Raw genomic sequence first — 57,671 nt, 5'->3', positions numbered from 1 at the left:
TACTGCGATCAAAGAAAGTAGGTATCAGTGTATAGGTCAGCTGCCGTTTTCTGGCGCGATTAATCATCTTGATAGTCCGCAGCATCCGCTCAAGGCCTTTCAAAGCAAGGAACTCAGTCTGAACAGGCACGAGTAGATGTCCACAAGCGGCCAGAGCATTGATCATCAGCACCCCTAATACTGGGGGACTATCGATGACGACATAATCATAACGATCTTTAACCAACCGCAACGCTTTCGCGATCTGCAACCCCATCCCCTCACTTCCAATAGCTTTGCGTTCCAGCGTTGCCAAAGCTGTCGTTGCTGGAATCAGGTCTATGCCATTATTAGAGGTAGGCATTAACAGAGGCTCTAACAACTTCATATCGACATCACAACCGGGTTGAAACAGGTCGTAGACACTATTCTCCAACTCATCCGGATCGTATTTAAAGTAACTTGTCATCGATCCATGAGGATCGAGATCAACAAGCAACACTCGTTGACCTGCATCAGCCAGCAAACCTGCTATTGCGACTGCGGTTGTGGTTTTTCCCACACCGCCTTTCTGATTGGCTACCGCCCATACCTGCATTACTGCGGAGACTCCTGTGTCTGCGGAGCAAAAGTCTCCGGGGACGTTAATGTTTCAGTATCTATTGGTTGTGTTTGATCTTTACGACGAAAACTAATTCGGCCCTGCTCATCAACAACTTTCTCTATTGCTGATTCGGGCAACCCGCTTTCTGTAAGAATACCACTCACAGCATCTTCACTAACCTGCTCACTGCCAAAGGCCGAGACAACACGCTGAGTTTTTCTGTCCCGGGTGACAACAATCACAATCCGGCGATTCATCTTACGTCCATCTTCGGTCTCATTATCAGCTAAAGGCTGGTACTCACCGAAGCCAACCGCTGCCATGCGTTGAGGCTTCACTCCATTCAACTCAAGGATTCTGACCACCCCAGCTGCCCGTGCTGCCGACAACTCCCAGTTAGAGGGATACTCATCCGTAGATATAAACTGATTATCCGTATAACCCTCAACGTGAATAGGGTTATCGTATTGATTAAGAATTTTTGCCACTCGTTCAAACACAGGGTCACTAGTAATTGCTGGCAACCCCCCTCCTTCGGGATATACCAGATTAGCCCCTAATTCCAGCGCTACCCATAAGTTATTACTCTGTACCGCAACATGCCCACTTCTAATCAGTTTTTTGAACTGAACGTCCATCTGTTCGCCGATCGCTTTCAGAACAGCGCTATTTTCAGGTTTTGGCTGAATAATTTTCACAGTCGGCGTTCCACTCTTTCCTTCGCCTCCCTGAAACACGCCAATACCGGCAGGGTCTGTCTCGGTTTTACCCTCTATCGCTCTTTCAGCATTACCTTCAGGGCCGGAAAAAACGCCTGATAGAGAATCAGCTACCTGCTTATATTTTTCTTCATTAACTGATGAAATCGCGTACATTACGACAAAAAAGGCGAACAACAAGGTAATAAAATCTGCATATGAAATTACCCAACGCTGAGCATGCAGATTTTGTTCCTCAACTCTCCGCCTAGGCATAACTTAATGCCCCTGTTCCAGGTAACCCTGAAGCCGCAACTGAATAATTCGAGGGTTTTGTCCTTCCGCAATAGAGAGCAATCCTTCCAACATCATCTCCTGAAAGTAGAAGCGTTGTAGCACCATAGAACGAATTTTATTCGCTAACGGCAGGAACAACAGATTTGCGATCGCTACACCATAGATAGTGGCTACAAATGCGGTGGCAATACCGGCCCCCAGACTTGCCGGATCAGCCAGATTAGACATCACATGCACCAACCCCAACACCGCGCCAATAATACCCATTGTTGGAGCGTAGCCACCCATACTCTCAAGCACCTTCGCCGCCTGAATATCACGATATTCTCGGCTAACCAGCTCGGTTTCAAGTGTAGAACGAATAACATCGGGAGCCCGTCCATCAACCAACATTTGCAAGCCGTTGCGAACAAAGCTGTCCCGCTGTATATCAATCTCGTCTTCCAGAGCCAGCAAACCCTTCCTGCGGGCAATTACACACCAGCTAACGATGCTGTTTATCCCTTCACGATAGTTCTGGTCAGCACGTCCGAAAACCATACCGGATAGCTTTATCGCACGAGACAATTCAGACTGAGATGACTGAATAAATACGGCGGCAAAGGTGCCTCCCAATACGATAAGCAGAGCAGGTATATCAACCAGATCTTCAACCGCCCCGCCTGCCAGATGATTCCCACCTACTATTGCTAATGCTGCCAGTACAATGCCACTAAGGCTGATCAGATTCATCGTTGTCCCCAGCGAGTTAACGTCTGTTTTATATTATCTAGATTAAGCACGGCGTCTGCCAGCTCAGCTGTAATAACAGCCTTTGGCATACCAAAAATAGTACTACTGTCTTTATCCTGAGCCCAAACACAGGCTCCAGATTTTTTTAATACTCTGGCACCCTCACAACCATCCGCCCCCATACCGGTTAAAACAACGGCTAAAACCCGCGAACCATATCCTTTTGCTACAGAGGCGAAAGTCAGATCCACACTCGGTTTATACGTCATACGTTCATCACTTTCACGAATAATAAGCTTGGATGAATTAGCGGGGTCGATAATCATCTGCTGCCCTCCAGGTGCCAGGTAGGCACACCCCGGTAGCAATTGATCACCGTCTTCAGCTTCTTTAACTTCTATTGCACAGAGATCATTAAGGCGACGGGCAAACACAGAAGTAAAAGCTTTAGGCATATGCTGGGTCAATAGAATCGGCACAGGAAAACTTGCCGGCAACCCAGTAAGGACATGCTGCAATGCAGCGGGTCCACCGGTAGAAGAGCCTATAGTGACAATTTTACAGTCGGGCACCTTTGGTAGAGCATCGGCTAATTCAGTGCTATCAATATCAATTTGCTTAGCGCTACTGGGGCTAGAAGCTTGTTTAACTTCAGGTTTGATTGATAAAACAGAGCGATTAGCACCTCTCTTTTGCCGACCCAAGGCGATAACTTTTTCAACCAGAGTCACACCGATGGCTGTAGAATCTGCCACCCAGGCACGGGCATCCTTTTCCATATAGTCTACAGCACCCAGCGCCAGAGCTTCCAGAGTCACGGCGGCACTACGCTGTGTCAGCGAAGAAAGCATCACCACCTGGCAAGGGCTCTCAGTCATTATCAGTTTAAGCGCCGTAATACCGTCCATCTCTGGCATTTCAACATCCATGGTGACAACATCAGGATTTAACCGTTTTACTTTATCAACAGCCTCTTTTCCATTCTTAGCCGTATCAATCACCTGAATATCAGGGTGGGCAGCCAACATCTGACTGATTCGGTTACGAAAAAAAACCGAGTCATCAACAACTAAAACTCGAACTGTCATACAGTTCTCCAGCATCTGAATCTATAGTTACGATGCTCAGCTAGCATAGGCCTTTAGCAAGCTAGGAATATCAACAATGAGTGCAATTTTTCCATCACCGGTAATCGTTGCTCCAGACAGACCTGGAGTACCATGCAGTACGGAACCCAGAGGCTTTATCACCACCTCTTCCTGACCCACTAATTGATCGACAACAAACGCCACCTGCATATTACCGATATTTGTGATTACCACATGTCCATTTTCAGGTAGAGGCTCTTTCTCATGCCCCTTCAACAACCAGCGCTTCAGATGAAACAAAGGCATCGCCTTATCACGAACAATAATAACCTGTTGACCTTCAACCATATTGATCTGAGTAAGATTAAGATTAAAGATCTCATTGACATTCACAAGCGGCAAGGCAAACGCCTGCCCCTCTAGCAGCACCATCAAGGTCGGCATAATCGCCAACGTCAGAGGCACCTGAATCTCAATACGCGACCCAAGCCCAAGGTTGGAGTCCACATCCAATTTACCGTTTAGCTGGGTAATCTTGGTTTTCACCACATCCATACCCACGCCACGCCCTGAAACGTCGGAGATCTGTTCTTTTGTAGAAAATCCGGCAGCAAAAATCAGGTTATAACACTCATGATCACTCAGACGCCCCGCAGCTTCAGGATCAAGCATGCCCCGCTTAATCGCTAATTGCCGGAGCTTCTCAGGGTCCATTCCCGCGCCATCGTCCTCAATCACCAGAAGGATATGATCCCCTTCCTGCTCTGCTGAGAGCAACACATGGCCCTGGCTAGGCTTACCATTACTGATGCGCACTTCTGGCACTTCAATACCATGATCGATGGCATTACGGACTAGGTGGATAAGAGGATCAGCCAATGCTTCTACGAGGTTTTTATCCAGATCAGTTTCCTCTCCCCGCAATTCCAGATTAACCTCTTTGTTAAGCTGGCGAGACAAATCACGAACCAGACGCGGGAAGCGTCCAAAGACTTTCTTAACCGGCTGCATTCGGGTTTTCATAACCGACATCTGCAGATCTGCGGTAACCATATCCAACGATCCAAGCGCCTTACTCAGATCACCATCATCCTTTTCAGCACCTAATCTGACCAGTCTGTTTCGAACCAGCACCAGCTCACCGACCATATTCATAATCTGATCAAGCAGGCGAGTATCAACCCGAACATTACTTTCCGCTACCGGCTTTGCCTGCTGCGATTTAGGAGCAGCAGGTGCTTTCGACTTAACCGGCTCTGCAGGAACAACTGGAACTGGGATTGGGGTTGGAGCTGGGACAGGCGCAGAAGCGGTATCCGAAGAAAACGCTCCCTGCCCACTTGCCTGAAGGTCATCCAGTAAATGCTCAAACTCATCATCAGTAATCAGATCAACAGGGACCCCAGAAGAAGCCTGCACCACTGACGGAGTACCTCCACCTAAGAGCTGATCAAACTCAGCATCAGCAGAACTGGCAACAGCTGAATTAAGCCCAGGTGTGCCACTGGGGCCATGGAGCTCATCCAGCAGGCTGTCAAATTCATCCTCTGTAATTAAGTCTGAATCGATAGTTACCAATGGCTGCACTGTTACACCTGGAGCACCAGTAGGCCCGTGTAGTTGCTCTAGCAGATCATCAAACTCGTCTTCTGTAATCAGGTCATTTGATATGACTGACGCTGCAGGCTGGGAGACTTCTTCGCCCCCAAGGTCTGCTACTAATTGGTCAAACTCTGCACTGACTGCAGCTTCTGTTTGCTGTGAAGCTACCGGTTGGGGAGAGGCCACGGGAGCTGATGCAGCTACCTGCCCCAAAGCCATTGCATTCAGGCCCGACAGCAGCTGAGGATCGGCAGCATCAGGATAATCCCCTTGACGCACAGCTTCAAACATTGCGTTAACGCTATCCAGTGCCTGAAGCACAAGATCCATAAGCCCTTGCGAAACTTTCAATGCGTCATTGCGTAACTGGTCGAAAAGGTTTTCGGCGCTATGACAACAATCGACCATCGGATCGAGCTGCAAAAATCCTGCGCCACCTTTAACGGTGTGAAAACCCCGAAAAATTGCATTCAGCAACTCTCTGTCATCAGGATGTTGTTCGAGATCAACCAACTGTTCCGAGAGCAGCTCTAAAATCTCTCCAGCTTCCACTAAAAAATCTTCAAGAATTTCCTGATCAACATCTAAGGACATACGATATACCCGTTAAAAGCCTAGACTGGAGAGGAGATCATCAACATCATCCTGACAGGACGCGACCTCAGTTTTGTTACGGCCAGCCATTTGCGGACCTTCAGCTTCTATTCCAGACGGCTTCTGTTTCTCTTTCTCGTTCTCTTTAGGTGATTCGCTTTGTAAGTCCGGTGATAAAGCACCAAGACTATTAACACGCGATGCCACTTCCATCAGACCCACTAACTCATCTTCAATATCCGTAACCAGCTGAATCACTCGTTTAATCAACTGTCCGGTAATATCTTGATATTCCTGAGCTAACATAATCGATGTCAGACGCTCTTTAAGATCGACTAACGCACCTGAGTGGTCTTCTGCGTAATCACAAAGCTGTTGATGTAAATCGGCAAGCTCTGGCTTTTCACTTTTCAATACCGATAATTTTTCAAGCAACTGCTTACGGTGTAAAAAACCCTGTTGAAGCTGTTCAACCAACCGTAACGACTCATCAACCTGGTCGATAGTCTTATGCGCATTACTTTCTGTCAGTTCAATCACGTAAGAAAGACGATCACTGGCATCAGATATAGACGCTATATGATGCTTGGAATCTTGTAATAACTCGGTACTACTAACATCATCAGTAAAGCCAACGATTGCATCATGAACAGCTCGAGTAAGCTTCCCCACTTCGTGGTAAAGCGCCTGATGTCTCAATTCGTTTAATTGTTGAACTAACTGCATCGCCTGAGGTATGTCACCCTGCTTCAGCAGCTCGACCAACTCCTCCGCACGCGTTTGCAACTCTAACTCAAAACGACGTTGATCCTGAATATCATCTATATCAGACATGAGCGCCTCCTAGCCCTGTAGACGTTCAAATATCTTATCGATTTTTTCCTTCAGCACACCCGCAGTAAAGGGCTTGATAATATAGCCATTAACACCTGCCTGAGCTGCCGCAATGATCTGTTCGCGTTTAGCTTCTGCTGTCACCATTAGGATTGGAATCTGTCGCAGCTCTGGATCAGCCCGGACGTGCTTCAAAAGATCCAGACCGGTCATCTTCGGCATATTCCAGTCAGTCACTAGAAAATCAACGCCACCAGACTTCAGAATAGGCAACGCTGTTGCGCCGTCATCGGCCTCAACAATATTAGTAAAACCAAGATCACGTAACAGATTTTTGATAATCCGCCGCATCGTTGAGAAATCATCTACTACCAGAATTTTCATGTCTTTATTCAAGACAATCCCTCCTAACACAAACTCTATACGACGGACTCAGAACGTAGGCATACACCTCAGTATCTTTACCGCCACTCTTTTAAACGACTACGTAAACGTAGTGCCGCCTGACTATGTATCTGACTAACCCTGGACTCACTGACACCAATCACTTTGCCAATCTCTTTCAGATTGAGTTCCTGATCGTAATACAGAGACAACACCAACTTTTCTCTTTCCGGCAAGCCTTTAATTTCATGGGCGATTGCCTTAACAAAATCTTCCTGCTCAAACTGTTCGGAAGGATCGGGAGCACTGCTAGCAATAGTTTCTCCTGGCCCTTCATCCTGAGGCCCGGTAAGTTTATCAAAGCTAAACAGACGACTCTCAGCTGAATCTTTTAATAATGCATGATATTCGGTCACAGTGATATTAAGCTCAGCAGCAACCTCCCCATCTTGGGCATCACGGCCGGTACGCGCTTCGATTACCTGAACAGCTTCAGCAACCCGACGACCATTGCGGTGGACTGAACGCGGTGTCCAGTCTCCACGACGCACCTCATCGATGATAGAGCCACGGATACGGATACCCGCATATGTTTCAAAGCTGGCCCCTTTGCTGGCGTCATATTTTTTTGCCGCCTCCAACAAACCAACCATCCCCGCCTGAATCAGGTCTTCCAGCACGACAGTGTTCGGCAGCCGGGCCAGCAGGTGATGAGCAATTCGTTTTACCAAAGTGCTATGTTGCTCAATAATTTCCTGACTTGAGCGAAACTGAAGCTGATTATACATAGAGAATACTCTGCACTCCGGTTGTTCAGGCGCCACTTACCAAACGTTCGACAAAAAATTCAAGATGCCCCCGAGGATTAGAGGGCACTGGCCAGGCATCCACCTTAGTTGCCAACTGCTTATATGCCAACGCCGCTTTACTGTTCGGAAACGCTTTTAAAACAGCACGTTGCTGCTTAACCCCTTTTCTAACTGACTCATCATAAGGGATTGCCCCCAGGTATTGAAGGGTCACATCAAGAAACCTGTCTGTCACTGTCAGAAGCTTGCCATACATGTTCCGACCTTCCTGCTCAGTGCGAACCATATTCGCCAACACCCGGAAGCGTGTCATTTTATAATCCCGATTTAGCAACTTCATCAACGCATAAGCATCGGTTATAGAAGTCGGTTCATCACAAACAACAACCACTACATCCTGTGCGGCTTTGACGAAACTCACAACCGCATCCGAGATACCGGCGGCGGTATCAATCACCAAGACATCAAGATCATCGGCGATTTCACTGAATGCATGAATCAATTCAGAATGTTCATGCACACTCAGAGACGTCATTTCCTGCGTGCCAGAGGCGGCTGGAACTATTCTGACATTGGTATCCACCTCTATCAGAAGGTCTTTAAGACTACACTCACCTGACAGAACATTTGAAATATCTCGCTTGGCTTTAACCCCTAACAACACATCTACATTTGCCAGACCCAGATCGGCATCCATCAGAACCACCCGATGCCCCATCTCCCCCAGAGCGAGACTCATATTCACAGAGACATTGGTTTTGCCAACACCGCCTTTACCTCCAGTGACAGCTATGACCTTCACCGGTCTGATACTACCCATTCCGACCATCCATCGCAGCAGTAAGTAGCCACTCAATCTCTGTTATCTGCTTTGTTAGCAACTCAGTTCTCCCAATGCTCATCACGGGCCAGCCTTTCCTGCTTGTGCTCATTAAAGACACGATGACTACGACTCGCTTTTTGCGCGGTTATAACCGCCCGGCTCACCAGATCTTTCTTGTGTGCCACATCAATATCATCTGGCACTCGCTGCCCATCTGTCACATAGCTCACAGACAGACCATTCTCCATTACCAGATCAAGCGCTTCGCCAAGATTACCTGATTCATCCAACTTACTTAATACACAACCATGCAGCCCCAACGGCGCATAAGTTTCATAAGCACTTTCAATAACATGACGCTGACTGGAACAAGATAGCACCAACAATTTTTTCATCCGGACCGTTACTTCATCCAGCATACTGAGCTGCGCCTGGGTATGAGGCTCATGAGCACTCATACCTGCTGTATCTATTAACACTAACCGCTTACCTCGAAGGGAAGTCAAAACTTCCTCCAGTGGATTATTCTCATCCACAACCCGCACCGGAACATCCAAGATTCGACCAAAGGTAAGTAACTGCTCATGCGCAGCTATACGAAACGAATCCGTAGTAACCAGGGCCACACTAGAACTGCCGTGTTTTAACACATAACGCGCTGCCAACTTACCGATAGTCGTTGTTTTCCCCACTCCAGTAGGCCCAACAAAAGCGATCATGCCCCCCCGTTCGATAAAATCTTCTCCCATCACTGGGATATTGTCACTGAAACGGGTTAATGCGGAGCGCCAAGCATCATCCAGGGCATCATCATCTCCGACAGTCGCTGATAATTGACGACTAATCTGAGACCCCAAACCGATTCTCTCAAGCCTTCGCTCAATTTTTACTACTGATGAATCGGCCAGCTCATGACGGGGACGCTCTTTACGCGGCGCAACGGGTTTTGTCGCTGACGCCACATTAGCGCTTCTTACAGGGTCAGGTACTGCTTTTGGCTCTATTGAACTCTGATGTGTCGACTTAGGCTGATTCAAGATACCCTTTAGAGAGTCAATTTCCTGTTTCAGTGATTGAATAACTTCACGTTCGTCATCAACTCCCTGATGAATCGACTCAGCAGGCGGCGTCACTTGGCGCTCTTGCCGTGTAGGATCTAAGCGGGGCCGAGTCACTTTATCATCAGAAGTTTCTACTCGTGGAGCCTGATAAGCCCGGCCACGTTGACGTTTCTTGAGCGTATCGAGAATATCATTCAGTTCTTCATCATCACCGTCCATTTGACGATTTTTCTGGCGAGGCTCAGCGCCGCCATCCTGAGCTGTCGCGATCCGTGCCTGAGCTTTACGTAACTCTTCAGCAAGATTACTCTTCAGCTTTCCCTGTTGCTTTCTGGAGCTTTCCGCAGCCCTCTTACGCTTAAATTCCTGCTGAGCCGCTTCATACTCATGCTCATGGGCAGCCACGACTTCCACACCACCAGCAACGCGATGATTAGAGACAATTACAGCGTCGGGACCAATTTCATCCCTGACCCGCTGCATCGCCTGTCTCATATCCGGAGCAAAAAAGCGTTTAACTTTCATAACTGTCTCTATTAATTACCTGATCAGGCACCGGCCTGACCCTGGCCACCCACTGTAGCAATAATCGTAACCCGCTTATTTTCAGGAATTTCCTGATAGGAGAGAACGCTGATCTGATTCTCTCCATAACGTACAAATTTAGCCAATAGCGGTCTAATTGGCGCCGCCACCAGCAATATAGATGCTCGCCCTGCAATTTCCTGCTGCTGAGCCACACCAGCAAGAGAGCTCTGTAATCGCTCAGCCATTGTTGGCTCAATCACCAGACCATCACCACTCTCACCCTGCTGCACCGACCCCAAAAGCAACTGTTCCAGCTGCGGGTCAAGCGTAATCACAGGCAAATCATCATCACTACCAACAATATTCTGAACAATCATCCTTGAAAGTGAAATACGCACAGCCGCTGTCAGCCCTTGAGGGTCCTGAGTACGGGCTACAGCCTCCGCCAATGCCTCTGTGATCGTTCTAAAATCTCGTACCGGCACCTGCTCCATTAACAAATTCTGCAGCACTTTCAATAGTGTACTCACAGAAAGGCGTCCTGGTATCAACTCTTCTACCAGTTTTGGGGACGTTTTTGCCAACATATCCAATAATTTCTGTACTTCATCATGCCCCATTAACTCATGGGAGTGTGCCTGTAAGATCTGATTGAGGTGCGTTGCCACTACTGTACCGGCATCCACAACCGTGTAACCGAGGGTCTGCGCCTGCTCTTTTTGACTTTGCTCAATCCACACAGCATCAAGACCAAAGGCAGGGTCTTTAACCTCTATTCCTTTGAGAGACCCAAATACCTGCCCTGGATTTATAGCCAATTCTCTATCAGGGTAGACTTCGGATTCCCCGACAGAAACCCCCATTAATGTAATTCGGTACGCGCCCGGCATCAGGTCCAGGTTATCCCTTATATGCACCGAAGGAACCAGAAAACCAAGATCCTGAGACAGTTTTTTACGCACACCTTTAATGCGACTCAGCAACTGCCCTCCCTGCAGCTTATCTACCATAGGGATCAGCCGATAGCCGACCTCAAGGCCGATCATATCCACCGGCATCACATCATCCCAATCCAGCTCTTTCACGTCCTGATCGGCTTCGGACTGTTTAGGCTGTTGCGGAGCCTCTTCTGCCGCTTTGGCCTCAGCCTCCACATTGCGCTGTTGAATAAAATACGCTCCGAAACCAGCGACGATTGCCAAAGATAAAAAAGCGACATGCGGCATTCCTGGCAGGGAACCCATGATAAACAGAATTGCTGCAGCAACAGCCAACGCCTTAGGAGAACCAAACAGCTGACTGATAACCTGCTTACCCATATCCTGAGATGAGTTCACCCGGGTCACCATAATCGCTGCGGCAGTGGAAAGCAGCAGCGATGGGATCTGAGCAACCAGCCCATCACCAATAGTCAGTAACGAATAGTAACGAGCCGCCAGATCAAAGGAGAGATCATGCTGGAGCATACCTATCCCGAGACCACCGAGAATATTAATTACCAAGATCAGTATCCCGGCAACAGCATCACCCCGGACAAACTTACTAGCACCATCCATAGAACCGTAAAAATCAGCTTCCTGGGTCACTTCCTGACGCCGAAGTTTGGCATCTTCCTGGCTTATCAAACCCGCATTAAGATCCGCATCAATCGCCATCTGCTTACCCGGCATCGCATCCAAGGTAAAGCGGGCACTAACTTCAGATATACGGCCTGCACCCTTAGTTACAACAACAAAGTTGATGATCACCAGAATCAGGAATACCACCAGACCCACAACATAGTTACCACCAATCACCACTTCACCGAACGCCTCGATCACCTTACCTGCCGCATCTCCGCCCTCATGGCCATGAAGAAGCACTATTCGGGTAGAGGCAACGTTCAGCGCCAGACGCATTAAAGTCGTAATCAGAAGAATCGTAGGAAAAACTGCGAAGTCCAAAGGACGCATCGAATAGACACACACCAACAAGACAACTATAGAAAGCGCTATATTAAAGGTAAACAAAGTATCAAGGAGGAATGGCGGCATAGGCAGCGTAACCATGCCCAGCACAAGCAAGAGCAGAAAAGGAATACCCAGATTCCCTTTACCCATGTCCCGTACGTTATTGTAAACCGCCGTTCTGTTCACTTACACCCCAGATAACATCTTCACCAACAGGCGAAGCGTCAAAAATACGTCATATTAAAATTGATAGATTATAAAACAAAAAATAGCACTAATAAGCACTTAAAAACATCAATTTTTTGACGCTTCGCCTTTCATCTTGTAATTACTGCAAGAATCCAGCCACATCACGGAGATAAGGAAGAGGTAAATTGAGGGTAATTATTCGTCTTGTCGCAGTTCTGAAGGAATATCAAGATCTTGAGAAACTTCTTTTGGAGCCGGCCCTTGGCGCTGCTTATGACGCTGCAACTGAAAGACATAGGCGAGCACTTCCGCGACCGCTTTAAACAAGCCTGAAGGAATCTCTTCCTCCACTTCTGTTGAGTGATAAATAGCCCGAGCAAGAGCCGGAGCAGAAAGAACAGGAACTTCGTGAGCATCTGCAATCTCTCGAATTTTCAATGCTACAAAATCAGCCCCTTTAGCAACCAGAAACGGAGCTCCTCCACCACTCTGATTGTATTTAAGCGCCACGGCATAATGTGTTGGGTTAGTAATCACCACATCCGCTTCAGGCACTGCAGACATCATCTTCCGTTGAGATATTTCACGCTGCAACTGTCGAATACGACCCTTAACCTCAGGCTTACCCTCAGTATTCTTCATCTCATCCTTCACTTCCTGAAGGGTCATTTTAAGCTTCTGGGTATAGTCATAGATCTGAAAAGGCACATCAATCAGAGAGATTATAATCATCGACAGGCTCATAATCAGAAACGCCCAGATAACTATCTCTGTCGCATGAGACATGGCCGGGACTACATCTTGCGCACCTAATGAAAACAACTCTTCTTTGGTCGTTAACAAAACAAAAAAGGAAAGAGCACCAACAACCGAAAATTTTGCTAACGCCTTGAACAGCTCAATCAACGCTTTCAAGGAAAACATTCGCTTAATACCCGCCAAGGGATCCAATCGACTCATTTTTGGCGCCATCGCTTTCAGACTAAGATTCCATCCACCCAAAGCAATAGGCCCAACAAGAGCAGCAACCAGTAACACAAGAAAAAAACCAAACAGAGACTTGAGCGCCTCTGACAAAGAAAACCCCAAGTGGGTAAACATAAGCGCCGGATCCATCACGGACTGCCTATCAAGACTGAAGTTAAACCTCATCATTCCAGCCATGGCATCCGTCACCTGACCACCAAACATCACCGCTGCCGCGGCGGCAGATAGCAACAAAACAGTGGTAGCGAGCTCTTTGGAGCGGGCTATATCCCCTTTTTCTTTAGCATCATTTAGCCGTTTCGCCGTGGGTTCTTCAGTTTTTTCCTGACCGCTCTCTTCAGCCATATCTAAAGCCTCCCAACACCGATAACCAGATCGAGATAATCAAAAGCGAGCGAAACAAATCGCTGATACTGTCCTAAAAAGCCCTCAAGACTAGCCCAGGTAATCATTAACCCCATTAACATCGTAAACGGAAAACCGATAGCCAGAATATTCAATTGCGGGGCCGCTTTAGCCATCACACCAAAGGCAAAATTAATCACCAGTAGCGCCGTAACAGCAGGAAGAGCCATCAACAATGCACTGGACAGCATCCAACTACCGGATTTTACCAACGCCATATATCCCGACGCAGGCATCGCTCCCTCAGAGACCGGGAGCACAAAAAAACTTCTGGCTAAAGCCTCAAACATTACCAAATGACCATTAAAGGCCATAAACAATAGCATCACTAACATAAGATACAGCTGGGAGAGCACAACAACCGACACTCCGTTCGCTGGATCATTGACCGAGGCAAATCCCAATCCCATCTGAGAAGAGATCAACTGCCCACCCAGTGAAAATATCTGGAATAACACCTGAATAACAAACGCCATTGCCGTGCCGATAATAATCTGCTGCGCCACCAGAATGTAGGTTTGCAGGGACATTCCACTTAACACTGGCATCTCTGGTAGAACTGGCAGCAATACAACAGTCATCGATACAGCCAAACCCAGCCTAATTCGTGAGGGAACCAACTGAGTACCAATCATTGGCACCACCATAAAGAAAGACGCTATTCTAAAGAAAGGCAGTAAGAACTGAGCTACCCATTGTTCTATCTGAAGCGTTGTCAGCTGCAGCATTGGCTACCCTAAAAACAACGGAATATTGGCGAAAATATTATTGAAGTGATCCATCAACTGTCCAAGAATCCAGGGACCGGCCCACATAATCGTTAGCAAGGTAACAATCAGACGAGGTAGAAAACTCAGGGTCTGCTCATTAATTTGGGTTGCCGCTTGAAAAGTAGAGACGAGAAGACCCACCATCAACGAAGGCACAACAATGACTATCACCATGGTAACGATTAAAAACAGCGCCTCAGCAAACAGATCAAGAGCCATCTCCGGTGTCATATAAAACCCTCTTAACCAATCACGAAATAATGCTCTTTAACTGAGCTATACAACAAAACTTCCAGCCAGCGTGCCTATAACCATAGCCCATCCATCCACTAGTACAAATAGCATAATTTTAAAAGGCAGCGAGATAATTACCGGCGACAACATCATCATACCCATCGCCATCAATACGCTGGCAACCACAAGGTCAATAACCAGAAACGGAATAAACAACATAAAGCCAATTTGAAATGCGGTTTTCAATTCACTGGTCACAAAGGAGGGAACAAGCACAGTGAAGGGGATATCATCCGGCGTTTCAACTGCCTCAGTCCGGGAGATATTCATAAACAGGTTAAGATCGGTCTCCCGAGTCTGATCCAGCATAAAACCTCTAAACGGCACGCTAGCAGCGGTTAGCGCTTCTATGGAAGTAATTTCTTCATTCAGATAGGGCTGCACAGCCTGCTCGTTCACTTTATCCAGCACCGGCGACATAATAAACAGTGTTAGAAACAGCGCTAGCCCTACCAAAATCTGATTGGACGGAGTTTGCTGTAAGCCAAGCGCTTGCCGCAGAATGGCAAAAACGATAATAATCCGAGCAAAGGAGGTCATCATCATCAGAATCGCTGGCAGGAACGTCAGCAGGGTCATTAGCCCTAGAATCTGAAGCGTCACACTATATTCGGCACTACCATCTGGATTCGTCGTTAAAGTAACCGCTGAAATACCCGGATCAGCTGCCATTGCCAGACCAGGAACCAGTAAAAACGGCAATAATAGAGCAAAGACTCTTTTCACTCAGCCCCCTTACGGCTCAACGCCTGCTGAAGCTTATTTGCAAACTCTCCCATTGCAGCACCCGGCTCAATCAAAGGCTGATCATAGCTCTGCAACAGATTTACCCGACCTGGAGCAACCCCCAAAAGAAGCTGCTGATCACCCGCCTGAACCAGAACCACTTTCTCTCGCGCAGATAAAGAAAGCGAAGCAACAACCTGAAGAGAACGATTCTGGCCCGACAAACCGGTAAAACGCTTAAGCAGCCAGGCTAATAGAAAAATCAGCCCGATAACCAGTACCAACCCAGCAAGCAACTGCGTCAGCGAACCCGTATTAAGAGGCTCGACTACCGAACGCACCTTACTAGCATCTGGCACAGGGGAAGAGGACGATTCAGGTGCAGCAGCCAGCAAACCACTGCAACCAAGCCCCAGTAATACAACCAGAGTACGGTAAAGAAACTCAAAACAACCGCGTAAATAAGACCTGACAGGCAATCGAATTACCTCAGTTTATCAATGCGTTCCTGTGGACTGATAACATCAGTCAACCGGATACCATAGCGATCATTAACCACAACAACCTCACCGTGAGCCACCAAGGTGCCATTTACCAACACGTCCAGAGGCTCACCCGCTACCCGATCCAATTCGACAACAGAACCCTGATTAAGCTGAAGCAAGTTACGGATCGAAATATCTGACCGCCCTACCTCCATCGACAACTTAACGGGTATATCAAGAATCACATCCATACTGGGATTATCCAGCGCAACGCTTTCGTCTCTTAGCTCATCAAGATCAATCGCCTGATTTTCAACAACACCTGACTCAGCCTGGGCTTGCTCAGCCATCGCCGCACCCCAGTCATCCATACCTGCGTCTTGATCCTGATTCTCAATCTCGTCATTACTCATGAGTGATACGCTCTGTCTAACGGTTTATTCATTTTTAGTCCGACTAATAACTTTCACAGCCAGATTACCTCTGGAGGTTCCCAGCTTACAATTGAAAATAGGAACCCGGGCAGCCTTGAGCAACAATGTATCAGCAATATCTATCGGTATAACATCACCGGCTTCGAGCTGCATCACATCTCGCAGTTTCATTTTTCTCTCTGCAATCACCAGATCCAGGTTCATTGATGCGCCGAGCATATCCCCCTTCAAGGAGGTAAGCCACTGCTCATCCAATTCCTCCTCAGCAGGCTTATATCCGGAAATTAGAATATCTCGAATCGGCTCCAGCATGGAATAGGGCATCGTAACATGGAACTCACCAGTCCCCCCTTCCATATCTACCTGAAAGCTGCTCACCACCACGACTTCGGAGGGATTAATCACGTTCGCCATCGCCGGATTAACCTCATGCCCACTCACTTCAAACTTAAGTGGCATCACAGGCTCCCAAGAACCTTCCAGATCAACAAAGAACTGATCAATAACTTTATTAATCAGTCTGATTTCAGTGGGAGTAAACTCCCGACCTTCAATCTTTGCATGCCGACCATCACCGCCAAAAAAACTATCCACCAGCTTAAACACCAACTTAGCGTCCATTACCAGCAACGCAGTTCCCCGCAAAGGAGTCACTCTTAATAAGCTAATACTAGTAGGGACATAAAGTGTATGTATATAGTCGGAGTACTTCATAATCTGCACGCCACCGACTGATACATCGGCATTGTTACGTAACAGGCTAAACAGAGAAATTCGGGTATGCCGGGCAAAGCGCTCGTTAATCATCTCAAGAGTAGGCATCCGCCCACGAACAATGCGCTCATGACTGGCAAGATCGTAAGCTCTGACTTCACCTTCCTCTTCGGCGACTTCGTCCTCCGTTTCAATATCCCCATCGTCCACACCATGCAGAAGCGCGTCAATTTCGTCCTGAGAAAGGAGATCTTTAACTGTCATAACAGATTATCCATCACTGCATTATAAATCCGGTAAAGAGCACTTTCTCAACACCGGGCTTACCTATTTTTGCCTGCATAACGATCTGAATTTCCTTTAGCGCTGCCTCTCGCATCATCTGTTTTCCATTTACAGCACGCATCTCTTCAAAAGACTGACTGGAAAATAAACGATTCAGATTAGATACAATTTTTGGCATATGCTTTGTCAAAGCGGCAACAACCTCGTCGTCACGACTTTTAGTCTCAACATATATCTGCATATAGTGAGTGCGATCATCCTTGCTTGGCACTGCTACAGTAAAGTATGGACTACCTTCCAAGGTTCTGATCTTAGTATAAAGAGCCTGGGCTGGCTTAGCTGGCTCAACTTCAGCAGAAACAGCCTCATCATCAGAACCACCCAGCATAAACATAGCGCCGACGCCACCAATAACAGCAATCAGAAGCACCCCGACAATAATCAGGATCAACTTCATTTTTCCGGACTTCTTTCCACCTTCAGCCGCGTCATCAGCAACTGTTTCGGTATTTTCTTCAGCCATCTCTTGCCTCACAAGCAACGAACCGGTCATACCGGCACCATGCGTTAAATCACCATCCAATGCGTAATATAACATACTGATTCAGCAGCGGAAGCAGACTAATCTCAGTTTAATAAGAAGATCATTTATCAGGCATAGTAATCTACCAGTGACAGACTTTCCTGATGCATTACTTCAGGCACAGATTCCTCCGCAGAACTATTTTGATATCCGACAAAAGACTCATCTTGCTCACTCCCTCGTTGCTGCCCATCATCTTGGTCATGCACCGAAGATTCCGCCAGATCCAACCCCTGCTCAGCAAACATCTCCCTCAACCGGGGTAGACTCTGCTCAATAGCCTCCCGAACACTGCCGTGCGGCGTAGTAAACACCACGCTGACCTGCTCATTCTTGACCTGCAACTTAACCAGCAAAGAACCTAACTCAGGGGGATCTAACTGAATTTCTGCAAACTGGCCGTTCTGCGAGGCCATCATCATCACCCGATTATTTACCGCCTGACTCCATGCAGGCATACCTGGGCGAGTACCTTCCGGCATAACCATCTGCATCGGCTCAGCTGTCGAACGAACTTTGCCGGCTGCAGCTAATGAGTCTGCAAAACTGGTTAATAGCGCGTCCTGACGCCCTTCTGAGCGACCCGTCAACTCTATCCCTTTCAATTTATCGGACTCAGTTCCCGATTTAATCTGCTGCCTAGCATTATCAACAACCTGCTGAACTCCTGCTAAAGCACTCCCGGATTGCATAGCAGAGTCAGCAGCTTGTCGTACAGGCGACTGAACAACAGTTTCTATCGGCTGAGCACGTAACTGAGGCTCAACTCTGGAGGAACTCCCATCAACCTTAACGAATGATTCTCCCTTCAGAGCCTCAGCACCAACCTTTGCTTCTGAAACACCTCCTGCAGCCACTGACAATCGACTAACAGCCTCTTCAATACTCCCAACAGCCGGCCGGATTGAATCTGACAACTGCTCATTAGCCAGCCCAGCCTCCCGTACAATCTGCGCAACTGATTCAGCAAACAGGTTTTTGGCGGGCGCTTGTCCAGCTTCCCCTACTCCCCCTTGGCCTTTCTCTGTAGATTGAATCACTTCTGAAGCTTGCAGAGACGAGGACATCCTTTCAACTAAATCCGAGCCTTCTGCACCCGATCGACCAGTCCCCACTACTACCCCTGACTCAACCTGAGTTTTATTTTCTAGGGTCGGACCAGCGCCAGCTACTATAGATGAGATTTCCGGCTTTGACTGAGCTAGCGAAGACACTAACGATTGTCCTTCAGCTATACCAGCAGAAGCGGCTGACTGACTCTTACCCTGATCAGTTGGCTGTACAGAAAACTCGACAGGCTGCTGAGACTTCGCCTCTTGATTAACTAAACCAACCTCTGCTGCAGGAACGGCATTACCGGCCAAAGCACCCGAAGCTCCTCTAAAGGACTCTGGCTCAGTCAGCAATCTTCCCGCTAGGGCCGTAGAATCCGCTGCACTTCCTACTGAGAACCTATTCCTGATACTTTCAGCATTCAGCTCCGCTCCCTGCGCCTTATGATCACTGCGGGCACCCACCTGCTTTAAAGCAGAATCAGCCAGAACACTCAGATCCGCATCACGATACTGATTAATCTGCTGTAGAGCAGAGCCTCCATCAGAATTTGAGACCAAAACATCCTGAGTATTATTATCAGCTGCAGTAAACAGCTCTTGCTGCCACTGACCCTGATTCATCTCGCCTGCCTTTACCCCATCGACACTACCTTCCGGTTGAGCGACTACATCAGCATCAGAAACGCCATTCCCATAGCGCTCATCAGAGGGCAAAGATTCACCCCCTTCCGGCAATGTCTGACCGCTCTGAACCTGCTCTGCTGAAGCGGCTGAATGCTGATGATTAGCTTGCTGCATGGACTGATCAAAGGATTGAGTAGCCTGATCACCAATACTCACCACTCCCTGAACAGCCGTATCAGCGCTAGCTACTGACACTGCACCAGTGCCCAATAATGATCCGACCCCTGCTGAAGCCGAAAGCGATTGATTCATACTTAACTCCCCGGCAAATCTTGCCATAACGGAACAAATGCATAATCAATGCCAGATATACTTAGATAAATGGAGGACGTATTAATTGAGAACGCTCATCGAGCTCTTTCTGCTGCTGTTTTTCTTCCTTTAGCAACTCTTCTCGCTTTAATTTTTCTACTAGAGTGTCTACAGACTTATAGTGCTGATACGCCGCCTGCCAATGCTCTTTGACTTTTTCAAGCTGCGCACGATCCATCAACAATGCATTTCTCTGCTGTTCCACTGCAACCCTCAGCTTTTGCATAAAAGCCTGATGAGTCTGCAACTGACCCGGCGTCACACCCTCACTGCCGGCACTGTAAAAACTATTCGCATAGTCCGAATAGTAATCTTGCAGTTGCACCAGAGTTGCTTCTCCCTGCTGTACTCGGGATTGAGTCTGACCGAGTAATTGCTCAGCCTGCTTGCGCTTTCGTTCAGCCAGATCTAATACGACCTGAAGCCGCTTGGACCGCTTCATCATCGAGTCGGATTGCCCATACTAATATTTTGCTGCGCAGCCTGCTGTTCAGACTGTGGATTTGGCGTTAAAACCAACGCCAAATCCGTCAGGCTTTTCTTGAAAGCATAAGATTCATTTAAGCCCTGCTGCAAAAACGCATTCATCAGCGGCATTCGAGAGATCGCAAAATCGGTCTCCGCATCACTTCCCCGCGCATAAGCCCCGATAGAGATAAGATCACTGTTCTGCTGAAATTTAGAGTAGAGCTGCTTGAATCCCATAGCAGCCTGCAGATGATCAGACGATACAACCTGTGGCATCGCCCGACTGATGGACTGTTCGATATCAATTGCCGGATAATGACCACGCTCAGCTAACTGCCGCGAAAGCACAATATGCCCATCCAGGATAGCTCTGGCTGAATCTGCTATAGGGTCCTGCTGATCATCACCCTCGGTCAGCACTGTATAAAACGCGGTTATCGAGCCAGCTCCCTGCTCACCATTACCTGCCCGCTCAACTAGCTTTGGCAGCTTAGCAAACACTGAGGGCGGATAACCTTTAGTTGCTGGCGGCTCCCCAACTGCAAGCGCAATTTCCCGCTGCGCCTGGGCATAACGGGTCAGGGAATCCATCAACAACAATACATTCTTGCCCTGTTCACGAAAATATTCCGCTAAACGGGTTGCCAGCTGAGCCGCCCTTAACCTCATCAAAGGCGATTCATCAGCAGGGGATGCAACCACGACCGCACGGCGCATACCCTCTTCACCCAGAGTGTTATCAATAAACTCTTTTACTTCCCGTCCACGCTCTCCGATTAAGCCAACGATAACAATATCGGCCTCCGTAAACCGGGTCATCATTCCCAGCAAGACACTCTTGCCGACACCACTGCCTGCAAACAATCCCAAACGCTGACCACGACCCACACTTAAGAGCGAGTTTATCGCCCTAATACCAACATCCAAAGGCTGATTGATTGGCTGACGACTGAGAGGGTTAATGTTCTGCCCCTGCAGCGGCACCGTGGCTTTACATCTAAGCGGGCCCAGACTATCTAAAGGCTTCCCTACACCATTAACAACCCGACCCAGCAGCTCAAAACCAACCTCAACATCACCACCGCCTTTCAAGGGACTTACCCGGGCACCCGGCGCTAACCCATCCACAAGGTCAATTGGCATCAGGTATATCCGATCACCCGAAAAGCCCACCACTTCTGCCTCTACAGAAGGCCCTTTTTCCTGATGGATCAGACAGTACTCACCCATAGAAGCTTTAATACCAACAGCTTCCAGCGTCAGACCAATTAAACGGGTAATTTGCCCATAGGACACAGGCGACGGTACTTGATAATCCAATCCTTTAAGGCGCGAGAGACGCTTTAAAAGCTGGTCACTCATGGGGGTCCGGTGTTGACTCAGAGGCATCACCCTCTTCCGCATCGGACAGCTGCACCAAAACCTGCTGCAGCCGGGAGGCCGCAGCTTCAAATCGACGTTCCAGCGTGTTATCTATCAAGCCATAACCACTGAGCACTTTACAGCTACCTTTAGATAAGAAAGTATCTTCAACCAGAGACCATCGCTCATTCAAAGCCAGCAAGGGCTCAAGCACGGGAATATCCTCGGGATGCAGCAGAATCTTAATTTCACTACTACTTTGGGGCAATTGAGCAATAGCATCTTCGACCGCCTCAACAACCAACGCACCATTAAGCTCGACCTGCGCTCCGACGACCGCCTGACCAAACTCTGTCACCAGTTCAACCAGTAACTCTTCGACCTGAACATTTACCTGCTTTAAGGGCTGATCCAACTGAGCCTTAAGCTCATTCAATAACTGCAACTGAGCATCAATATCCAGACGCGCTGCTTCCAGCCCCTCTTTTCGTCCGTTCGCCCGCCCCTCTTCAAGCCCTTGCTGCAAGCCTGTCTCGCGCCCTTCCAGCAAACCTTCCTGATAAGCATCTTCTCTGATTTTCTCAAGCTCAGAAAGTGTTAGACGACCATCTACTACCTCATCAACAACTTCTTCAACAACCTGTTCAGGCTTACACTCAAAACCAACGACATGCTCACTCTTGACAACAGGTAGCGTCCACAACGCTGCCGCCCGGGCGTCTTCCGCACGAATTCTTATTATAGTTTTGTCGACCGCCTTCATGCCTATCACAGCATTTCTTCTCCGCCGCCACCGAGCATAATTTCACCCTCATCAGCTAAACGACGCGCCGTTGTCAGGATCTCTTTCTGTGCATCTTCAACTTCACTTACCCTGACAGGACCCTTAGCTTCAAGGTCATCGCGTAACAACTCAGCCGCACGTTTGGACATATTCCTAAAGACTTTATCCTGCAACCCTGTCTCAGCACCCTTCAGCGCCACAACAAGAACATCGGTACTAATTTCACGCAAAATAACCTGAATACCCGCATCTTCCACATCGATCAGATTATCGAAGACAAACATCATATCGGAGATCTGATCACTCAGAGATTCATCTACTTCACGAATCTGCTCCATCAGCTCTTGCTCAATACCGCTATCAATGTAGTTCATGATATTCGCTGTCGTTTTCAGACCACCCAGACTAGCGCTCTGACTTGTTGCACCAGCGAACTGAGACTCCAGAATATCATTCAGCTCTTGTAGGGCTGAAGGCTGTATCTGATCCAGAGAGGTAATCCTCATCAATATCTCCAGACGTACATTTTCATCAAATCGCTGCAGCACGTGAGCAGCTTGATCCGGATCTAGATAAGCCAATACAACTGCCTGAATCTGCGGATGTTCAAAGCGAATAATATCGGCAACCTGGCGGGAATCCATCCACTTAAGACTTTCCAATCCCGAGGTATTGGTAGTCATAAGAATACGATCTACCAGTGATTGAGCTTTTTCATCTCCCAGCGCCTGACTCAGCATTTCCTTAATATAGTGATCATTATTAATACCGATACTAGTCTGATCACTAATAGCCTCCATAAAGTCAGCCATTACCGACTCCACAGCAGACTGAGGAATATTGTCCAGATTACTCATCGACAAACCCAGCTGTTGCACCTCTTTTTGTCCCAGATAACGCAACACCTCTGCAGCATCACTTTCACCAAGAGAGATCAGCAACACCGCTGCTTTTTGGGTATTCGTCAGTTCAACACCGCCTTCTGTTACCTGATCATTCATGTTCGGACACCCACTGTCTGATCGCCTGTGCTACTTTTGCCGGATCTTCTGCAATCATGCTGCGAATAGCATTAAGCTGATACTCGTACGTCTCATTCGGCGTCGGCGCAAGCGCATTATCGATACCACTAAAAGTCACTGTATCACCTGATATTTCACTCATATCAAGCGATTCAAGATCCGATGACAGATCAGTCGGAGTAGTAGCACTGGCATTTTCAGAGGCAGCTTTCTGAGCAGAGCTCACCGCAAGGCTTTTCATGATCGGCCGCAAAAGACCAAAAACCAACACCAGAACAAACACACCGGCAAGCACCTGCTTAGCAATATCGTGCACCCAATCCTGTTTCCAGATAGGAACTTCTTCCTCTTCATAGACATCAGGCGCAGCAAACGGGGAGTTAATCACATTGACGCTGTCACCTCGTACTGCAGAATACCCCACTGCATCCTTTACCAGTATAGACAGTCGAGCCAATTCATTCTCATCCCACGGAGTTCGGGTCTTCGCACCACCATCCTGACTCGTTGTCGCCAAATCATCCACAACGACAGCGACTGAAAGTCGATTAATCTGCCCCATCTGATGCTTGGTATAACTAATTGAACGATCCAACTCATAATTACGGGTAGCCTGGGAACGAGCATTCTTTGGCCCATCCTGACGCTCAACAACACCTTCATTCTGCAGAGCCAGACCATTAGCCGTCACCTCAGGCACCGAACTAGCCCCCGGAGGCTGATTCGACAGAGAACCCGGAACCCCCGAAGCGCCTGCCTGCCCCGAAGTACTTTCATCCATTGTCTGTTCACTACGCAGCGCCGGCAGGTCCGGGTTATAAATTTCATCTGTTTGCTCGACTGCAGTAAAATCGATATCAGCAGAGACTTCAGCCCGGTAACGCCCCACACCGACAACAGGCTGCAAGATACTGTTCACCCGGTTAACCAATGTCTCTTCTATCCTACGGGTGTATTCTAGCTGTTTTGCCGCGAGCACTACGTCGGTATTCATATCCCGGGTATTCAGTAAACGTCCCTTTTGATCAACCACGGTAACATCTTGGCTGGCCAGCTCAGGGATACTGGAAGCTATCAGGTTCGCAATAGCTTGCACCTGTATAGATTCCAGGCGACGACCTGCGACCAAGTCAAGAAACACCGAAGCGGTAGGTTTACGCTGATCGCGAACAAATACAGACTGTTTTGGCAGCGCCAGATGAACTCTGGCCTTACGCACGGAAAGCATGCTGGTAATAGTTCGCGCCAACTCGCCCTCTAACCCTCGACGATAGCGCGCAGTCTCCATGAACTGACTGGTACCCAACCCCTGCTCTTTGTCCAGCAGCTCAAAACCCACCGTATTATCGCCGGTGTAACCCTCTGCAGCGAGCCGCAGACGCGCTTTATGCAGATGTTCCCCTGCAACCAGAATATTATGACCACTGGAATCGAATTTATACGGGATATTATTAAGCTGAAGCTGCTCAACAATCTGATTAGCATCAGAGTAAGAAACATTATTGTAGAGCACACGATAATCTGGCTCTTGCGACCAGAGTACAACAGCAAAACCGATCGCTATCGTGGCAGCCAGGCCGACCATCAGCCCCAGTTGACGCACCAGCCCCAAGCGGTTAAAGCCGAAGGCTACCGGTCCACCTGTTCCTGTCTGCACTGTCGCGTTTTCCATCTAGCTCAGTTTCCTGATATTACTTCTGATTATTATTCTAAATTGACCAATCAAATCAGATCGGCATTTTCATAACATCTTCATAGGCAGAAACCATTCGATTCCGCACCTGAGTCAGCGCCTGAAATGAAACCGACGCTTTTTCCATACTGATCATAACCTGGTGCAGGTCGACTCCTTCTACACCTTTTTCATACGCAGTCGCCAGACTTTTAGCCTGAGCCTGTGAGTTATTGACACCCTCAATAGCACCTTTGAAAAGATCGGCAAAACTCTCACCTCCCTCAGTATCAACAACTGGTCGAATTCCCTGAGGTCGATTCAAGTCAGGCGAAAGACCCTGCTGAGCCTGCGTTTTTAGCTCACGCATCTGCTGCAACACTGAATTTATGTCTGCACGTTCAATCATACCCACCTCAACAATGGCAATATATTGACATTATAAGTTTGAACCGCCACTTAGCAAGCCACAAAACAACTTATTCGCCAATTTAATGACACAAATATATGTCAATAATTAATCTCTACCATATACAAAGCAAAAAACGGGCCATAGGCCCGCTTGTTTTTTGACGTCTAACGCTAACCCGCCTTAGGTGGATCACCATAGTTCAGCCGTACATACATCAGCGCAACTGTAATAGCATCACCCAAGGCCGTGTGTCGCTCCAACATCGGGATATCAAGGCACTTAGAGATCGTATCAAAACGCAGATCTACATCTCCGCCCACATGACGCCACTTAATAATGTCATGATATACATGAGACAGTTCGATCGCCTTACCCGGCAAACCAAAACCATATCGAGGCCGCAGGTATTTTTCCAGCATCCGTACATCATAATTAACGTAATAACCCAGGATAGGACGATTGCCGATAAACTCCAGCACCTTTTCCAGCGCCTCATCCATATAGACACCATCAACCAGATCAGCAGCACGAATCTTATGGATTTTAATTGAGTCACCGGTCAGACTTTTAGGCGGCTTCAACTTAATATCCAGCCGATCGCTGGTCATCACCTTGCGCCCCTTTATCTTCACCGCACCAATAGAAAGAATTTCACCCTCTTTAACGTTCAAGCTTGTCGTTTCACAGTCCAGAGAAACAACTTCATCACCTTCATAAGGCTCGAACAGGTGTGCATATGGACCATTTTTATGGTCCATGCGCTCTTTCATTTTTCTTATTGTTCTTGGAATAATCATATTCCGATTTATCCTCCCAGGTGATACCGGAGCGTCAGACTCTTTTTAAAGCCTTTGACGATATGCATGCCATCTCGAAGCAGGTCTCGCTCCATTTTATCCAATGAAGACAGCTCAAGGATATTAGGCGTTTGGTCTACACCATCTGACGCATCATCAATTCGCTTCACCTGCTGCTTCAAACGAGTCTGAATAAACAGCGCCAGCGCTTCAGCAAGCTCCCGACCATGCTCCTCCTTCATCTGCCCTATTTCGACCAAGGCTTCAATTCGTTTAAAGGTATTGGTTTCCAGTATTTTAAACTGCAACGCCATTGCTCGAATACCGTGCACTATAGGAAAGATACCCGCTTTTTTAACGTCTAACTCACCTTTATCCTTGAGATTTCCAAAGAAAGTCAAAGGAGTATCAAATTCTAGTGACGCCTTGGCAAAGTGAGAGAAAAATACGTCGTTGTTCTGCAGGTGACGCATAAACCAGTTTCTGGAGGTTTTAAACAACGCCGCATTACCAGCAACAGGATGCGCATCAACCGCAATCGCTAGATTCATCTGCGCCTCACCCTCACACCGATAAGACCAGTCACTTAACTGTTGCGTCCACTGACCAATCGACTTAACCCAGGCAGGGTTAGAAACCATTATATTTCCAGGACACTTTGGGAAACCAAATGAAATTAACGTCTCGGTAAAGAGCTCCATAGTCTCCTGCATACCCGGCCACTGAAGGCCGTCTCGATAGATCAGAGCATTGTCCTGATCGGTCTTCATAATCTGTTCCCCGCGCCCCTCACTCCCCATAACAATCAAACACACATGGGGCTGCATATCCGTAGGCACAATCAGATCAAACAGCTTTGCAATAACACGGCCATTCATTGCAGCGATCAGATCCATGGCAAAACGCGCTTTCACGCCATGGGTAACTAACCCCTTAATCAAATCATTCAAACCATGGGCAGCTTCATGCAAATCTTCTACGGTTTTAGCCCGCTCAATCCGCAAACCTATAACATGGGAATGACTGGAGAAATAACTCAATACATCGGTCAGCTCTATAATGCCGGTAAGCTGATTATCATCCATCACTACTACGCGTTCGATATGCTGCTGAGTCATGGTAATCAGCGCATTGAACAGATAATCATCCGACGTTGTAGAGATAATCCGGTAGCTCGCAATTTCAGCGACGTCAGACGTCAATTCAAGCTTTTCAATGACTACAGCATCCAGAAGATCGGTGCCGGTCACCATACCGTAACGATTGCCGCGTTTAACCAATACACAATCCGCGTGCTTTTCACGCATCAACACGGTCGCCTCGCTTATTGAGGTCCCTTCCAATACGATCAACGGCTCGCGAATCAATCCATCCTTAACCTGAGCAAGCATGAACTCAGCCATATCCTGATCGCCGCCTTCCTGCGCCTGGATCTCAGTTTTGGCGGACAAACTCTGCTGAAAGTAATCCCCAAAGCGACTGTTTCCTGCACACAAATCCAACAGAGCTTTAGTTGGCAGGATATGACAGATAGTTTCCTCTTCTGCAATAAAGTTATGAATTGCAGTACCACGAATAGCCGACCAGGCACCAAAATAATCTTCATTAGCGTAGTGAACAAAAACCTGCTCTTGCTTCTCCTCGCCCTCCACAGCCACATCACTTTCACCAACGCGACCTTTGAAGATTACATAAACCCCCTCAGGCACATCACCAGCAGCAAGTAGAACCTCACCGGCCTGGTAGTAACCGATATCCAGACTTGAACGAAGATACCCCTGCTCTCGCTCTGAGAGCAGACTGAACGGCATATTTTCCATTTTAAAAGATGATGGCATAGATAATCCCTCCAACCTGAAACAATCACAAAATTTCTGATTAAAGAACTAACACAGTTCTTTAGGCTGAAACTCTGATTAAACTTTACCCAACACAAAAAAACAAAAAGGCGCACCAACTCTAGCTGGTGCGCCTTGCGTTTTAGTCAGATCTTTTCAGATCTTAGTGCGCGTGAGCTTCACCAGCACCACGTGGTACACGGATGTTTTCAACAATATCCTGGATCTCCGCTGGAGGAGGAGGAGTCATCATTGAAACAACATATGCCACGATGAAGTTCAGTACCATACCAACAGCACCGAAGCCACCGGTAGAGATACCTAGGAACAGATCCGCTTTATCGCCACCCATGAAGGTGAAGTAGATCATGTAAGCCATAGTAGAACCCAGACCTACACACATACCTGCGATAGCGCCTTCTTTGTTCATACGCTTGTTGAAGATACCCATCACGATAACCGGGAACACAGAGGAAGAAGCCAGACCAAAGGCCAGTGCTACCACCTGCGCCACGAATCCGGGCGGGTTGATACCGAAGTAACCTGCAATACAGATGGCCACCACTGCAGCCATACGTGCGTACATCAACTCCTGCTTCTCAGAGATTTTCGGATTGATAATCGTCTTCATCAAGTCATGCGCAATTGCGGTAGAGATTACCAACAGCAGACCCGCTGCAGTAGACAGTGCCGCAGCAACCGCACCAGCAGCAACCAACGCGATTACCCAGTTAGGCAACTGAGCGATCTCAGGGTTAGCCAGTACCATGATGTCACGGTCAACGTATACTTCGTTAGCAAACGGAACACCCGGCTTAGCAGTCGGATTCGCATATGCGTTAGTTACCGCACGCTCACCGTGCTCACCACGAGCATCGCCATCAAATGCTGGCTTACCTTTAGAGCCATCAAATGCTGCACCAGCTGCGTACTGAACTTTGCCGTCACCGTTATAATCTTTCCAACCCAACAGACCAGCATTTTCCCAATTCTTAAACCAGGTAGGCATAGTCTCATAGGAAGTACCGGCATTATCAACACCGTTGATAGTTTGGATCAGGTTAACCCGACCGAAACCAGCTACACCCGGTACCGTTGTGTACAGGATAGCGATGAAGATCAGCGCCCAACCAGCAGAAGTACGAGCATCTTTCACACGAGGTACAGTGAAGAAACGTACGATTACGTGTGGCAGACCCGCAGTACCGGCCATCAGAGCAGCAGTCAGACAGAAGATATCAACAGTTGATTTCTTACCTGCCGTATATTCCGCAAAACCTAAGTCGATAGACAATTTATCCAGCGTTGCCAGAACCGACAATCCAGAGTCAAGCGTCGCACCCAGACCAACCTGTGGCAGGAAGTGACCCGTAACCTGCATAGACATGAAGATCGCTGGAACCATAAACGCCAGAATCAGTACGCAGTACTGAGCTACCTGAGTATAGGTAATACCTTTCATTCCACCCAATACAGCGTAGAAGAATACGATTGCCATACCGATAACAACACCAGTATTGATGTCAACGTGTAGGTAACGAGAGAATACGATACCAACACCACGCATCTGACCTGCAACGTAGGTGAAGGAGATTACGATAGTACAGATAATCGCAATAAGCCGCGCCGTTTGGGAATAATAACGATCACCAACGAAATCAGGAATCGTAAACTTACCAAACTTACGCAAATAAGGCGCAAGAAGCATCGCCAGTAGCACGTAGCCACCAGTCCAACCCATCAGATAAGCCGCACCATCACGACCGATGAAAGACACCAGACCCGCAAGCGAGATAAAGGAAGCCGCTGACATCCAGTCTGCAGCAGTTGCCATACCGTTAGCAATTGGGTGTACACCACCGCCTGCTACGTAAAATTCTTTCGTAGACCCGGCACGGGCCCAAATAGCGATACCGATATAGAGGACAAAAGATCCCCCTATAAACAGGTAAGTAAGTAGATCAAGACTCATATAATTATCCTCAGTTCAGTTCTTATTGTTCTTATTCGTGAACGTCGTATTTTTCATCAAGTTTGTTCATGCTGGACACGTACATCCAGATCAGACCAACATAGATGAAAATTGCGCCCTGCTGTGCGATCCAGAAACCCAGCGGAAAGCCGAAAAACGGAATTGCATCGAGAGAATCAACAAGCAAGATCCCACACACATAAGACACTACAAACCAGACAGAGAGGTACGTAGTGATAATGCGCAAGTTTTCGGACCAGTAGGCCGAAGCATTGTCTTGTGTAGACATTGGCACCATCCTTAATTTTTGTTATTAGGTTAAGTAAAAGTTGTGGACAGATAGAATTTAACAAACTGGTTTGGCAAACAAATCCCCTACTTTGGTCTGACCCACAATCCTCTAACACAGCCAAAAGCCTCGCAACCCAAGCCCACCGCGACATCCAGCCATTCACAAAAAACCTTTCAAACTCAACGCGCTAGACAAAGGTATAAGAGGCATAGGGATCTTATAGTTAGTTCAGGTACACTAGGCCTTCCACCAAAGTAACAACGGCAACCTCACTATGCTTTCCGGCGGTTCAATAATTCTCATCTCTCTGGCTTATGTCGGACTACTTTTTGCCATCGCCTATTTCGGCGACCGTAGCGCTAAGGGACGTTCCTACGCCAGCAATCCAGTCATCTATTCGCTGTCACTTGCGATCTACTGTTCATCCTGGACTTTCTATGGTGCCGTCGGGCGCGCCTCAGTCAGCGGCTGGGAATTTCTCGCCACCTATCTTGGACCAGCAATCGTCTTTATTTTTGGCTGGCGAGTCATAGAAAAAATCATTCTTGTCAGTAAGCAACAAAACACTACTTCCATCGCTGACTTTCTTTCCTCCCGCTATGGGAAAAGCCAGGCATTAGCCGTCCTCGTTACGGTCATTGCAGTATTTGGCACAATTCCCTACATCGCCATGCAGCTCAAAGCGGTCGCTATCAGTTATGACGCAATCGCGCCCGGAGCAACTGAAGCACTCAGCAAAGGCAACGATACCGCACTGTTTGTCGCCCTGATAATGGCTGTTTTTACAATTCTATTCGGCACCCGTCACATCGACGCCACGGAGCATCACGAAGGCATGATGCTCGCAGTTGCCTTTGAATCCATTGTTAAACTAACAGCCTTTCTGGCGGTCGGCCTGATGGTCACCTTTCATATATATGACGGCGTGCCAGACCTGATTGACAACATCCGCAACCAACTGCATAACAACGCAAACTTCAGCAGCCCCCTGGAAGAAACCTTCCTGGGCAACAGTTTTCTGACAGAAATCCTATTAGCCTGCGCTGCCATCCTCTGCTTACCTCGCCAATTTCACGTCACTGTCGTGGAAAACACTCACCTTGAGAACCTGAAAACAGCGCGCTGGCTGTTTCCCATTTATATAATTTTGCTATCGTTGTTTGTCCTGCCCATAGCCACCGCAGGAATGGCATCCTTTGACGCCACGACGGTCGACGCCGATACCTTTGTTCTCATGCTGCCACTGCAGGAAGGCTTTAAAGGCTTGACCACCTTTGCCTTTATAGGCGGCCTGTCCGCTGCAACCAGCATGGTTATTGTTGCCTCAATTACCCTCTCTACGATGGTATGTAACGATATAGTGATGCCTCTATTACTCAGGGTCTCATGGCTAAAGCTATCGAAAAATAAAGATCTGGGAGCGATGCTTCTCCGAGTAAGACGGATCACCATCATCTGCCTGATGATCCTGGCCTACTTCTACTATCGTATATTAGGGGATCAAGGGACTCTCGCTTCATTTGGCCTGTTGGCTTTTGTCGCCTCAGCGCAGTTCCTGCCCGGCTTAATCGGCGGCATGTACTGGAAAACTGGCTCCCGTCACGGCATGCTCGCAGGACTCTCCGCTGGCTTTCTGATCTGGCTTTATACCCTAGTATTCCCAACTATGGCCAATGCCGGCTTAATGCCCGCATCTTTCCTGGATAATGGCCTATTTGGTTCCGATCTACTTATACCAACGCAACTCTTTGGCCTCCCCGACATGGATCCGCTAACCCACGGAACCCTCTGGAGCGTCTCGGTCAACGCGCTGCTTTACCTTCTGGTATCCAGATACAGCCCCCAAAGACTAATTGACCGAATCCAAGCTAGCGCCTTCGTCGATGTCTACAACAACGACCTATCAGAACCGTCCAAAGTATTCAGCCACGCCACCGTAGGGGACTTACAGATTCTGACCGAGCGCTTCCTCGGCATCAGCCGAACACAGCACGCCTTTACCGGCTTCGCGCTTAAAGCAGGCCTTGATCCCCTACTCTCTGGAGACAAAGCCAGCTCTGAATTGATTCAGTTTACCGAACGCTTGCTGGCTGGCGTTATTGGCGCTTCCTCTGCCCGCATCGTGCTCGCCTCTACCCTGCGGGGTAAAGATATGCAGATCGGCGATGTGGTTACTATCGTTGATGAAGCTTCACAGGCGCTGCGTTTCAACCGTTCATTACTGCAATCTACCATCGAAAACATCACCATGGGCGTCAGCGTGGTTGACCAACAGATGCGCCTTGTTGCCTGGAATCGACGCTACATTGACATGTTCGAGTACCCCGAAGGACTAGTCTGTGTTGGCCGCCCGATTGAAGAGATATTCCGTTATAACGCCACCAAAGGGGAGTATGGTGAAGGCGATGTAAACGAACATGTAGAAAGCCGCCTTAACATACTCCACGAAGGCAAAGCCCACTCCTACGAACGTCACAGAATGGACGGCTCTGTACTGGAAGTTCGGGGCAACAGAATGCCTAATGGCGGCTTTGTTAACACTTATATGGATATCACCGAGCACAAGCGGGTACAGGAAGCCCTGCGTGAAAGTGAGCAGAACATCCGTAACTACACCGATAACGTGCCAGTGCTGATCGCCTTCCTCGACACCGACCGCAACTTCCGCTTTGTCAATAAAGCTTACGCCCGCGCATTCGGCATAGATCGACACAACATCGCCGGCATATCAAGCAACGATACCTTATCGAAAAAGGAGTTCGAGACACGTCTACCTTACATAAACAAAGTACTACAAGGCGAACGCCAGCGATTTGAAACTGAACTCCCTTCAAGTGATGGCCAGGTAAGATATGCCGAGGTAACCTACATACCCCACTTTACCGAGACCGGAGAGATACTAGGTTATTTCACGCTATATCAGGACATAACTGAGCGACGCAAAGCTGAGCAACTACTCCAGGAAACCAATGAGAATCTGGAACTACGGGTGCATGAACGAACCCAAACACTCTCTGTAGTCAACAAAGAGCTACGCAAAGAGAACACCATTCGCTCACTAATCGAGGATGAACTGCGTCAGGCAAAATCTGACGCGGATGCAGCCAACCTTGGCAAAACCCGCTTCCTGGCCGCCGCAAGTCATGACCTATTACAACCTCTGAATGCTGCGCGATTATTTATCTCCGCCTTGGCACAGCAAAAACACAATATTGAAACACGCCAACTGGTAGACAACCTCGACGGCTCCCTTAAAGCCGCAGAAAGCCTGATCACAACCATTCTGGACATATCCAAACTGGACGCTGGAGCACTTGAACCCAACCTCAGCCACTTTTCAATCGACACCATGTTCGACAACCTTAGTGCTGAATTTACCGCATTAGCCGAAGAGAAAAATCTGAGCTTTCATTTTGTCAAATGCTGTCAGGTAGTCCACTCTGATCAGCAACTGTTACGTCGAATTCTGCAGAATTTTCTCTCCAACGCAATCCGCTACACTCAAGAAGGTAAGATATTGCTGGGCTGTCGACGCCAAGGCAAAGCACTACAGATCGAAGTTTGGGATACCGGCGTCGGCATTCCCGAAGACAAGTTAAACGAAGTCTTTGAGGAATTTCGCCGCATAAACAACCCTAAGCACTCTCAGGTTGATGGACTAGGACTGGGACTGGCCATCACCGAACGTATAGCGACAATGCTAAACCATCCCCTTAATGTGCGTTCATGGCCCGGCAAAGGCACTGTATTTAGCGTCAACATACCTTTGGGCAACAAAGCTAAAGCAGTCAAAGCGAAACCCGAAAAACGAGGCTGGACCCGCAGTAAAGCACTGGAAGGAATCAAGGTACTGGTAATCGACAATGAACCTAAGATTCTAGAAGGGATGAGCGCCCTGCTGCAGGGATGGTCGTGCTCTGTACTCACAGCAGTTTCCGCTGTAGAAGCCAAAGATCAGGTCCTAGAACAGGAGTTTATGCCTGATATAATCCTCGCAGACTACCATCTCGACGAAACCCGCACTGGCATCATGGCATTGCAGGAACTGGGAGAGCTCTGGCACCACCCCATACCTGCAGTCGTCATTACCGCAGACCGAACTGACGCAGTCAAAGAGGAGATCACAGGGACGCAGGCAGAGCTACTGCATAAGCCTATCAAACCGGCAGCACTTAGAGCGATTATCAGCAAGCTGATCGCCTCAGCAAAAGTATGATACTGAAACCAGCCTGCGCACTATTACTCTGCAGCGCAGGCTTACAACTTAACCAGATAAGCCATGCCGCAGATGCCGACAAAGGCGGAGCTGCGTGGCAAACCATCGCCCCGACCAACTACCCCATGCAGCGTAAATGGGTGAACAGCAACGAACACCCCTGGCAAATGATTGGCAGGATCAACCTGGCAGGCAGAGGCCACTGTACCGCAACACTAGTGAGCCCTGATCAGGTACTCACATCGGCCCACTGCTTGTGGAACAGAGAGACCGACAGATGGTTTCCGGCGCAATACATCACCTTTGTGGCTGGCGCAGAAAAAGATAGTTTTCAGGGCGTAAGCAATGCCACCAGTTACAAAATACCCCCTAGCTTCAATCCTGGAAAGCTTAGCTCACCTGAATCAATCAAAGACGACTGGGCCCTATTAAAGCTACAAAAACCTTTGGGCTCTCGATTAGGCTTTCTGACACTAACCAATGAAAAACTGCTAAAAAACGGACAAAATGTATTTCAGGCTGGCTATCGTGCTGATCGCCCCTATGTACTCACGGTAGAAAGTAACTGCAGCATCGCCGAGTTCTATGAAAGCAGATCAATCATTCGCACCAGCTGTAGCACGCTGAGCGGCGACTCCGGCGGGCCTGTACTGATCAAACACAATGAGCAGTGGAAACTGGCAGGCATTCATCGAGGGCGGACAGATAAAAATCAAAGCCTGGTGGTGAGCATTAAGAACGTTAGATCTTCAATGCCTGAAGAATAGAAAGAAAAGCAAAGATCACCACCTTTCACCCTCACACCACCCATAACAGTAAAGCAAAAAAAAACGCACCCAAAGGTGCGTTTTATCATGCAAGAAGAGAGATAGCGTGCTTTAACGCTAGCCCATATCAGTCTTTGGAGGGTCCACACAGAGACGCTGAGCAGCAATAACTGCCTGAGTACGACTATGAACACTCAGCTTACGAAGAATCGCCGTTACGTGCGCCTTAATCGTTGCTTCTGAAACGTTCAGCTCATAAGCGATCTGCTTATTAAGCAAGCCCTCGGTCAACATCGTCAACACGCGGAATTGCTGCGGCGTCAAAGAAGCCAAATCAGCGGCAAATTTCTGATCTTCCGCAGTGACGTCAATCACACCTTCTGCCACCTCTTCTGGCAACCACTCCTCACCTTCCAACACGGCGGTTATCGCCTCAGCAATAACATCCAAAGGAGAAGATTTAGGAATAAAGCCTGACGCACCGTAGTCCAGCGCCCGCTTCATCACTGAAGCTTCCTCACTACCGGAAACAACAACGACGGGGATGCCTGGATTTTGTCCACGTAAAAAAACCAACCCAGTAAAGCCATTGGTACCTGGCATATGCAGGTCAAGCAGTACTAAATCAGCATCAGAATTGCTAGTAACAGCAGCCTGAACAGCTTCCAGAGAATCGGCTTCAACGATTTCAACACCTGGAACAGCCTGAGTAACGGCTTGTTTAAGCGCCGCTCGGAACAGCGGATGGTCATCCGCGATGATTATCTTCTGCGCTAGTTGCATTAAGTTAATCTCCCTCCTTACCCGCTCTCAATCCGTGAAAACGTGCAAATATATCCGCTTTTAAAGTGCTAAGCCCACTGGCTGCACCCACATATATTAACACCACTTTTAAAGCAAAACTCCCCCCCGGTCATAAAAACCGAGAGGGAGCTTACTAATTGGAATCCAAAGTTTAATTCGGAGTCACAATTACTTACGGTTCATACGGTGCTCAATCAGATCATCCACTACAGATGGATCTGCCAACGTAGAGGTATCACCCAACGCATCGAAGTCATTTTCAGCAATCTTACGCAGGATACGGCGCATGATTTTACCTGAACGTGTCTTAGGCATACCTGGAGAGAATTGAATCAAGTCAGGCGAAGCGATCGGTCCGATTTCGGTACGAACATGCATACGCAGTTCTTTCAATAGCTCATCAGACTCCTCAAAGCCAGACTGAAGCGTTACATAAACGTAGATACCCTGACCCTTGATTTCATGCGGATATCCCACAACAGCTGCCTCAGCAACCGCCGGATGAGCAACCAATGCAGATTCAACCTCTGCAGTACCCATACGGTGACCCGAGACGTTGATTACGTCATCGACACGACCGGTAATCCAGTAGTAGTCATCTTCATCACGACGCGCGCCATCACCGGTAGTGTAGTAACCCTTATAAGTCGTAAAGTAGGTTTGAGTAAAGCGCTCATGGTCGCCCCAGATAGAACGACTCTGACCAGGCCATGAGTCTTTAATAACCAGATTACCATCGGTAGCGCCTTCCAGCTCTACACCTTCCGCATCCAGCAACGCTGGCTGAACACCAAAGAACGGACGAGAAGCGGCACCCGGCTTAGCCGCAGTTGCACCCGGCAGAGGCATAATCATCATTCCGCCGGTCTCAGTCTGCCACCAGGTATCAACGATTGGGCAGCGATTTTGACCGATAATCCGGTAATACCAATCCCAGGCTTCAGGATTGATAGGCTCACCCACCGAACCCAGAATGCGTAGACTGGACAGATCGGAATCACCCAATACATCTTCACCCTGCTGCATCAGCGCACGAATGGCAGTAGGAGCTGTGTAGAACTGATTAACTTTATGCTTTTCGATAACGCGACCGAAACGGCTGTTATCCGGATAGCTTGGCACACCTTCAAACATCAGTGAGGTTGCGCCGTTAGCCAACGGACCGTAGACAATATAACTGTGTCCGGTTACCCAACCCACATCCGCAGTACACCAGTAGATATCGCCATCTTTATAATCGAAAGCGTATTCGTGGGTCATTGCAGCATACACCATGTAACCACCGGTAGTATGCTTCAAACCTTTCGGCGCACCGGTAGAACCCGAGGTATACAGAATAAACATCGGCGCTTCAGCTTCCATCTCTTCTGCTGGACAATCAGCAGAAGCATCAGCAACCAAATCTTCGTACCAAACATCAACGTCGTTCCAGGCAACATCCTGATCAACACGCTTAACTACGATAACGCTATCAACAAGCGCTTTAGCTGCTTCATGCTCGAGCGCTTTATCAACGTTCAGCTTAAGTGGAACCGACTTACCGGCACGCAGCGAATAGTTAGAGGTAACAACAACCTTAGATTTAGCGCCTTCTATACGAGCCGCCAGCGCTTCTGGGGAGAAACCACCAAATACGATTGAATGCACTGCACCAATACGGGTACATGCCAGCATCGCAACAGCCGCTTCAGGAATCATCGGCATGTAAAGAGTAACAACATCGCCTTTTACAACACCCCGAGATTTCAGCGCGTTAGAGAATTTACAAACACGCTCATGCAGGTCGCGGTAGGTAATATTTTCGCAATCACTCGGGTCATCACCTTCCCAAATAATTGCTACCTGATCGCCACGGGTTTCAAGGTGGCGATCAAGACAGTTATAGGACGCGTTCAGCGTGCCATCTTCAAACCAGCGGATGTCAACATTATGCGGATCAAAAGAGGTGTTTTTTACTTTAGTGTACGGCTTAAACCAATCAAGCCGCTTACCCTCTTCGCCCCAGAACGTATCCGGATCAGTGATGGACTGCTCGTACATCGCCTGATATTTTTCATTATTGATATGTGCAGACGCAGCCAGCTCTTCACTAACTGGATATACCTTAGAATCGCTCATTTACAATGCCCTTAGCTTATTATTTATTCTTGCAGTAGCGGTGACCTGATTCAGATTTTGCATTGAATTCAGATCACATCTCCCTATCCCTGCTCAGCCGATACTTTTGTTATTGCGGTGAGACAAATCAGGTTAATAATTTCCAGGACAAAACACTCGCCCTGAAATTTCTAAAATCAGAGCTTAACTTTATACATAAAGGGGGGATTACTGCATAATTAGACATTGGTCTATCCGGCGCTGGCCATTAGTCGTAAGCCCTTCATTTTATGCAACTATAGTTGCATAAAATCACCTAAAACAGAGATTTTAACCCTTTAGCTCAGCGTCCAGGTCGATCCCTGCTTCACGCATCTTTGCCAGTTTGTAACGTAAAGTTCGTGGGCTAATACCTAATTTATCAGCCGCATCTTTCCTACTTCCTCCGGTTTCCCGCAAGGTATCAACAATCAACTGAAACTCATGCTGCTTCATATCATTGCCCAGCTGACTATTATCCGCCTGACTCACACCGACAGAATTAATCCGCCCCGCCATTTCAGCTGTATGCATACTACCGGGTTGAATATGAAGATCACCGGGGCCGATCAAGGCCCCCTGTTGTAAAATCAGAGATCGCTGAATAATGTTATCCAATTCCCGCACGTTACCCGGCCAGGGGTATGCCTGAAGCACACGCTGGGCTTCATCACTCATCGACACCGCAGTGCGGTTCATCTTACGCGAGTATTTGGCTAACAGTCGCTGGGCCAGCGGCACAATATCGGCAATCCGCTCTCGCAAAGGCAGCCACTGCAATGGAAACACGTTAAGCCGGTAATAAAGATCTTCACGAAACTTATTTTCCGCCACATATTCTTCCAGCTTGCGGTTTGTCGTCGCCAGTATCCGCACATCCAGGTTGATAATCTTACGGCCACCGACTCGCTCTACCTGCTGCTCCTGCAAAACCCGCAACAGCTTAGCCTGCAACCCCTGATCCATCTCTGATATCTCATCCAGCAAAATAGTCCCGCCATTGGCCTGCTCGAATTTACCGGGATTACTCGTATAAGCCCCGGTAAAAGCCCCTTTCTCATGACCAAACAAGGTTGCTTCAAGCATATTTTCAGGAATTGCAGCGCAATTGATTGCCACAAAGGGCTTATCTGCTCGGGGGGAATGCATATGAATGTACTGTGCCAGCACCTCTTTACCGGTACCACTTTCACCGGTTATCAGTACCGTCGAATCAGTTTCTGCGACACGCCGTGCTACCTGAAGTAACTGCTTACTACTGGTTTCTTCTGCAATCGGCTGCAGGTTACTCTGTTCATTTATCTGGGTACCGGTATAGCGCCTAATCACCTCAATAAGCGCTTCCGGCGCGAAAGGCTTCATCAGATAGTCCACAGCGCCACTTCTGATTGCATCTACCGCTTTATCAACCTGCCCATATGCGGTAATCAACATCACTGGCAGGCAAGGATGAGTCTGCTGGATCTTTTCTAACAGCTGATGACCATCCATACCGCCCATATTGACGTCACTGACCACCATATCCACCGGATATTCAGCAATCACCTCCAGCGCTTTCTCAGCTGACTCCGCTTCCAGATATTCAAAACCGGCCAACTCGAGAGTATCCACCAGCGCCTCGCGCAGATCAGCGTCATCTTCTACCACTAATACTTGAATACTCATAAGTTACCCGGCCCTGCCTTCATTATTATAGGTATTACAGCTTTGCAATTTACTGCGCTGAATTTACTGCGCTTAACTTTCTATGCTGAGCTTACTGTGCTGAACTTTTTAAGCTGAGCTTAGGCTTCAGAATGTTAATTTGTTTCATTGGTCTGATAGGGAATCAAAAAGCCCGCCTGCGTACCTATGCCCGGCTGGGACCGCAACATAAACTCACCATGATGCGCTTTGGCGACTACCTGAGCCACAGCCAGCCCTAACCCAGTACCATGGGACTTGGTCGAGAAAAACGGCTCCATCACTTTATTACAAAGCTCAGCATCCATACCCGGGCCGTTATCCCGTACCTCAATACCTAATTTATCCCCCACCAATCGCGCCTCAATCACCAGCTCAGTACCCTTACCCCCGGCCTGAAGCGCATTGTTCACCAGATTCATAATGGCACCCAGAAGCGAGTCTTTATTACAGTTCAACTGCAAGTCCGGCACATGATTGATGCAATCACAATCGGCATCCCAGCTATGCAGAGGCATATCCAGCGCGTCTTCCAGCTCTCGATACAGTTCGGCAATACTTAGCTGATCTTCTAACCGGGTTTCCCCCCGGGCAAAAATCAGCATATCCCGCACCTGCAACTCGAGATTATCCAGTCGAGACTTTACCTTACCGGCAAACTTAATCCGCTGTTCCGGCCGCAACTCCGGTTTCATCAGATGACTGGCATATAAAAGCGCCGCAGATAATGGCGTACGCACCTGATGCGCAAGAGAGGCCATCATCCGCCCCATTTCTGACAACCGCTGAAAATGCGCCAACCGGCCCTGCAATAAGCGGGTTTCGGTCTGATCCGTCAACATAACAAACTGACCCGCTTCATTTTCAAGGGAACGGGTCTGCAAACTCACTCTGCGACCACTTTTAAGAGAGACCTCATGCCCATCATCGCTACGGGGAGCAAAGCTACGGTTAATCACCGAAACCCATTTTTCACCCTGCAAAGGGGTTTCCAGCAACGAATCTGCAGCTGGGTTACAAAGACTAACCTCACCACGACTATCTATTACCAGAATACCCGCCGGCAGCAGGTTCAGCAGATCATCCAGTCGGCCTGATGTACGCAGGTGATCTTTTTCAGCACTCTGCTTAGCCTGCTGCAACTGACCCAACTGCGCCTGTAGCTCAGCCACTTGCGATTGTAAGGCGGTAATCTCTTTTTCGGCAGCGCTCATATTATTTCCGCTGAATTCCATATTTACGCATTTTTTCCACTAGAGTTGTACGGCGTATCTGTAACAGATCAGCAGCCCGCGCAACCACTCCGGTGGTTTGTTCCAGCGCCTGCTTAATATAGCCCCGTTCAATTTTTTCCAGATGCTGCTTCAAGTCCATACCCTGCTCAGGTAGCTCATGGGCATTCGCCCCTTTATATTCCTCAACAGAAGGTTCTGCAGCACATTCACCAGAACTGTCATCTTTTCGCTGATCGTTGCCTTTATATAGCCCTGGGTCCGGCTCATCTATGTGACGAAACTTCTCGGGCAACTCGCTCACCCCCACCACCGCATCCGGGTAAAGGATAGCTAAGCGTTCAACCAGGTTTGCCAGTTCGCGAATATTACCCGCCCAGTCATGGCCCTGCAGCGAACGGATCGCCGCCGGATGAAACCGCAAACGACCAAACCCGTCCTTGGCTAATCGGCGAGTAAATTCATCAACCAGCGGGGGGATATCCTCAATACGGGAGCGCAAGCGGGGCATATCGATGGGAAACACATTCAGACGATAGTAGAGATCTTCACGAAAGCTGCCATCGATAATCATCTGATCAAGATCTCGATGGGTCGCGGCAATAATCCTCACATCACAATCGATGGTATTGCTGCCACCGACCCTTTCAAAACAGCGTTCCTGTAACACCCGCAGCAATTTCACCTGCATCGGCAACGGCATATCCCCGATCTCATCCAGAAACAGCGTACCGCCATTGGCCAGTTCAAAACGTCCGGCACGGGAACTGATCGCTCCGGTAAACGCCCCTTTCTCATGGCCGAACAACTCACTTTCAAGCAAATCTGCGGGAATAGCTCCGCAATTAACCGGCACAAAAGGCCCTGCTGATCGTTTTGAGGCTTTATGCAAATTATTCGCAACGATCTCTTTACCGGTACCACTCTCCCCGGTAATCAGGACATTTACGTCACGTCCCGCCACCTGACTGATCATCTTACGCACCAGCGCCATCGCATCACTATGACCAACCATTCCCTCAAACTGACTGGCAACGGACTTAGGCGAGAAAAGATCGGGTTGACCTGCATACTGAAGTTGCAGCTGTCGATAGATCAGCGCCCGGTGCAACATCACCGTTAGCGCTTCAAGGCTGGCATCAGGATTTAGCCGACCGATGATCTTTTCCTGGAGTTTCTGAGAGAGCTGATCCAGCTCTGGCCAGGGTGAGACTGCAATAACCGGCAGCGTGTCATCCAGTTGATCAAACTGATGCATCAACTTTTCAAGCGAGATCGGCAGTGAACAATGCCCTAACCAGATAACTGATCTATCACCGGGGTCTGTTATATCGCCCTGCAACCAGGACACATAATTGGTTGTGGCATGACTGATATCAGCAAAGCTAAGCCGTTCTGACAGCTGCGCACGGGAAGCCGCATCGTCATCTATAAATATAATCTGTAAAGGGCTGCCCATAGCGATACCAAACTAACCGATAATCATGTGTAAGTTTCAGAAAAACCTAACAGTAAATAACACTACGTCAAATTTATGACATAACATAAGAAAAGACAAGCCAAGTGAGTGATGTTTTTTTGACGCGCCCTGTAACATTAACCTTAAACACTCTCTTTTGCCCCATATAGAAAACCCTATTAACACCTCTTTAGTAAAACAGTACACAAAATGGGCATTCACTTTTTTGGCTTTAAGCCCCAGTAATACAAGGGTTTTAGTAAAAAAACTCATTAATTACGAATTTTTCTCTAACAGGCCCCTAAAGTTTCAAAACAGCGCGCCGTTAACCCTTTCACGAATTAAATTATTAGTGAGGTGGCGTTGCCGCCTCGAAAGCTCAAAAAAACCAACCGGGGGGACTTCAAAACCGGTTAGGTTAAGGAGATGATCAAATGGCTGGTATCAATACAAACATCGCTTCACTAAACGCTCAAAACAACCTGAGCAAATCTCAGAGCGACCTGCAGACATCTCTGCAGCGTCTATCTTCTGGTCTACGTATCAACAGTGCTAAAGATGACGCAGCAGGTCTTGCGATCTCCGATCGTATGACATCTCAGATTCGAGGTCTAAACCAGGCGGTTCGTAACGCCAACGATGGTATCTCTCTGGCACAAACCGCTGAAGGCGCACTGGGTGAGTCTACTAACATCCTGCAGCGGATGCGTGAGCTGGCTATTCAGTCTGCCAACGACACTAACAGTGATTCTGACCGCGCTAACATCCAGAAAGAAGTTTCTCAGCTTCAATCCGAGCTAAACCGTATAGCGGATACCACTACCTTTAACAGCAAGAAAATCTTGGATGGTTCTTTCTCAGCTGCTAAATTCCACGTTGGTGCAAATGCTGGTGAAACTATCAGCGTTAGCATTGGTGCTGCACGTGCTACCAGTATGGGAGCACATCAGGTTGCTGGTGCAGAAGAACTTGGCGCAACAGTTGCTGCAAATGCAGCTCTTGTAGCAAATGCCTATGCAGGTGAGACCCTGACAATTAACGGTAACTCTGTTGCTACCGTTACAACTTCTGCTAACGATACTGCATTCGCTATCGCAAACGCTGTAAACGGCCAATCTGGAACAACTGGCGTAACAGCAACTGCAGAAACTAAAGTCGTTATTGATGCAGGTGCCGGTTTAGCCGCTGCTGAAACCCTGACATTTACTTTGGGGTCATATACAGGCACAAACACCGCGATAGGTAGTGAAAAGACAATCAGTGCTGCTATTACTGACCCAACAGACCTGACTGCTGTTGCAAGCGCAATTAATGCCGAAGCAGCCTCTACCGGTGTAAGTGCAGAGTTATCTGATGACCTATCACAGATCACTCTTACACAAGCAAGCGGATACAACATTGGTATTTCTAGCGCCCTAAATGGTACTGATGGCGATGTAGCACTTGATGTTTTTCAGAGTGATGGCACAACTGCAATTGCCAGCCTTACTGATGCGACTACTACTGGTACTAACACCGATAGCGTAACTGTAGGCGGCAGCGTTGACTATTCTTCAGGTGGTTCATACGGCATAACTTCATCTGCAACAGCAGCTCTTGGTGCCACATCCGCTTCTTCAACTATCTCTCAGGTAGCAGATGTGGATGTAAGTACTCAAAGCGGTTCAAACTCCGCATTGGAAGTAATCGACCAGGCACTGGCTTTTATCACTGAATCCCGGGCAGACCTCGGTGCGGTTCAAAACCGTCTGGAAAGTACAATCTCTAACCTGAGTAACATCAGTGAGAACGTTTCTGCCGCACGAGCTCGTATCTTGGATGCTGACTTTGCCGCTGAAACAGCCAACCTGACTAAGAACCAGATTCTTCAGCAGGCGGGTACTGCGATGCTGGCTCAGGCAAATACTTTGCCACAGGGCGTACTGTCTCTGCTACAGTAAGCATAAAGCACTAAACTAGCTAGACTAGAAGAAGGGCGGGCTTTGCCCGCCCTTTTTAGCTGAGAAAGGAGGTATATCATGTCCAGTGAAATACAAGTCTCTTCCGCTCAGGCCAATGTAAAGCCCGCAGTGGATGCAACGGTAAAACCCGAGCAGCCGCAGCAGTCCCAACAAAAGCCTGTTGAGAAGCCAGCAGGGCCAAGTCCTGCAGAGCTGTCCGAACAGAACACTGAAGCGCTCCACGAAACTGTGGCCGCTATAAATGACTTTATGTCGCAGTTCAAGCGCACCCTCAACTTCACTGTTGATATTGCCGCAGGAAAAACGATAATCAGGGTCATTGATACATCTAACGATGAGTTAGTACGTCAGATACCATCGGAAGACTTTATCGCAATCAGTAAACATATCGAGCAGATGAATAATCTGCTGTTCAGCGAGAAAGCATAACCCGCTTTCCTGCTTCTCTAATTTAAGAGAATAGTAAGACGAGGTAGTTATGGCCATTTCATCCCCCGGTATCGGCTCCGGTATCGATATCAAAAATCTTGTGCCCGATCTGGTCGCCGCAGAACGAGAACCAAAGCTTAATCGACTCGCTCAAAAAGAAGTAAATCTGCAAGCTGAACTCTCTGCTGTTGGCCTGCTAAAGAGCGCCTTATCAGAATTTCAAAGTAAATTTAGCGGCTTAAAAGACGCCGCCACCTTTAGTAACCGCACCTCTTCATCGTCTGATTCAGTAATTGCCGGTTTCAGCGCCGACAACGATGCGGCCGCTGGCAGTTACTCCCTTGAAGTTACTAGCCTGGCAACCGCTCAGAAACTGGTGACGCAACAAGATTATGTTATCAGCGAGGGCACCCTTGAGTTTTCCGACGCCGGTGGCAGCTTTTCAGTAACACTCGACGCCACTAACAACACCACGATTGAAAGCGTTCGCGATGCCATCAACAACGCTACTGATAATATCGGTGTAACTGCGACCATTTTGAATGTGAATGGTAGTGCTCGACTGGTCTTTACCGCTGATGAAACCGGTGCCGAAAATGCGCTAACCATCACCGGCACCACGACTACTGGTGACCTGAGTATTTACGACTACAGCGCAGGTGCGGCCGATGTTAATGGCGATATAACCGGCGCTTACGATCAAGTGACCGGCGCTGCCGATGCGGTATTCAGTGTTGATGGCCAGCCAATGACCAGCGCTACCAATACCATCACCGATGTTATCCCTGACGCCACCATTACACTTAAAACCAGCAATGTTGGCGAACCTATTACGCTATCAGTCAGCGAGAACAGCAGTGCAATCAAAAACCAGATTACAACACTGGTCGATGGCTATAACGAGCTGATTGCACTGATCAACGAACAAACCAGTTATAACGCTGAAACAGAGGCTTCGGGCACTCTGTTTGGCGATTCACTCATCACCAGTATCGAACGCCAGATTCGTAACACCCTAACCAATCGAATTGAAAACAGTGACAGTAACTATACATCCCTGGCATCAATCGGCATTACCACCAATAGTGACGGTACACTTGAGCTAGACGGTAGCAAACTGGATACCGCACTTGCCGATGATTATGCCGGTGTGACAACACTGTTTGCAGACGACCCTAAGGGCGTTGCCTTTCAGATCGATATCATTCTGGAGAACTACCTTCAGACCAACGGCACCATTGATGGCCGCACAGATTCGATAAACGATAAACTAAAAGATATTACCGAAGAGCGAACGGCTCTTGATTACCGTAGCGCTAAACTTGAAGCTCGACTTTATAAACAGTTTAATGCGATGGACCTGATTGTTGCCCAACTCAATTCCACCGGGCAGTGGCTGACATCCGCATTGGATAATCTGCCAGGCGTCGTACGCCAAACAAAATAACTTCACACAGACGTTAGCTCAATATGCCTGATGTTTGTCACATTTTTAAGGATTGACCATGAACCGTAACCTTGCTTCTCAGCAGTATCAGAAAGTAAGCCTTAATTCAGCATTGGCCCACGCAACCCCTCACCAGCAAGTGTTGATGCTGATGAACGGTGCTCTTGGGAGTATCGCGACCGCTAAAGGCGCTATCGAGCGTCAGGACACCGAACTCAAGGGAACGAGCCTGAGTAAAGCAATCTCGATTCTAGGTGGCCTACAGGCCTCGCTGAGCGATACTGAAAACAATGAAATCGCCCAGAATCTTGATAACCTCTATATCTATATGGCAGACACGCTAATGAAAGCCAATGTAGAGTCCTCTGTCGAAAAGCTGGATGAAGTGATTCAACTGCTGCTGGAGGTTAAGTCAGCCTGGGAACAGATCCCGGCAGAACATCACAACACCCAAAGCCCTGTGGAAAAGTAGTCAATGACAGAGTACAGCCCTGCCGCCACCCGCTGGCTGCAGGGGTTTGCAGAAACAGAACGCTTGCAGCAAGAAATTTTTGCTTATATAAAAGCAGATAGCGGCATTGAAGCACCTGAAGATACTGATACTGAGAATGAAACGCCTCTCGCCGCACTGATTCAGCAGCAGGATACACTTATTCGCAAGTTACCCTTTGAACAGCTCAGCGCCGATGATGTTGAACAGCTTAAAGGGCAGATAGCCAGATTACAGAGCAATCACCAAACCCTTGTTGAAGCCATTAGCACCCGACGCCAGTCCTTGCTGAATCTGTCCAGTCAAACGAAGAAAGCTAAGCGCAGCATTAAAGCCTACCAGCAAGCACAAGATCTGTAACAAGGATTTATCCAATTGCAACACAACAAAAAGCCCGGCTATACCGGGCTTTTTAGTCAATGAATAACTAATCAGTTGAGATAGTTAAACAGGCTTAGATTCTGAATCTTAGCGAAGCTGCCATAAGCGGCATTCAAAGCGGTTTCCTGCAGTGTAAACTGGCTAATCGCTTCGTTGTAATCCAGATCTTGAAAAGATGACCGCGCATCTTTGGTATGCAATAAAAGCTCAACATTCACATCTTGTTGCGCATCCAAGGTATTAACCCGCCCACCGAGACTACCTCGGGTTTCAATGTTCTTCTCCTGAATACTTTCCATCTGCAACAACGCAAAGCTAACCGCCTGATTCAGCTTATCATTACCCTGCAGATCATCCTCAGTATCTATTCCTTTCAAAGCTGCTGTCAGCTCATGCACCATATTCAATACATTGGTGCGCTGGGTTTCTGTATCAAGGACAACAGCACCATTCGCAGGGTTATCTATCACCAACTTCACCCCTTCAAACTCAACCGAATCACCCTGTTGATAACTAATATTGGTTAGCTCTACTGCGGGGTTACCACTGAAGACCGGATCTCCCACAGCATCCGTTACCGTATAAGTACCGGCACCAGTATCAAACGTTATGGTCGCCGGGCCACGGTTATCCGTAAAGCTCTGAAATGTCTCAAAATCGGTAATAATGCGTTCAGAAAATTCTGCTCCTACGGTCGGCGCTAAAGTCAGTACAGAATTTACATTTTCGAAAACGTCAAAACCTGAGTCTGTCGAAGCCATCTTGGTGTCCGGGCCAATCTGAATAGAACGGCGTCCCTCATCACCATTGAAAATATACTTATCGGTGGCTCCGTCATAACTATAGGCAGCATCGAAGCCTTTATAACCAGAAAAAAGATATTCTCCCTGGACATCTTTTGTGTTCATTAAGCCGAATAACTGTTTTTCAAGCTCTCCCAGCTCACTGGCAATCAATGAACGGTCCGTATCCGTTACAGCTCCGCTATTTGCCTGTATCGCCAACTCTTTAACTCTCAGTGTCGCATCGTTAACGGCATCTAACGTTGTCTCTTCAAGACTGAGACGCCGACGAGAGATATCAATATTATCTTGATACTGCTCAGTCTTTTCGACCTCTTTGGTCAATTTTAGAATCTGGGCAGAAGCCAGAGGGTCGTCAGATGGCTGAAGAATACGTTTACCCGTCGACAACTGCTCTTGGAGCTCGTAAAGACGATTACTAGTACTAGTGAGATTGTCAGCACTGCGATTGAATATCTGAGCCGTTGAAATACGCATAATCTATACCTCGCCCTGCCGCTTAAATACTTTGCAGCAAGGTATCAAAAATTGTCTGAGACACACTTATTAGTTTGGCTGAAGCACTGTAGGCCTGCTGATACTGCACTAGCTTAGTTGCCTCTTCATCCAGGTTTACACCACTAACCGAGTCGCGTTGATTAACACTAACATCCAGAACCGCCTTACTGGCTTGAGCATTAATTTGAGCAATATTCGTCTCTGTACCAACGGTTTCCACAAGAGAGCCATAAACATCCTGGTAGGAGGAGCCGTCAATCAGCCTGGCAAACTGCAAATCGGACATCGCCAATGCATTGCGGTTATCAGATACCCCCCCAGTGTTGAAATTCACTGAGAAGCGGTCCCCAACCTTAGGATTATTGCTGATTGTTACCTCATAACCGTTTAATGCTATTGCTTCTCCAGCAATATAACTACCAGTCCCCACAACTGTCGCGGTACCTTGTTCATAGACCGTATATTCAAGGCCAGTACCTGGATCAGAGATCTCAATATCAATCGCTGGCGTCATCGCCCCTGAAGTAGTGGTAAAGGTCGTTGTCGCCACATCGGTGACCTTCACCGCAATGGTTCCGGTTCCCGTGTTATCAATTGAACGACTAGTACTCAGCGGGGAAGCCAGGGCCAAATCTCGAGGATCTGTCATCGCCACGGCAAAGTCAGAAGCACCGTTGCGTACGGGACGTACCATGAAGGTATCGCCTCCGGCAAACGAGGTCTGGGCATTCAAGTACAACTTAAAGCCATCTGCCTGGACAGTCAGTTCGTTAGTACTTGTATCCCAGTAGTATTCCCCATCCTGATCAACATCTGTGGCCGAAGCTGCCAGAGCAAAAGAGCTTTGACTCATCATTACGCCATCAGATTCACGGGTCATGGTGAAGGTGTTCTGGGTATTAAATACCAGCTCATACTCTGAAGCTTTTAACTTAGAAACATCAGTAATCTGTACCAGATCCTGTTGGATAGTCGAGGTATTTAACGAAGAAGCGTTTACCCTGGCATCCATCAACTGGGCATCATTAATATCGCGGAATACGAGGCCACCCAGATCACCCTCAAGATCCATACCTAAGGCATGCTGCTGATTCATAGATTCTGAAAACGACATGACTATCCGGCCCAGTTCGTTTGCAGCGTTCGCCAGATTTGATTCACGATATTCTATCAGACCACCTAACTGACCACCGGAAATCTTATCGGTCAGTAGGTTCGCCCGTGAACCAATCTCTACGGCTATCTCATTTTTAGTCGCATCAGGGGTACCCTGAACTGATACCAGTCGCTGACCTCTGTCATTTAGCACCAGCGGCTGACCATCGCCAATATAGATATCCACAGAGCCGTTTTGATCAAAAGAGGTCGATATGTCGACAAACCCAGCCAACTGTTCTATCAAACGGTCACGCTTGTCATACATCTCGTTGGGAACAGAGTTAGATGCTGACAGCCTCTCAATATCTTCGTTGAGGCTAGCAATCTGGGGGGTAATACTGTTTATCTGTGACACCACACTCTCTATCTGAGAGTTAATCGAATCATTCTGACGTGTCAGGCTGGCATCCATCGAATTGACACGACTTTGAAGCGCTTGAGCCTGGGATAGAAACAACTGCCGAGACGGAAGAGATGTCGGGTCGTCAACGGCACTTTGCAGCGCGCCAAAGTACTCATTCATCGCGGTAGACAGGCTAGTACTTTCAGCCGCTAACAGGTTATCCAACTCGTTAGCAAAACCTTCCATCTTGCTATAAAAATTCTGGTTACTGGTATCAGACCAAACCTGACGAACCATGAACTCATCAGAGATGCGTTCAATATCGTTTACAAAAACACCGGCACGGTCGTTCAAGCTGACAAAATCAACTCGTTGACGGCTATAGCCCTCAGTGTTCACGTTACTGATATTCTGACCAACAGTATTCAACGCGGACTGGTTAGCTTGTAACGCCTGATTACCAATACTTAACAAATTAAATGATGACATACTTAACTCCCGGGAACACTCTATCGGCAAAGCAGGGAGCAGACAGGTTTCACCTAGACACTGCTCTCTTTAGCGGCCAAAAACTAACTTTCTTTAGTATCTGTACCAGGAGTTACTCCGGCCAGAACATCCCCATCAAAAATTCTGCTGATCTTTTGTGCATACTCTGGGTCGGTGGCATAACCCGCTTCCTGTAAACGACTCAAATACTGATATGGGTCTCCCGCCTGTTCTAACGCCTGCTGATAACGCGGACTGTTACTCAGAAATTTAGCGTAATCTCGGAAACTTTCTTCATAGGAATCGTAGACCCTGAAGGCAGAACGCTCTTTTTGCGCCACACCATCGCGAAACTCAACCGTACCAACGCTGGCATGATCACCAGACCAACGGCTATCCGCCTTAATATTAAATAGGTTATGACTGCTACCACCTTCTGGCCGTTGAATCAGGTAACGACCCCAACCTGTTTCCAATGCCGACTGCGCCAACAACACTTTAGGGTCTACTCCCAACTCTGCCGCCACCGATTCAGCCAGAGGCAGCAAGGTTTGAACAAACTGCTCAGGCGTTTCAAAACGTTGAGGCTGCGCCTTTTCTACAACCACTTCTGGAGTAACTGTTTTAGCTTTTGATTCGGGCGGCACCGACGCGGCAACATTTGGCACAGTAGCGACCGACTCTTCTGCTTTAGCTTTCTCTATTGCCCGGCTATTAGCCTGGGCCTGACCGAGAATAGCAGAGGCAGCCATACTCGCTGCTGTATCAACCGTCCGATTCAACATCCGTTCTGATTCAGAAAGAGGTTTAATTCGCCCCTCCTCTTCTTTTCCATCATTCAGCCGCGGATCAAGATTGCCACCCAGCTGTCGCACTAACACTTCTGCCAGGCCGATGCCTTTATTCTCTGCCAGCTCTTTAGTCAGCTGAGAATCAGACATCTCCTGGTAGAACTGCACTTGAGAGCTATTAAAGTAGCTATCTTCTGAAAAAGTGGCATTAGCATCACGCATGCTTTTCACCAGCATATTCAGAAATAGCTGCTCAAACTGTTCAGCCACTGCCTGCAAGGCGGCAGGATCATTATCCCTTGCCTGCTGGCGCAGCTTATTCATCTCTCCCAGTTCAGTGAACAGCTGGGCATGTTGAGTCGGATCAGTTTTCATCATCGGCCTCAGATAACAATCAGTTCAGCTTTCAGGGCACCTGCCTGTCGCAGCGCTTCCAGAATAGCCATCAGATCACCGGGAGCGGCCCCTACCTGATTAACCGCTTCTACGATATCCTGTAACGACGCACCCGGAGAAAACTCAAACATATGCCCACTGCCAGCATCCACTTCAATACCGGTACGAGGTGTTATTACAGTTTCGCCTTCCGCTAGCGCATTAGGTTGATCAACGTTCAGATCTTCGGTGATCGCGACTGTCATACCACCGTGGGTAATGGCTACAGGGGATACACGAACATTCTGACCAATAATAATGGTGCCGGTACGTGAGTTTATAATTACTTTTGCCACTTCCTGCGCAGGCTGAACCTCAAGATTTTCAAGTACCGACAGAAAAGAGACACGCTGATTAGGATCACGGGGTGCCGATACTCGAATTGAGGTTGCATCCATCGCCTGAGCCATTCCAGGCCCTAACAGGCTATTTACTTGCTCAGCAACCCGGCGAGCGGTAGTAAAATCCGCATGATTCAGGTTCAGTACCAGACTGTCACCCTGACCAAAAGAGTTTGGCACTGTACGCTCGACCGAAGCCCCTCCAGGAATACGGCCCACACTGGGAACATTCAAGGATAATCGGGAACCGTCTGAGCCCTGCACACCAAAACCAGACACCACTAAATTGCCCTGGGCAATAGCATATATCTGGCCATCAGCACCCTTCAGAGGGGCCATAATCAGGCTTCCGCCTCGCAAACTTTTAGCATCACCGATAGTAGAAACAGTGACATCTATTACCTGACCCGGTTTAGAAAAAGGCGGCAGGTCTGCATGAACAGCAACGGCAGCAATGTTCTTTGACTTAGGGTTGATATTCGGCGGAATGGCAACGCCAAAATTATTCAGCATGTTACGAAAAGTCGCCGAGGTAAATGAGGTTTTATCCCCTGTTCCATCAAGGCCTACCACCAGTCCATAACCCACCAGCTGGTTACTACGTACACCGGCAACCGAAGTAAGATCTTTTATTCTTTCTGCCTGCGCTACATTACTTAGCAGCGCTGTGACCAAAGCAATTATCCAGAAACCTTTCATCATCTTATCTCCGCTTCGTCCGCTCAGAATGGCCATAATGGACCAATAAAGAACTTCGATAGCCAACCCATTGAGTTTGAGTCATTCAACGCACCTGAACCACTATAGGTAATCCGGGCATCTGCTAACTGGGTAGAAAGCACTGTATTACTGGTTGATATATCCTGTGGCCGAATCATTCCGCTAACACGAATATACTCATCACCCTGATTCAGGGTCAGCCACTTCTCACCTTTAACGATCATCAATCCATTAGGAAGGACCTCATGAACCGTCACAGTAATATTGCCACTCAGGCTATTACTCATATCAGATTTCCCCTCCCCTTCAAAAGCGGTGGTTGAGTCACCTGTGCTGGCGCTCAAAGGCTTGCCTAATATCGTTGGCTGAATACCAAATATTGTCGGTGATGCCAGCGTCTGGGAATTTTCTTTATCCACACTGGTCTTATTACTTTTAGTAGAAGAGGTACTTTCCTGAAGCACAACAGTAATGATGTCTCCCAATCGATGCGCACGACCATCACCGTATAAGCTGTTACTGGTTGCCGCATTAAAGATGGAACCGGTCACTTCACGGGGCGCTTCCAGCGCCTGAGTGCGGACCGGCGCAAAATGCGGACTATCCGGCTTGGGGGGCGCACTGACGCAGCCCTCCAATATCAGGATTGCGGCAAATACGGTTAACAATCGTTTCATCACTTACCTCCTCAACTCAGATTTACAGATTCTGCGTCACAAAGGACAGCATCTGGTCTGCGGTTGAGATCACTTTAGAGTTCATCTCATAAGCACGTTGAGTGGTAATCATATTTACCAACTCTTCCACTGCATTGACGTTCGACCCTTCTAACATCCCCTGACGCAGCTGTCCCGTTCCTCCTTCACCAGGATTCGCCAGCGTAGGCGTACCACTCGCGGCGGTTTCAAGGAACAGGTTCTGCCCATAGGCTTGCAACCCTTGCGGGTTAACAAAATCCGCCAACTGTAACTGCCCAATTTGCTGTGGCGTGGCACTCCCCTGCACCAGTGCACTGACGGTGCCATCAACACCGACGGTCATCGACTGTACTTCTGCAGGCAGCGTAATCCCCCCGGCTAGTACATACCCTTCAGAGGTTACAATTTCATTGTCTGAATTAAGCTGAAACTGGCCCTGGCGAGTATAGCCTGCATCACCATTGGGCAGTGTTACCTCCCAGAAACCCCGACCAGCAATGGCAATATCAAACGCCTCACCCGTCGTCTGTAGTTCGCCTTCTTGAAACAGCTTTTGCGTGCCCGCAACTCTAACACCCGATCCAAGCTGCAACCCGGAAGGAAGCTGTGAATCTTCAGCGGACTGAGCACCTGGCTGACGCTGAATCTGGTACATCAAATCTTCAAAAACCACACGGTCTTTTTTGAAACCAACGGTACTGACGTTGGCCAGGTTATTCGATATAACCTTCAGGGAAGTGTCCTGCGCACTCAGACCTGTTTTTGCTACAAAGAGGGCTCCATGCATAACTATTCTCCACCCTTATTATTCATCATTATTCTGTTACTGAAGCGATAAGATTTTAGTGGCAGCGGAGGAGTTCTCCTCAGCCGTCTTCATCATCTTCACATGCATTTCAAATTGGCGTGCCAGATCAATAATTGATGTCAGCTCAGAAATAGAGTTCACATTGCTTGATTCAACAAAGCCGGAACGAAGTTTTACCCCATTGTCCGGCAACAACGGCTGGTTATTGCCGCTATGCATCAGACCATCAGTACTTTTAAACAACTCGCCTGACTCGGGATTAACCAGTTTAATTCGATCCAGAATAGCCAGTTCCGCAGCACCTTCGCCCAACGGTTTTATCGTGATAGTGCCATCACCACCGACATCCAGCTTTTCAAACGGAGGTAGCGTGATAGGTATACCGCCATTACCCATAACCCGGGCGCCGGAACCTGTTACCAGTTGATTGAACTGATTAATCTGTAGCTCTCCCTGTCGGGTATAAGCCTCGTTCCCATTGCTGTCTAATACTGCTAACCAGCCATCGCCATCTACCGCTACATCCAGCGATCGGCCTGTCTGCATCAGCGTTCCGCTGGCGGTATTAGTACCCGGGCGCTCCGCCATCGCATAGACACGGGACTCATGACCATCACCATGGACTTGCATCGCTCTGGCTTGAGCAAAATCTGCTTTAAAACCTGTGGTCGTCGCATTCGCCAGGTTGTTGGCGTGGGCTTGCTGAGAACGCATGGTTTCCCGCGCTCCGCTCATTGCCAGATACAACACTTTATCCATTGGATACCCCGTTTGCCGCCTTAACACTTAAACGGTCAGACATTGCCGCTTTAGTGGTTAAATTTCACTAACAGGTAAAATGCAATGGTTGTGCCAATAGACCGAAACGGCAAAAAAAAAGACGACCGAAGTCGTCTTTTCATATTAACAATCCCTTCAAACTTGATCAGATCTGCAAAATCGCCTGCGTCACTGTATTCAGAGTTTCCAGCGTTTTTGAGTTCGCCTGGAAGTTACGCTGTGCTTCGATCAGTTTTACCAACTGCTCAGACAGGTCAACGTTAGACTGCTCCAATGCACCAGATCGCAAGGTACCATTAAGGCCGGTACCCGGTGGGTTAGGTATCGCATTACCCGAACTCAGCGACGCAGCCCACTGAGTATCACCCACCGGCTGCAAGCCTGCCTGGTTCTCAAAAGTAGCCACGGCAACAATCCCTAACGTCTGGTTCTGGCCATTACTAAAGCTGGCAACCATTTCACCGTTCAGGCCGAAACTGACACCAATCAGATCGCCTTTAGGATATCCATTTTGCGCAGAAGACTTCTTAATGGAGTCCGAAGCAAACTGAGTAGTATTAGTCAGATCAAGCTTAATAACTGATTGTGAGTCAGTACTGTTCGCCAGGATCTGATCATTTTCATTAAACCCTTGAATGGTAAGCTGAGGAATAGCCAGCGTACTGGTTACTGTCTGACCATTAATCTCAGTAATGTTACCGTCCAGATCATTAAACTTCAGCAGGATAGGCCCTTTCTCTGGAAGCGAGCCAGCTTCACCGGGATCAGGGTTTTTACCGATGACCAGCAACTGATCTTTTTCGCTATCCTCAGGATCTAGCAAATAAGCGTACAGTCGGTAAGCCCCTTCATAACTATTATCACCGTCAACTGCCAGATCTGGTGTTAATGTACCGGTACCACCACCGGGTACTGCTATTCCAGAAAATGGATTTATTGGACCCGACAGAACCTGCATTCCTAACGTCGTATTAGAAATATCGCCACCCTCTGCACGATAGTTCACAAGCATTCGAGGAGTGCCTGTTGAAAGGTCCAAAGAGAACGATTCGATATTACTGTTCGTGTTAGAAATAGTTGTGCGTTGAGCATTAACCTCGTTGACGATATCCTGAGCGGTGACACCACTGGTACCAGTATCAATTGAGATAGTCACACCGGAAACACTCAATTCAAGAACCGCATTACCACCACCAAACAAAGTGGAGGACGTTGCTCCGGTAAAGTTGAAGTAGTGCTGCTCTCCGGCGGTCAATTCGGTTACTGTTTCATTGGTTAAAGCTACAGCTCCATCAACAGCAACCAGATCACCATATTGAGTTGAGTCAGACTTAAAAATAACCTGAAGCTTACCCGCAGATGGCTGATCAATAACCACATCAAATACACGACTGTCCGCAGACTGTAACGTTGAAAGAACAGCGTCATCCAACGTCCCCCCAGCACCAGTAAAGTCTGCAGTATCGAGAGTTACACCTGAGATCTGAAAAGCGCCTGCACCTGCGTAATCATAGGTATGCGTCTCTTTAACCGGGCGCTGTTCAACATAGTTATACTTTATTGCTGAACTATCACCCAAAGCATCAATCCGTTCCATAGTGGTCGAATAAGTATATGAACCTGGAATATCTTTATCGTAGAGTGACTGAAGCTCATTAGCATCCTTGCGCGAATCAATATTCACCGCAAGATCCATGTTATAAGTCGCCTGAGGGCTACTCTCTTTTTCACTGACCGACAGGTTACCCAGCGGAAGTTCGATATCGTTTACAACCGGATAACCCCGCAGAAACTGACCGGTTTTATTGACGATAAAACCGTCTTTATCCAATTCAAATGCGCCGGCACGGGTATAGGTCAAGCCACCCTGCTCATCTGATAATTGAAAGAAGCCTGCGCCATCGATCGCGAGATCCAGATTACTGTTGGTAAACTCCGTTGTACCGGCTGCAAAGTCCTGAGCGATATCGGTTACCGTAACACCAGAGCCTGGCACATTACTGGAACCGGCGCCTACAACCGCCGACGTATAGATGTCGCCAAACTCGGTACGAGAAGCCTTAAAACCCACCGTACTGGAGTTGGCAATGTTGTTACCGGTTACATCAAGATCAGTCGTTGCTGCTTTCAAACCGGTAATAGCAGTATTAAAACCCGCCATGGTGTTCTCCTCGCTTTACCCTATCTGTTTAATATCACTAAGTGACACTGCACCTGCATCCGTATTCACTTTCATACCGATGCCGTTTTGTCCCAAAGTAACGCTATTTACGTTGTA

At 48.1% G+C, this 57,671-nt stretch carries 50 protein-coding genes (1 of these 50 running past the window's edge); 7 read left to right on the top strand and 43 right to left on the bottom strand.

Annotated features, from left to right (window positions below; genetic code table 11):
- The 30 genes from QZZ54_RS16690 to QZZ54_RS16545 all read right to left on the bottom strand — a co-directional run.
- A protein-coding gene (locus QZZ54_RS16690; RefSeq protein WP_290704532.1) for a ParA family protein crosses the window boundary here: on the bottom strand, positions 1–577 show its 5' portion. 200 nt of this gene lie to the left of the window's left edge; only the first 577 of its 777 coding nucleotides appear in the window; the start codon lies at positions 575–577; its stop codon lies off the left edge, out of view.
- Positions 577–1,557 (bottom strand): flagellar motor protein MotB, encoded by a 981-nt coding sequence (locus QZZ54_RS16685; protein ID WP_290704529.1) that lies wholly within the window; start codon positions 1,555–1,557, stop codon positions 577–579. The genes QZZ54_RS16690 and QZZ54_RS16685 overlap by 1 nt, the downstream gene beginning before the upstream one ends.
- 3 nt (positions 1,558–1,560) lie before the next feature.
- Complete coding sequence (locus QZZ54_RS16680) at positions 1,561–2,310, bottom strand: flagellar motor protein (protein ID WP_290704526.1); 750 nt, start codon at positions 2,308–2,310, stop codon at positions 1,561–1,563.
- Complete coding sequence (locus QZZ54_RS16675; RefSeq protein ID WP_290704523.1) at positions 2,307–3,398, bottom strand: chemotaxis response regulator protein-glutamate methylesterase; 1,092 nt, start codon at positions 3,396–3,398, stop codon at positions 2,307–2,309. The genes QZZ54_RS16680 and QZZ54_RS16675 overlap by 4 nt, the downstream gene beginning before the upstream one ends.
- A gap of 36 nt (positions 3,399–3,434) precedes the next feature.
- The gene (locus tag QZZ54_RS16670; protein ID WP_290704520.1) at positions 3,435–5,594 is read right to left on the bottom strand and encodes a chemotaxis protein CheA; all 2,160 of its coding nucleotides are present in this window, start codon (positions 5,592–5,594) and stop codon (positions 3,435–3,437) included.
- Between the two features lie 12 nt (positions 5,595–5,606).
- On the bottom strand, positions 5,607–6,428 hold the full coding sequence (locus QZZ54_RS16665) for a protein phosphatase CheZ (RefSeq protein ID WP_290704517.1): 822 nt from the start codon (positions 6,426–6,428) through the stop codon (positions 5,607–5,609).
- A 9-nt stretch (positions 6,429–6,437) separates the two neighbouring features.
- Complete coding sequence (gene cheY / locus QZZ54_RS16660) at positions 6,438–6,824, bottom strand: chemotaxis response regulator CheY (RefSeq protein WP_290704514.1); 387 nt, start codon at positions 6,822–6,824, stop codon at positions 6,438–6,440.
- A 65-nt stretch (positions 6,825–6,889) separates the two neighbouring features.
- Positions 6,890–7,600 (bottom strand): RNA polymerase sigma factor FliA, encoded by a 711-nt coding sequence (locus QZZ54_RS16655; protein WP_290704511.1) that lies wholly within the window; start codon positions 7,598–7,600, stop codon positions 6,890–6,892.
- Positions 7,601–7,625: 25 nt separating this feature from the next.
- On the bottom strand, positions 7,626–8,441 hold the full coding sequence (locus QZZ54_RS16650) for a MinD/ParA family protein (RefSeq protein WP_290704508.1): 816 nt from the start codon (positions 8,439–8,441) through the stop codon (positions 7,626–7,628).
- 62 nt (positions 8,442–8,503) lie between these two features.
- Positions 8,504–10,030, bottom strand: coding sequence for a flagellar biosynthesis protein FlhF (gene flhF, locus QZZ54_RS16645; protein ID WP_290704505.1), 1,527 nt, complete (start codon positions 10,028–10,030; stop codon positions 8,504–8,506).
- A 23-nt stretch (positions 10,031–10,053) separates the two neighbouring features.
- A complete protein-coding gene (gene flhA / locus QZZ54_RS16640; RefSeq protein ID WP_290704503.1) occupies positions 10,054–12,168 on the bottom strand; it encodes a flagellar biosynthesis protein FlhA in 2,115 nt (704 codons plus the stop codon).
- 198 nt (positions 12,169–12,366) lie between these two features.
- Positions 12,367–13,503 carry a flagellar biosynthesis protein FlhB gene (gene flhB, locus QZZ54_RS16635; protein ID WP_290704501.1) on the bottom strand — a complete coding sequence of 379 codons (1,137 nt, stop codon included), beginning with the start codon at positions 13,501–13,503 and terminating at the stop codon, positions 12,367–12,369.
- Between the two features lie 2 nt (positions 13,504–13,505).
- Positions 13,506–14,291: a flagellar biosynthetic protein FliR gene (gene fliR / locus QZZ54_RS16630; protein WP_290704498.1), complete on the bottom strand. Its 786-nt coding sequence runs from the start codon at positions 14,289–14,291 to the stop codon at positions 13,506–13,508.
- Positions 14,292–14,294: 3 nt separating this feature from the next.
- The gene (fliQ, locus tag QZZ54_RS16625) at positions 14,295–14,564 is read right to left on the bottom strand and encodes a flagellar biosynthesis protein FliQ (RefSeq protein ID WP_290704496.1); all 270 of its coding nucleotides are present in this window, start codon (positions 14,562–14,564) and stop codon (positions 14,295–14,297) included.
- Positions 14,565–14,609: 45 nt separating this feature from the next.
- Positions 14,610–15,299, bottom strand: a complete 690-nt coding sequence (gene fliP / locus QZZ54_RS16620) for a flagellar type III secretion system pore protein FliP (RefSeq protein WP_290704542.1) — start codon at positions 15,297–15,299, stop codon at positions 14,610–14,612.
- Between the two features lie 50 nt (positions 15,300–15,349).
- Entirely contained in the window at positions 15,350–15,832 is a 483-nt protein-coding gene (gene fliO / locus QZZ54_RS16615) for a flagellar biosynthetic protein FliO (protein ID WP_290704493.1), read from the bottom strand.
- A gap of 5 nt (positions 15,833–15,837) precedes the next feature.
- Positions 15,838–16,251, bottom strand: coding sequence for a flagellar motor switch protein FliN (fliN, locus tag QZZ54_RS16610; RefSeq protein ID WP_290704490.1), 414 nt, complete (start codon positions 16,249–16,251; stop codon positions 15,838–15,840).
- A 24-nt stretch (positions 16,252–16,275) separates the two neighbouring features.
- Positions 16,276–17,250 carry a flagellar motor switch protein FliM gene (fliM, locus tag QZZ54_RS16605; protein WP_290704487.1) on the bottom strand — a complete coding sequence of 325 codons (975 nt, stop codon included), beginning with the start codon at positions 17,248–17,250 and terminating at the stop codon, positions 16,276–16,278.
- 13 nt (positions 17,251–17,263) lie between these two features.
- On the bottom strand, positions 17,264–17,869 hold the full coding sequence (locus tag QZZ54_RS16600; protein ID WP_290704485.1) for a flagellar basal body-associated FliL family protein: 606 nt from the start codon (positions 17,867–17,869) through the stop codon (positions 17,264–17,266).
- A 53-nt stretch (positions 17,870–17,922) separates the two neighbouring features.
- Complete coding sequence (locus tag QZZ54_RS16595; RefSeq protein ID WP_290704482.1) at positions 17,923–19,845, bottom strand: flagellar hook-length control protein FliK; 1,923 nt, start codon at positions 19,843–19,845, stop codon at positions 17,923–17,925.
- Between the two features lie 61 nt (positions 19,846–19,906).
- Entirely contained in the window at positions 19,907–20,350 is a 444-nt protein-coding gene (gene fliJ, locus QZZ54_RS16590) for a flagellar export protein FliJ (RefSeq protein ID WP_290704479.1), read from the bottom strand.
- Positions 20,347–21,735 (bottom strand): flagellar protein export ATPase FliI, encoded by a 1,389-nt coding sequence (gene fliI / locus QZZ54_RS16585; protein ID WP_290704476.1) that lies wholly within the window; start codon positions 21,733–21,735, stop codon positions 20,347–20,349. The genes fliJ and fliI overlap by 4 nt, the downstream gene beginning before the upstream one ends.
- On the bottom strand, positions 21,728–22,498 hold the full coding sequence (locus QZZ54_RS16580; RefSeq protein WP_290704538.1) for a FliH/SctL family protein: 771 nt from the start codon (positions 22,496–22,498) through the stop codon (positions 21,728–21,730). Before QZZ54_RS16580 ends, fliI begins: the two co-directional genes overlap by 8 nt.
- 5 nt (positions 22,499–22,503) lie before the next feature.
- A complete protein-coding gene (fliG, locus tag QZZ54_RS16575) occupies positions 22,504–23,520 on the bottom strand; it encodes a flagellar motor switch protein FliG (RefSeq protein ID WP_290704474.1) in 1,017 nt (338 codons plus the stop codon).
- The gene (gene fliF / locus QZZ54_RS16570; protein ID WP_290704471.1) at positions 23,513–25,213 is read right to left on the bottom strand and encodes a flagellar basal-body MS-ring/collar protein FliF; all 1,701 of its coding nucleotides are present in this window, start codon (positions 25,211–25,213) and stop codon (positions 23,513–23,515) included. The genes fliG and fliF overlap by 8 nt, the downstream gene beginning before the upstream one ends.
- A gap of 55 nt (positions 25,214–25,268) precedes the next feature.
- The gene (gene fliE, locus QZZ54_RS16565; RefSeq protein ID WP_290704468.1) at positions 25,269–25,622 is read right to left on the bottom strand and encodes a flagellar hook-basal body complex protein FliE; all 354 of its coding nucleotides are present in this window, start codon (positions 25,620–25,622) and stop codon (positions 25,269–25,271) included.
- A 173-nt stretch (positions 25,623–25,795) separates the two neighbouring features.
- Positions 25,796–26,422 (bottom strand): 3'-5' exonuclease, encoded by a 627-nt coding sequence (locus QZZ54_RS16560; RefSeq protein WP_290704465.1) that lies wholly within the window; start codon positions 26,420–26,422, stop codon positions 25,796–25,798.
- An 8-nt stretch (positions 26,423–26,430) separates the two neighbouring features.
- Positions 26,431–28,260, bottom strand: a complete 1,830-nt coding sequence (locus tag QZZ54_RS16555) for a DUF294 nucleotidyltransferase-like domain-containing protein (protein WP_290704462.1) — start codon at positions 28,258–28,260, stop codon at positions 26,431–26,433.
- Positions 28,261–28,423: 163 nt separating this feature from the next.
- The gene (locus tag QZZ54_RS16550; protein ID WP_290704460.1) at positions 28,424–30,232 is read right to left on the bottom strand and encodes a sodium:solute symporter family protein; all 1,809 of its coding nucleotides are present in this window, start codon (positions 30,230–30,232) and stop codon (positions 28,424–28,426) included.
- 31 nt (positions 30,233–30,263) lie between these two features.
- On the bottom strand, positions 30,264–30,521 hold the full coding sequence (locus QZZ54_RS16545; RefSeq protein ID WP_290704457.1) for a DUF4212 domain-containing protein: 258 nt from the start codon (positions 30,519–30,521) through the stop codon (positions 30,264–30,266).
- 277 nt (positions 30,522–30,798) lie between these two features.
- On the opposite strand from QZZ54_RS16545, the gene QZZ54_RS16540 reads away from it, so the two are divergent.
- Positions 30,799–34,740: a hybrid sensor histidine kinase/response regulator gene (locus QZZ54_RS16540; protein ID WP_290704454.1), complete on the top strand. Its 3,942-nt coding sequence runs from the start codon at positions 30,799–30,801 to the stop codon at positions 34,738–34,740.
- The gene (locus QZZ54_RS16535) at positions 34,737–35,507 is read left to right on the top strand and encodes a trypsin-like serine protease (RefSeq protein ID WP_290704451.1); all 771 of its coding nucleotides are present in this window, start codon (positions 34,737–34,739) and stop codon (positions 35,505–35,507) included. The genes QZZ54_RS16540 and QZZ54_RS16535 overlap by 4 nt, the downstream gene beginning before the upstream one ends.
- Before the next feature lie 117 nt (positions 35,508–35,624).
- Here QZZ54_RS16535 and QZZ54_RS16530 read toward each other — a convergent pair whose 3' ends face one another.
- The 5 genes from QZZ54_RS16530 to QZZ54_RS16510 form a co-directional block, all read right to left on the bottom strand.
- On the bottom strand, positions 35,625–36,290 hold the full coding sequence (locus tag QZZ54_RS16530) for a response regulator transcription factor (RefSeq protein WP_290704448.1): 666 nt from the start codon (positions 36,288–36,290) through the stop codon (positions 35,625–35,627).
- 189 nt (positions 36,291–36,479) lie between these two features.
- Positions 36,480–38,429 (bottom strand): acetate--CoA ligase, encoded by a 1,950-nt coding sequence (gene acs, locus QZZ54_RS16525; RefSeq protein ID WP_290704445.1) that lies wholly within the window; start codon positions 38,427–38,429, stop codon positions 36,480–36,482.
- A gap of 309 nt (positions 38,430–38,738) precedes the next feature.
- Positions 38,739–40,112: a sigma-54 dependent transcriptional regulator gene (locus QZZ54_RS16520; RefSeq protein ID WP_290704442.1), complete on the bottom strand. Its 1,374-nt coding sequence runs from the start codon at positions 40,110–40,112 to the stop codon at positions 38,739–38,741.
- A gap of 134 nt (positions 40,113–40,246) precedes the next feature.
- Entirely contained in the window at positions 40,247–41,344 is a 1,098-nt protein-coding gene (locus QZZ54_RS16515; RefSeq protein WP_290704440.1) for an ATP-binding protein, read from the bottom strand.
- A 1-nt stretch (position 41,345) separates the two neighbouring features.
- Positions 41,346–42,821, bottom strand: coding sequence for a sigma-54 dependent transcriptional regulator (locus QZZ54_RS16510; RefSeq protein WP_290704437.1), 1,476 nt, complete (start codon positions 42,819–42,821; stop codon positions 41,346–41,348).
- 434 nt (positions 42,822–43,255) lie between these two features.
- On the opposite strand from QZZ54_RS16510, the gene QZZ54_RS16505 reads away from it, so the two are divergent.
- The 5 genes from QZZ54_RS16505 to QZZ54_RS16485 all read left to right on the top strand — a co-directional run bounded on the left by QZZ54_RS16505 (position 43,256) and on the right by QZZ54_RS16485 (position 47,508).
- Positions 43,256–44,761, top strand: a complete 1,506-nt coding sequence (locus tag QZZ54_RS16505) for a flagellin (protein WP_290704434.1) — start codon at positions 43,256–43,258, stop codon at positions 44,759–44,761.
- A 78-nt stretch (positions 44,762–44,839) separates the two neighbouring features.
- Entirely contained in the window at positions 44,840–45,211 is a 372-nt protein-coding gene (locus QZZ54_RS16500; protein ID WP_290704432.1) for a flagellar protein FlaG, read from the top strand.
- A 49-nt stretch (positions 45,212–45,260) separates the two neighbouring features.
- A complete protein-coding gene (fliD, locus tag QZZ54_RS16495; protein ID WP_290704429.1) occupies positions 45,261–46,658 on the top strand; it encodes a flagellar filament capping protein FliD in 1,398 nt (465 codons plus the stop codon).
- 58 nt (positions 46,659–46,716) lie between these two features.
- Positions 46,717–47,130 carry a flagellar export chaperone FliS gene (gene fliS, locus QZZ54_RS16490; protein ID WP_290704425.1) on the top strand — a complete coding sequence of 138 codons (414 nt, stop codon included), beginning with the start codon at positions 46,717–46,719 and terminating at the stop codon, positions 47,128–47,130.
- A 3-nt stretch (positions 47,131–47,133) separates the two neighbouring features.
- A complete protein-coding gene (locus QZZ54_RS16485) occupies positions 47,134–47,508 on the top strand; it encodes a hypothetical protein (protein WP_290704422.1) in 375 nt (124 codons plus the stop codon).
- 71 nt (positions 47,509–47,579) lie between these two features.
- Here the strand turns inward: QZZ54_RS16485 and flgL are convergent, their stop codons facing one another.
- The 8 genes from flgL to QZZ54_RS16445 form a co-directional block, all read right to left on the bottom strand.
- Entirely contained in the window at positions 47,580–48,809 is a 1,230-nt protein-coding gene (gene flgL / locus QZZ54_RS16480) for a flagellar hook-associated protein FlgL (protein WP_290704420.1), read from the bottom strand.
- Positions 48,810–48,831: 22 nt separating this feature from the next.
- Positions 48,832–50,820, bottom strand: coding sequence for a flagellar hook-associated protein FlgK (flgK, locus tag QZZ54_RS16475; RefSeq protein ID WP_290704417.1), 1,989 nt, complete (start codon positions 50,818–50,820; stop codon positions 48,832–48,834).
- Positions 50,821–50,903: 83 nt separating this feature from the next.
- On the bottom strand, positions 50,904–51,989 hold the full coding sequence (gene flgJ, locus QZZ54_RS16470) for a flagellar assembly peptidoglycan hydrolase FlgJ (RefSeq protein WP_290704414.1): 1,086 nt from the start codon (positions 51,987–51,989) through the stop codon (positions 50,904–50,906).
- A 5-nt stretch (positions 51,990–51,994) separates the two neighbouring features.
- The gene (locus tag QZZ54_RS16465; RefSeq protein ID WP_290704411.1) at positions 51,995–53,089 is read right to left on the bottom strand and encodes a flagellar basal body P-ring protein FlgI; all 1,095 of its coding nucleotides are present in this window, start codon (positions 53,087–53,089) and stop codon (positions 51,995–51,997) included.
- Positions 53,090–53,109: 20 nt separating this feature from the next.
- On the bottom strand, positions 53,110–53,784 hold the full coding sequence (flgH, locus tag QZZ54_RS16460; protein WP_290704408.1) for a flagellar basal body L-ring protein FlgH: 675 nt from the start codon (positions 53,782–53,784) through the stop codon (positions 53,110–53,112).
- Between the two features lie 22 nt (positions 53,785–53,806).
- A complete protein-coding gene (flgG, locus tag QZZ54_RS16455) occupies positions 53,807–54,592 on the bottom strand; it encodes a flagellar basal-body rod protein FlgG (RefSeq protein ID WP_290704405.1) in 786 nt (261 codons plus the stop codon).
- 36 nt (positions 54,593–54,628) lie between these two features.
- On the bottom strand, positions 54,629–55,372 hold the full coding sequence (gene flgF / locus QZZ54_RS16450) for a flagellar basal-body rod protein FlgF (RefSeq protein WP_290704402.1): 744 nt from the start codon (positions 55,370–55,372) through the stop codon (positions 54,629–54,631).
- Positions 55,373–55,538: 166 nt separating this feature from the next.
- Entirely contained in the window at positions 55,539–57,554 is a 2,016-nt protein-coding gene (locus QZZ54_RS16445) for a flagellar hook-basal body complex protein (RefSeq protein WP_290704399.1), read from the bottom strand.
- Positions 57,555–57,671 lie beyond the last annotated feature (117 nt).

This window comes from Amphritea sp. (genome assembly GCF_016744155.1).
In the GTDB taxonomy this organism is placed as follows: Bacteria; Pseudomonadota; Gammaproteobacteria; order Pseudomonadales; family Balneatricaceae; genus Amphritea.
This window is presented reverse-complemented; position numbering and strand designations above follow the sequence as displayed.

Bases quoted from the DNA above. Each gene is read 5' to 3' on its own strand.
- fliS (WP_290704425.1), top strand. From the start codon at position 46,717: ATGAACCGTAACCTTGCTTCTCAGCAGTATCAGAAAGTAAGCCTTAAT.
- QZZ54_RS16510 (WP_290704437.1), bottom strand. From the start codon at position 42,821: ATGGGCAGCCCTTTACAGATTATATTTATAGATGACGATGCGGCTTCC.
- fliP (WP_290704542.1), bottom strand. From the start codon at position 15,299: ATGGCAGCTGATCCGGGTATTTCAGCGGTTACTTTAACGACGAATCCA.
- flgF (WP_290704402.1), bottom strand. From the start codon at position 55,372: ATGGATAAAGTGTTGTATCTGGCAATGAGCGGAGCGCGGGAAACCATG.
- QZZ54_RS16515 (WP_290704440.1), bottom strand. From the start codon at position 41,344: ATGAGCGCTGCCGAAAAAGAGATTACCGCCTTACAATCGCAAGTGGCT.
- fliD (WP_290704429.1), top strand. From the start codon at position 45,261: ATGGCCATTTCATCCCCCGGTATCGGCTCCGGTATCGATATCAAAAAT.
- fliR (WP_290704498.1), bottom strand. From the start codon at position 14,291: ATGCTGCAGCTGACAACGCTTCAGATAGAACAATGGGTAGCTCAGTTC.
- fliN (WP_290704490.1), bottom strand. From the start codon at position 16,251: ATGAGTAATGACGAGATTGAGAATCAGGATCAAGACGCAGGTATGGAT.
- fliG (WP_290704474.1), bottom strand. From the start codon at position 23,520: ATGAATGATCAGGTAACAGAAGGCGGTGTTGAACTGACGAATACCCAA.
- QZZ54_RS16675 (WP_290704523.1), bottom strand. From the start codon at position 3,398: ATGACAGTTCGAGTTTTAGTTGTTGATGACTCGGTTTTTTTTCGTAAC.
- fliM (WP_290704487.1), bottom strand. From the start codon at position 17,250: ATGACAGTTAAAGATCTCCTTTCTCAGGACGAAATTGACGCGCTTCTG.
- QZZ54_RS16670 (WP_290704520.1), bottom strand. From the start codon at position 5,594: ATGTCCTTAGATGTTGATCAGGAAATTCTTGAAGATTTTTTAGTGGAA.
- flgL (WP_290704420.1), bottom strand. From the start codon at position 48,809: ATGCGTATTTCAACGGCTCAGATATTCAATCGCAGTGCTGACAATCTC.
- QZZ54_RS16520 (WP_290704442.1), bottom strand. From the start codon at position 40,112: ATGAGTATTCAAGTATTAGTGGTAGAAGATGACGCTGATCTGCGCGAG.
- QZZ54_RS16560 (WP_290704465.1), bottom strand. From the start codon at position 26,422: ATGATTATTCCAAGAACAATAAGAAAAATGAAAGAGCGCATGGACCAT.
- QZZ54_RS16465 (WP_290704411.1), bottom strand. From the start codon at position 53,089: ATGATGAAAGGTTTCTGGATAATTGCTTTGGTCACAGCGCTGCTAAGT.
- QZZ54_RS16650 (WP_290704508.1), bottom strand. From the start codon at position 8,441: ATGGGTAGTATCAGACCGGTGAAGGTCATAGCTGTCACTGGAGGTAAA.
- QZZ54_RS16500 (WP_290704432.1), top strand. From the start codon at position 44,840: ATGTCCAGTGAAATACAAGTCTCTTCCGCTCAGGCCAATGTAAAGCCC.
- QZZ54_RS16535 (WP_290704451.1), top strand. From the start codon at position 34,737: ATGATACTGAAACCAGCCTGCGCACTATTACTCTGCAGCGCAGGCTTA.
- flgG (WP_290704405.1), bottom strand. From the start codon at position 54,592: ATGCATGGAGCCCTCTTTGTAGCAAAAACAGGTCTGAGTGCGCAGGAC.
- fliQ (WP_290704496.1), bottom strand. From the start codon at position 14,564: ATGACACCGGAGATGGCTCTTGATCTGTTTGCTGAGGCGCTGTTTTTA.
- flgJ (WP_290704414.1), bottom strand. From the start codon at position 51,989: ATGATGAAAACTGATCCGACTCAACATGCCCAGCTGTTCACTGAACTG.
- QZZ54_RS16685 (WP_290704529.1), bottom strand. From the start codon at position 1,557: ATGCCTAGGCGGAGAGTTGAGGAACAAAATCTGCATGCTCAGCGTTGG.
- fliF (WP_290704471.1), bottom strand. From the start codon at position 25,213: ATGGAAAACGCGACAGTGCAGACAGGAACAGGTGGACCGGTAGCCTTC.
- QZZ54_RS16580 (WP_290704538.1), bottom strand. From the start codon at position 22,498: ATGAAGGCGGTCGACAAAACTATAATAAGAATTCGTGCGGAAGACGCC.
- QZZ54_RS16445 (WP_290704399.1), bottom strand. From the start codon at position 57,554: ATGGCGGGTTTTAATACTGCTATTACCGGTTTGAAAGCAGCAACGACT.
- QZZ54_RS16665 (WP_290704517.1), bottom strand. From the start codon at position 6,428: ATGTCTGATATAGATGATATTCAGGATCAACGTCGTTTTGAGTTAGAG.
- QZZ54_RS16595 (WP_290704482.1), bottom strand. From the start codon at position 19,845: ATGAATCAATCGCTTTCGGCTTCAGCAGGGGTCGGATCATTATTGGGC.
- QZZ54_RS16540 (WP_290704454.1), top strand. From the start codon at position 30,799: ATGCTTTCCGGCGGTTCAATAATTCTCATCTCTCTGGCTTATGTCGGA.
- fliE (WP_290704468.1), bottom strand. From the start codon at position 25,622: ATGATTGAACGTGCAGACATAAATTCAGTGTTGCAGCAGATGCGTGAG.
- QZZ54_RS16545 (WP_290704457.1), bottom strand. From the start codon at position 30,521: ATGTCTACACAAGACAATGCTTCGGCCTACTGGTCCGAAAACTTGCGC.
- QZZ54_RS16485 (WP_290704422.1), top strand. From the start codon at position 47,134: ATGACAGAGTACAGCCCTGCCGCCACCCGCTGGCTGCAGGGGTTTGCA.
- fliI (WP_290704476.1), bottom strand. From the start codon at position 21,735: ATGAGTGACCAGCTTTTAAAGCGTCTCTCGCGCCTTAAAGGATTGGAT.
- QZZ54_RS16550 (WP_290704460.1), bottom strand. From the start codon at position 30,232: ATGAGTCTTGATCTACTTACTTACCTGTTTATAGGGGGATCTTTTGTC.
- QZZ54_RS16680 (WP_290704526.1), bottom strand. From the start codon at position 2,310: ATGAATCTGATCAGCCTTAGTGGCATTGTACTGGCAGCATTAGCAATA.
- fliJ (WP_290704479.1), bottom strand. From the start codon at position 20,350: ATGATGAAGCGGTCCAAGCGGCTTCAGGTCGTATTAGATCTGGCTGAA.
- flgK (WP_290704417.1), bottom strand. From the start codon at position 50,820: ATGTCATCATTTAATTTGTTAAGTATTGGTAATCAGGCGTTACAAGCT.
- QZZ54_RS16600 (WP_290704485.1), bottom strand. From the start codon at position 17,869: ATGTTATATTACGCATTGGATGGTGATTTAACGCATGGTGCCGGTATG.
- QZZ54_RS16555 (WP_290704462.1), bottom strand. From the start codon at position 28,260: ATGCCATCATCTTTTAAAATGGAAAATATGCCGTTCAGTCTGCTCTCA.
- acs (WP_290704445.1), bottom strand. From the start codon at position 38,429: ATGAGCGATTCTAAGGTATATCCAGTTAGTGAAGAGCTGGCTGCGTCT.
- flhB (WP_290704501.1), bottom strand. From the start codon at position 13,503: ATGGCTGAAGAGAGCGGTCAGGAAAAAACTGAAGAACCCACGGCGAAA.
- flhF (WP_290704505.1), bottom strand. From the start codon at position 10,030: ATGAAAGTTAAACGCTTTTTTGCTCCGGATATGAGACAGGCGATGCAG.
- QZZ54_RS16530 (WP_290704448.1), bottom strand. From the start codon at position 36,290: ATGCAACTAGCGCAGAAGATAATCATCGCGGATGACCATCCGCTGTTC.
- flgH (WP_290704408.1), bottom strand. From the start codon at position 53,784: ATGAAACGATTGTTAACCGTATTTGCCGCAATCCTGATATTGGAGGGC.
- QZZ54_RS16505 (WP_290704434.1), top strand. From the start codon at position 43,256: ATGGCTGGTATCAATACAAACATCGCTTCACTAAACGCTCAAAACAAC.
- QZZ54_RS16655 (WP_290704511.1), bottom strand. From the start codon at position 7,600: ATGTATAATCAGCTTCAGTTTCGCTCAAGTCAGGAAATTATTGAGCAA.